Below are 51,433 nucleotides of genomic sequence, written 5' to 3'. Positions count from 1 at the left end.
CTTGCTTATGCAACTGACCCTGAATCTGCATTCGGCGGCATCATTGCATTCAACCGTGAATTAGACGTTGCAACTGCGCAAGCAATTGTAGACCGTCAATTCGTTGAAGTCATCATTGCACCAAGCATTGCTGATGGCGTACTTGAAGTGACTGGCGCGAAGAAAAATGTTCGTGTACTGATCTGTGGTGAACTTCCTGCGATAGATGCTCGTCAATCTCAATTAGATTACAAACGTGTGAACGGTGGTTTACTGGTTCAAGATCAAGACTTAGGCATGATCACTAAAGATGACCTTAAAGTTGTGACTAAACGCGCACCGACTGAAGCAGAAATTGATGACTTAATCTTTGCTTGGAAAGTTGCGAAATACGTTAAATCGAATGCGATTGTATATGCAAAAGGTCGTCAAACTATTGGTGTAGGCGCAGGTCAAATGAGCCGTGTTAACTCTGCTCGTATCGCTGCGATCAAAGCTGAACATGCTGGTTTAGTGGTTGAAGGTGCTGTAATGGCATCTGATGCATTCTTCCCATTCCGTGACGGTATTGATAACGCTGCGAAAGCAGGTATCAAATGCATTATCCAACCAGGTGGTTCTATGCGTGATGAAGAAACAATTGCTGCTGCTGACGAAGCTGGCATTGCAATGGTCTTCACTGGCATGCGTCATTTCCGTCACTAAGTTGGCAACTTGATCATGACAATTAAGCACAGTTTTTTGCTTAATACACTAGATTTCTAATCTTGCATAAAGTCCTCTCCTATTTTTAGGCTGAGGACTTTATGTCATTTTCGATTCATGGAGTATGAACCGATGAATATTTTAGTTTTGGGTAATGGCGGTCGTGAACATGCATTAGCATGGAAAATCGCACAAGATGACAAAGTCGCAAAAGTATTTGTAGCACCGGGTAATGCAGGTTCTGCAACTGAAAATAAATGTGAAAATGTTGCCTTAAATATTTTAGACAATGCTGCGATTATCGATTTTGCTAAAAACAATGCAGTTGATTTAGTAATCGTTGGTCCTGAAGCGCCGCTAGTTAACGGCGTAGTCGATGCTTGCCGTGAAGCGGGTGTAAAAATTTGGGGCCCTACTCAATTTGCAGCGCAGCTTGAAGGTTCTAAAGCATTCGCGAAACACTTCTTAAAACGCCATAACATTCCAACTGCTTTCTATGATGTGTTTACAGAAGTAGATGCAGCAAAAGCATTTGTTGAAAAAAATGGTGCGCCGATTGTGATCAAGGCTGATGGTCTTGCTGCAGGTAAAGGCGTGATTGTTGCCATGACCAATCAAGAAGCATTCGATGCGATTGATGACATGCTTGCTGGTAACAAATTTGGCGATGCAGGTTCACGTGTCGTGATCGAAGAGTTCCTTGCAGGTGAAGAAGCATCTTTCATTTGTATGATTGATGGCGACAACATTTTACCAATGGCGACTTCACAAGATCACAAACGTATCTTTGAAGGTGACCAAGGTCCAAACACAGGCGGTATGGGTGCTTACTCTCCTGCTCCTGTTGTGACTGCGGATGTATTTGAAAAAACCATGAATGAAGTGATGCGTCCTACCGTTGAAGGTATGAAAAAAGACGGTCACGTTTATACAGGTTTCTTATATGCAGGTTTAATGATTGATGAACAAGGTCAACCTAAAGTGATCGAGTTTAACTGTCGTTTTGGTGACCCTGAAACTCAACCAATTATGATGCGTTTAAAATCATCTTTAGTGGATTTGGTTGAAGCTGGTATTGCAGGTAACCTCCCTGCCGAAGCTGAATGGGATGAGCGCAAAACTGTCGGTATCGTGCTTGCGTCTAAAGGCTACCCAGAAACTTCAAGCAGCAATGATGTAATTTCAGGTTTAGACACTGAAATGACCGATGCCAAAGTGTTCCATGCAGGGACTAAAGTCAATGAAAATGGCGAAATTGTCACTGCAGGCGGTCGCGTACTTTGCGTGACTGCACTGGGCAATACCATTGGCGAAGCGCAAGCGAAAGCTCTAGAGTTGTGCCAAAAAGTGACATTTGATGGCGTTCAATACCGTAAAGATATTGGTTACCGCGCTATTGCGCGTGAAAATGCTTAAGTTTCTTGATTAAGAAATTAAGTCTAGAAACCCTGCCATAGTGCAGGGTTTCTTATTGCTTAGTGTCCAAATTCAAAGTGACAGATATAATTCACACAGCCTACTTTAAGCATTTATAGCTGATTACTTAACTCTTCAGTACACCAAAGACCTTAAAGAATGGAATTTTACAGCTATTTTTACGTGCTAATATTTTTAGAATTTAGCTATAAATGAAATCTATTTTGGCAGCAAAGAATAATTAAAAATATTTAAAATCAAGTGAAATTTTTCTTGCAATGTCGTATGAGTCTTTAAAACTATATTTTTAAATAGCACTTTTAAGATAAGAATGACTTTCTAATTTTTCCCACCTATTTCATGACAATAACAGTAACTATTTTCATTTTTATCATTTTTTTAGCATTGTTATTTAATAAATGTTATATAGATCACTGCTATGACTCTTATTATATAAATATCAATAAATTAAAAACAATATATTGTTTTTACAAATTAAATTAATTAATCATTCACATTTCATATACATAAATCCAGCTAAGTCCGCATTTTTAAATCACTATATTGAATAACAAAATATTGCTATGATGCCTGTCACGATAAAGAGATCTGGCTTAGCAAATTCGTTAGTTAACAGCAGCTTGCGGTTCTATTTCAGCGCAGTCTTATTTAGACTCAAATCCAATTGCAACTGTATGCAAATCACTTTAATTTTCTAAGTAACAATCAGCTTGTCTGATTACACAGTTAAATTGGTCTCTCCATAATATGATATGTAAATTTAATGATAATTTTGAATTTACTTGGGTGAAAATATGAAAAAGCTCCTTGGATTAGTGCTCGGTTTATCAGTTGGCCTATCTGGCTGCGGTAAGCAAGAAGCTCCTGCAACTGATGCTGCACAACAAAAAGATTCTGCTGCAGTGGAAACCGTGACGATGGCTTCGACGGGTTCGGATGCTGACATTTGGCGCTACATTGCTACGCTTCCCGAAACTAAAGAAGCTGGTATTAAACTTGAAGTGAAAAATTTCACAGATTATGTGTCGATGAACGCGGCTGTTGCAAACCATGAGATTGATGTCAATGCATTCCAATCTTATGCCTATATGGTGGCTTTTAACGACAACAATAAAGATAAAATTGCACCTCTTTCGACCACTTACTTAGAACCGATGGGAATCTACTCAAGCAAAGTGAAAAAGCTTGATGAGTTCAAAACAGGTGCAACGATTGCAATCCCAAATGATGGCGCAAACGAATCACGTGCATTATTACTTCTTCAGTCTGCTGGTTTAATTAAACTAAAAGCAGACTTTGACGATGTAAAAGGCACACCTGCTGATGTAACTGAAAATGCGAAAAAAATCGTCATCAAACCAATTCAAATGGCGACTGCGGTTCGTGTGAAAGATGAAGTCGATGCCATTGTTTTGGGTAATACCCTTGCTATGGAAGGTGGCTTAAACGTATTGAAAGACGCGATTTATTATGAGCCTATCGATCAAAGCACAAAAATGAACGTGAATATTCTTGCTGTAGCAGCCGACCGTCAAACTGATCCGACTTTACAAAGAGTTGGGGCGCTTTACCACACTCCAGCGGTAAAAGCTTATATCGAGCAACACTTTGGTGGCACTAAAATTGATGTAAATAAGCCAACGAGCTACCTCACTGAAGTAAAATAGTAATATAATTTCTCTAAATAAACAGGCAAAGTTTACTTTGCCTGTTTTTTCATTTTTGAACCTTTTTTGAAGCTATGATCCAATTTAAAAACATCTCCAAGCATTTTGAGCTAAAAGGCCAAACCGTAACAGCACTGGATCAGATTAATCTGGACATTCCAGATGGCTGTATTTTCGGTCTGATTGGTTATAGTGGTGCAGGCAAAAGTACTCTTATTCGTTTAATCAACCTGCTTGAACGCCCAAGTGAAGGTCAAATTATTATTCACGATAAAGACTTTACCGCTTTAAATTCGAGCCAGCTTCGTCAGGAACGAACCAATATTGGAATGATTTTCCAGCACTTCAATTTACTGCAAACCAAAACGGTGGCAGAAAATATTGAAATGCCATTAAAACTTTTGGGTGCCGCCAAAGTCGAGCGCCAAAAACGTTTAGAAGAATTGCTGGAGTTTATTGACCTAAAACATAAGAAAAATGCCTACCCAGACGAACTTTCTGGTGGTCAAAAGCAACGTGTCGGGATTGCTCGTGCACTTGCCAATCATCCTAAAATTTTACTCTGCGATGAAGCGACTTCTGCCCTTGACCCGCAAACCACCAAGTCTGTTCTAGCTTTACTAAAAAAGATTAATCAAGAGCAAGGTATCACCATTGTGATGGTGACCCATGAAATGGATGTGATTGAATCCGTTTGCGACTATGTTGCAGTCATGGAACAAGGCAAAGTGATTGAGCACGGTTCAACTCTGGAAATCTTTAGTCAGCCGAAACACAACACTACAAAGAATTTTATTCAAACGGTATTACAACAACAGTTGCCGGTAAATATATTAAATAACCTTGAAAATAAAAATCATCATAGTATTTATTGTTTAAAATTTTTGGGCAGTTCAGCGCAGGAAACCGTTATCCAAGCTGCAATTAAACAGTTTGATATCAGCTTAAATATTTTATTTGCCAATATGACTGAAATTAATGGTTCAGTGATTGGTCAAATGTTTGTCCAGCTTTTAGGTGATGCAACAGTCATACCACAGGTAGTTGCCTTCTTGGAACAACAAGGTGTTGAAGTTTCACAAGCAGGAGTTCAGGCATGAGAGATTTAATTGTTCAATGGCTGACTCAACTGACTGCACCTTTTTGGAAAAGTTCTTTGTCGATGGATCAGTTCGTTACTGCCCTGCAAGAAACTTTTCACATGGTGTTCTTTGCCATGTTATTCGGCTGCATTTGGGGCTTTATTCAAGCGGTCATTTTATACCTCTCTCGCCCGCAAGGGATTTTACCGAATCGTGTGATTTATCACGGTTTAAACCCCATTGTGAATGCACTACGCTCTCTGCCATTTATTATTCTACTGATTGCAGTGATTCCACTGACTAAAGTGATTGTGGGTACGTCGATTGGGACTTGGGCTGCAATCGTGCCTCTGACCATCTACGTTGGCCCATATATTGGTCGTTTGATTGAAACATCATTGCTTGAAGTGAATGATGGAATTATTGAATCAGCCCAGGCCATGGGTGCGTCACCGCTGCAAATTATCACGAAGTTTGTCTTACCCGAATCACGTAGCTCTCTTATTTTGAACTTAACGACTGCCACTATTAGTTTGATTGGTGCAACTGCAATGGCCGGTGCTGTCGGTGCAGGTGGTATTGGTGACTTAGCAATTTCCTATGGTTATCAACGCTTTGACAGTAGCGTGGTGATTATGACAGTGATCGTCTTACTGATTTTGGTACAGATTGTACAAAGTCTTGGTGATTGGTTGTCTAAATTGCGTTAAATAGCACACTGCTATTAATCACATTATATGATGTAGAAATGCCCAGAAAATACTGGGCTTTTTTATGCCTTCCTATAGCCCATCGACCAATGGGTTCTTAATTTCTATCAAACAATTATTTAGTAAATACAATCTGCTTTCACATTCAGTAATTTTTTGCATTTAGAAATACCTTTACTTAAGATCAAGTAATTGAACTGATAAAACTTCGCCAATCCATTTCAATAAACGCAAGTTTCAGCATAGAGCGTGCTAAAATAGCCAGCTGTTTTCGCAGGGACTCATCTATGCACTTTGTACATCTTGGTATTTTTACAGAATTTTCCGTCACAGAATCTATTGTACGTATACCTGACCTTGTAAAAGCTGCTGCTGCAGATGAAATGCCCGCTTTAGCCATTACCGACCTATCAAACTTACATGCTGCGGTTAAATTCTATAAAAAGAGTTTAGATAAAGGGATCAAACCGATCTTTGGCTCAACCATTCGTTTAAATGACGCTGAGCACAAAGTCACCCTACTCGCAATGAGCAATAAAGGTTGGCGCAGTCTGACCGAACTGGTGTCTGAAGGTTATATTTCAGGTCAACAACTTGATATTCCATGTGTCGACAAAGACTGGATTTTAAACCAACATGATGACCTGATTGTGTTACTCGGCATGCAAAGTGATGTCGGGAAAATGCTTTGCTCGTCTAACCCACAAAAAGCTGAACCGCTGTTGGCTGAATGGGTAGAAAAGTTTGGTAACCGTGTTTATTTAGCCCTAACGCGAACTGAGCGTTCGGGTGAAGAAGACTTCATTCATGAAGCCGTTAAACTGGCGAAAAAGTTTAACATTGGTGTTGTTGCGCATAATGATGTGCACTTTGTACGCAAAGAAGACTTTGAAGCACATGAAGCACGCGTGTGTATTGCCGATGGTTATGTCCTCGGTGATAATCGCCGCCCAAAAAATTATAGTCCTGAACAATATTTTAAAACCGCTGCACAGATGACTGAGCTGTTTGCCGACATTCCGACAGCCATTGAAAATACCTACCACATTGCACGCCGTTGTAATGTGTCATTACGTCTCGGCTTCCATGACTTACCGGATTATCCTATTCCTGAAGGTCATACTATTGACACCTATTTTGAGCATTTATCCAAAGAAGGTTTAGAAGAACGTTTAGCGCATTTATATCCTGTTGATCAGCGCGGTGATAACTGGCCTGAAATTCGTAAACCATACGATGAACGTTTGGCTTATGAAGTCGGCATCATCTTAACCATGCAGTTCCCTGGTTACTTCCTCATTGTCATGGACTTCATTCAGTGGTCTAAAGGTAATGGCGTGCCAGTCGGGCCAGGCCGTGGTTCGGGTGCAGGTTCATTGGTTGCCTACAGCCTAAAAATTACCGACCTTGATCCGCTACGTTATGACCTCCTGTTCGAACGTTTCTTAAACCCAGAACGTGTCTCCATGCCCGACTTTGACGTCGACTTCTGTATTGCAGGTCGTGACCGCGTCATCGACTATGTGGCACGTACCTATGGTCGTGAGGCGGTATCACAAATTGCGACTTTCGGAACCATGGCGGCAAAAGGTGCAATTCGTGACGTTGCCCGTGTCTTGGGTAAATCCTATGGTTTGGCAGACCGTATTTCGAAAATGATTCCCACCAAACCCTTAGGTTTAACGTTGGAAGAATCGATTGAAGCCGAACCACAGCTTAAAGATATTGTCACCAACCCATCGAATCCAGATAACGACGATGCCGCTGAAATCTGGGAAATGGCGTTGAAACTTGAAGGTATTACCCGCAATACAGGTAAACATGCCGGTGGTGTGGTGATTGCACCCACCAAGCTAACAGACTATTCAGCCGTACTGTGTGATGCTGATGGAACCAACCGCGTAGCCCAATTCGATAAAGATGATGTTGAAGCTGCAGGTCTCGTAAAATTCGACTTTTTGGGTTTACGTAACTTGACGGTGATTGAAGATGCCATCAAGCATATTAATGCCCGTCCAGATATCACCACACCGGTCGATATTTCTCTGATTCCACTGGATGATAAACCTGCTTATGCCGTGTTCGCGGATGCGAATACCACAGCGGTATTCCAGTTTGAATCCGTCGGCATGAAAAAGATGCTGAAAGAGGCACGTCCAAGTAAGTTCGAAGAAATTATTGCCTTCGTATCGTTGTATCGTCCAGGCCCGATGGATCTGATTCCAGACTTTATTTTCCGTATGCACGGTGGTGAGTTTGAATATCTGCATCCTTTACTGGAAAGTGTGCTCGAACCGACTTACGGTATCATGGTGTATCAAGAACAGGTAATGCAGGCGGCACAGATCTGTGCGGGTTATAGCTTGGGTGGCGCGGATTTACTTCGTCGTGCCATGGGTAAAAAGAAAGTCGAAGAGATGATCAAGCAGCGTCAAACCTTCACTGAAGGTGCTGCAACCAAAGGTATTGATACCGATACGGCTAACCATATCTTCGACTATATGGAAAAATTCGCAGGCTACGGTTTTAACAAATCACATGCTGCGGCTTATGCCCTTGTTGCTTATCAAACTGCTTGGTTAAAGGCGCATTATCCTGCGGAATTTATGTCTGCGGTCATGACCTCGGAAATGCAGAACACCGATAACGTGGTGTTCTTAATTGATGACTGTCGCATTAATGGGCTGGAAGTCTTACCGCCGTCGGTGAATATGTCACTCTATAACTTCCATGCCATCGACCCGAAAACGATTGTGTATGGTTTAGGTGCGATCAAAGGTGTCGGCGAAGCAGCCATGCAGTCAGTGATTGACTCACGTATTCAGGATGGTCCATATAAAGACTTGTTTGATTTCTGTCATCGTATTGACCTGAAAAAAATCAATAAACGCACCTTAGAAGCGCTGATTCGTGGTGGCGCACTGGACTGCCTAGGTTTGGAACGTGCAGACTTAATGGCACAACTCCCTGAAGCGGTTCAAGCAGCTGACCAAGCTCGCACCAACCGCGAAATAGGCATGATGGATTTATTTGGTGAGGTTGAAGAAGTTCAACGTAAACCAGCCAAACCTGTGAAGCCATGGTCAGACGAGGTTCGTCTTAAAGGTGAAAAAGACACTTTAGGTCTTTATTTAACTGGTCATCCGATTGATGTTTATCGTTCTGAGTTGAAAGCCTTTATTTCCCAGCGCATTAATGAACTCACCCCTACTCGCCGTGGTGTGACCACCGTGTTTGCAGGCCTTGTCGTTGATATCGCTAATTTCCCGAACCGAATGATGGTAACACTGGACGACGGTACAGCACGTATCGAAGTGTCTGCCAACCATGAACGCTTTAACCGCTTTAAAGACATCATTCAAAATGAAAAAGTAGTGGTGATTGAAGGTGAAATTTATGAGCGTGAAGGTTTTGACCGCCCAATGGGGCGTTTAACCAAAGCCTTTAGTCTAAATGAAATTCGTCAAAAACGTGCTAACGCCATTCAGATTAAACTCACGCCTGAGCATTTTAGTAAAACCCTATCACGCGATATTCAAAATATCCTTCTGCCTTTCTGCAATGTAGATATGTGTAGCCATATTCCAGTACAGCTATTTATTGACTATCCCTACGCAACGGCGGATATCCATTTAGGCCTCAACTGGAAAGTCGCACCTCTCGATGAATTACTGTCTAAGTTACGCGACTACTTTGGTAAAGAATCGCTATACATTGAATACCATGTCAAATCCAAAGCGGCAAAAGCGGTAACTTATGAGCAAGCCTCTATCCCTGCTCAGGTTCCTCCGCCGCCAGATGGGATGAGCATGGATGATGCGATGGATCTTTACCAAGCAGAAGCTGGACAATTTTCTTAAGGTTCAAACCAAATTTGAACCCAACTTTTAAATACACAGATTTTAAATACATAAATTGGAAACAACATGAATCAAGCTGACAATGCTGCGGTTTCGGCACATCTCTCCCATGTGCGTATTGTCATGGTCAATACAACTTTGCCTGCCAATATTGGTAGCGCATTACGCGCCATGAAAACCATGGGACTTTCTAAACTGGTTTTGGTCGCACCTAAAACTTATCCACATCCAGATATCAATGCTTTGGCTGCTGGCGCTGTCGATTTAATTGAGCAGATTGAAATTGTTGAAACGCTCGAAGATGCGATTAAAGATTGCCACATTGTATTTGGCACCAGTGCGCGTAGCCGAACTATTCCTTGGCCTTTACTTGACGCTCGCCCTGCTGCGGAAATGTCCCTCAAAGCCGTGTGCGAACAACAACAAGAAATTGCCGTGGTTTTTGGTCGTGAAGACCGTGGTTTGACCAATGAAGAATTGGCCATGGCCAACTATCATGTCACGATTCCAGTGAATACAGAATACGGCGTACTAAATGTCGCTCAAGCCATTCAGGTGATTTGCTATGAAATGCGTATGGCGGCTCTCGGTATGACGGAATTAACTGCCAATCCTGATGCCAATATGCATGTGACAGATGACATCGATATGCAATGGGATGAACCCTTAGTCACCCATGAAATGATGGAGCAATTTTACCCACATATTGAAAAAATGTTGGCAGAAATTGAATTTATGGATCCAAAAAATCCAAGATTATTACCTTTGCGCTTGCGTCGTCTATTTGGACGTATACAATTAGATCGTATGGAATACCACTTATTACGTGGCATTTTTAGCCGAGTACAGGCAATGAATAACGGAACATGGAAAAAAACAACAGAAAATGAGGATCAATCTAATGCTTAAGCAGCTCCAAGAAGATATACAGGCTGTCTTCGCGCGCGATCCTGCTGCACGAAACACACTCGAAGTCTTGACCACTTATCCCGGTATTCATGCGCTGATCATGCATCGCATGGCACATGAACTGTGGAAAAAAGAGTGTAAAGGCTCAGCTCGCCTATTGTCTTCTTTTAGCCGCTTTGCCACAGGCATTGAGATTCATCCGGGCGCAAAAATTGGCCGTCGCTTTTTCATCGATCATGGCATGGGGGTTGTGATTGGTGAAACTGCTGAAATTGGTGATGACGTCACTTTGTATCATGGTGTGACCCTTGGTGGAACAACATGGAATAAAGGCAAACGTCATCCAACCTTGGAAGATGGTGTCGTGGTTGGCGCTGGTGCAAAAATTCTTGGCCCATTTACCGTAGGTAAAAATGCCAAAGTCGGTTCCAATGCAGTTGTGACCAAAGAAGTCCCAGCAAATACAACGGCTGTCGGCAACCCTGCCCGCTTTATTACCAAAGACAAGCCGAAAGATGAAGCTGAAGCACGCCGTCGTGATTATGCTGAAAGTATTGGTTTCCAACCGTATGCAGCCACACAAGATCAAACTGACCCGATTTTAGAAGGTATGCGTGTATTGTTGGATCGCATTCAGCACAATGAAAAACGTATGAATAGCTTATGCCAACGTTTATCCCTGCTTGATCCCACTTTCAATAAACAGCAATTGACTGAGCAACCATTTAGCCAAGAAGAACTGAAAATTATTGAAGATGTACGTCGTGAATGTGAAGCGCAGAGCAATCAGTCAAAGGCTTAACCAAAAGCAATCATAATAAGTCGCGTGTTACTTGCATGTTGTTCAGAGTTTTTTTAGACTGACCAACATGCACTTTTGTATAAAATAATGTAATGGATGAATCCTATGACGCTTAAGCCCTTGGCGATTGCTTGTATTGCTTTAACCCTTGCCGCTTGTGGAAGCGCCCCAACTAAAAATAATGCGCCTAAAAATGCCATGATTTTTGTAGAGCCTGAACTTACACCCCCATTTTATGCGTTAAATCCATTTAACTACGATGCTCCACCTCCATTTGAAATCAACCTACAAAAAGCAGCAGCTCAACCTGTCACTAAAATGGTTGTGACTAGCCCTCAAGACCCATCAAAGCAAATCACACTTGAGGAAAACCGTCTGATCATTCCAACGGTCAACAGCAAAGAACGTTCAATGAAATATGCAGCTTTAGCTGGCGACAATGAAATGGACATCACCGAAATCGATGACTTCCTACAACTTGTCGAAGGTAAAGCACGTCACTATCCACCTCGCTTTGTGCAACGTCAAGAACGTAAAGGTTTTGAGCTTAAGCTAAAAGAAGTCGCACAATATCTGGATACGCTTGCTGTTAAAGACAATGCATCATTCGATGTTTTAGTTCGTGCGTTCAAAGCCAGCGTTATGGCACGTAACCTAGACCTTGGTTCAGTCTATACCACCAAGTCTTTAACCTATGCACAGCGCATTTTAAAGATTAACAAAGAAGATGCAGAAGCAAACTTCTGGTTTGGTTTTGGTTTATCTGAAGGTGGCGGTCAACGTGAAGCTATTCCTTACTTAGATAAAGCCATGAAAGCCGGTGTTCAAGAGGCTTATCTTTCCGCTGCAAACAACTACATCGCAATGGAACAGAAAAAGAATGCCATTCAAGTGCTGAAAAACTATAAAGTGAAATATCCACAAGAAGGCGAAGTTGCAGATCGTTTAATTCAAGAAATTGAAAAACAAGGTCGCTGGAATGTGTGGCAAGTGCTTAATCCACCAAAAGCTGTTTCTTAATGGTTTAATTTAAACCTTATGATAAAAAAGACCGATTTAACGGTCTTTTTTTATTTTAGGTGAATTGAAAATCCCGACATTTACCGTATGATTTAAAAAATATTAGTTCTCATTATCTTGCGACCATTTTATGCAGCCGACTATTAAAACAATACTGCTTCTCGGGATCTTCAGCACTAGCCTGCTCAGTGGATGTCAGGTCGTCAGTGTTAAAAATCAAAAATTAAACGTTTCGATTGCCAACGAACGCGACAGTATTCTGTCACGAAACAAATTAAGTGAGGCCAGTTTAAACGTCTTATCGATGACAGGACGTGAAGCCAAAGCCTGTACCGAAAACCCACAAGACTGTGTGAATGAACTACAACAAATCCCACAGATCCAAGATGAACAGTTACTCTCTACTGCCAGTGAACTGTATTTAGCGAAAGCGATTGAGCTTGAATCTTCTTCTGCATGTAAAATCAGTTTGTTAAGCAGCCGAAAATCTGAAGAAAAACAAAAAATTGAACAAGAAACCTATCATGCTTGTTTGGATCAGCAGCTGACCTTACTCGACAAGAGTATTCGTTATAGCTATGCCTATATGTTTAAAACAAAGCGCGATCCTGCTGATCGAATCTTTGATAACCGCCAAGTCCAAATACGTGATTTTTATAATCAGAGCATTGCAAAACTGGTCAACAGTTATAGTATGCGCTATCAACCACAAGAAGTTAGCCCACAGATCAAAGTCGGACAAACCACTTATCACATTGACTTTAGTCACTATCCTGAACTCAAAAGCCATAAAATTGAACAGCTCATGTCAACCTATAATCTGAACTTTTCAGGTTTACGTTCAATCACTCGTCGTGATGGTTTTGGTTCTGAGTTTCTGGTCGTTTTACCAGATGAACATCATGATCAGCATGCTAAAACCAAATACATTGTGAATCCCTTAGATTATAAATATCCGTCTGGTATCAATCCCAATATTCACTCAGCACGATATTTAGCAGCAACACTGACTGCCGAACCCATCGCAGCGGCCAGTGTTGAGCAAATTTTGGCGAGTAAGTCTTTTCAAATTAAAGCCTATGATCCCTATAAATATGAACAAGTCAAAATAGGCAACAAAGATTATGCGCTAGCTGCGAATTTTTCTGCACCTTATGGTTTATGGCTTGCTCAAAACAACTTAGGAAAATCAGCCTATTTATCACTTATTGATCGTGATGAAAAGCTGACTATGCCTCACCTCTATATGCTCGAACCTTATAATCCTGATAAAAAAGTAATTGTGTTGATACACGGTCTTGCCAGTAGTCCAGAAGCATGGATTCGTTTAACCAACGATATTATGGGTGACACTGTATTACGTGAAAACTATCAAGTCTGGCAAGTTTTTTACTCTACCAATATGCCGATTATTGAAAGCCGGTTTCAAATTTATACCTTACTGACACAAGCCTTTAATACCATTGAAAACAATGCGCCTGCAAAAAAAGATGCGGTGCTGATTGGACATAGTATGGGCGGAATCATTGCACGTTTATTGGTGAGCCAAGCCGATACAACGCAAACCGCTTTAAAAATGATGAATCCTCGACAACTTAGTCGATATCGTAAGATTCCTGTTGTACAGCAACGTATGGTGATGAAAGATATTCCGAACTTTAGCCGTGCAATCTTCCTTGCCGCCCCACATCGTGGCACAGCCTATGCGGATCGTTGGTTTACCAAAGCAGCCCGTAAGATTATTAAGCTACCGGGTGCCTTCCTTTCAGCCATGGCAGATGTACTGACGCAAGAAGAAGATTTAAAAGATCTTTTTAAAGAAATTGACAATGGTTTGATTCAAAATGGCCCAAGTGACTTAAGTCATCAATCAAAATTTATTGCCCTCACTGAAGATATTCAACCTCGTAAAGGACTTAAATTCCATTCCATTATGGGGAATATCAGCAATAGTCAAGATAAAAATAAGATTACCGATGATATCGTCACCTATAACAGCGCACATTTAGACGGTGCTGTTTCAGAGAAAATTATTAAAGGTGGGCACTCTATTCAAGAAACACCAGAAGCGGTACTTGAGCTGCGTCGCATCCTGAGATTACATCTGACAGAGTTAGGTCTCTATAAACCTTAACAACCAAGTCTTAAAAGCGAAGCTCTAAAAACTAGACCTTAAAAAACTAAGCCTTAAAAGCGTAGGCATTCAGCGTAAATAAAAACCGATCTTCTGATCGGTTTTTTTCGAACCTCTATTCAGTCAATTTATTCATCCATCATTCACATTATGATTGTATAAGTAATTATTTCTCGATAAAAATACTTGTTAATTCAGCCAAAAATTCTATTATTAATATTAAATACACCTATTCATAAGATTATATTAACAAATTACAAGTTTAGTATCTGTAGCAATGGAGTGCCCTAATTATGAAATTAAAAGGCTCTAAACTACTCAACAGTCAGGAAATTGACCACCTCATCAACAATAGATTGAACAGAGTCTATTTTTCAAAAAAAATAGAGCCTTTCTATCAACAACAATACCAGAATGAAGCGGCTTATGAGTTTCGTGTGCGCGGGATGATCATTTTAATCCTGTATGCACTGTTAAGTTACGGCATATATTCCGTGATTCCAGCAGGCCGAGATTCAATCTTATGGCTATCCTTATATAGTTGGGTTGGCATCATTATTCTTGCGACATGGTTACTATCATTTTATAAAAAATTTAATCAATACTTTGATTTATATACCTGTATTAGCTCAACCATGGCTGTAGCAATCTCTTTTATCATTATTACCATGATCTCAGATATTCAAAATAATGCGTTATTATACGAATCCATGATGTATACGGTCATTGTAATATACGCCTTTGTTGGGATGCGATTTTATACCGCTTTATGGGCTGGATGTGGTGGCGGCTTAATTGGCTTTCTCATTACTAAACTCTTTGATTTTAATATCGATTGGACACTTTTAAACCGCTCCTACACCTATACCAGTTTTTTAGGCATGGCGATGGCTTATGCCATTGATCGTCAGCATCGTGAAAATTACTTACAAAATTGCATCATTGAGCTAAATCATTTGGAAATGCAGGAACAATCTGAACAGCTGAAATTACTTGCTCAACAAGACTCACTTACAGGATTGGCAAATCGGCGACATTTATCACACGTTTTAGAACAAGAATGGCATTATGCACTACGTCATGGTCAACCCTTAAGTATTTTGATGGTCGATATCGATTTTTTCAAAAATTATAATGATCAACTCGGACATCAAGCAGGCGATTTATGTTTAACAACGATTGCGAAAGAACTCAGTGCAGTTACCAATCGCAGTGGTGAACTTGCCGCACGCTATGGTGGTGAAGAATTTTTACTGCTATTTCCAATGCTTGATCATCAAAAAATTACCTCTCTTGCGGCCTATCTGATTCATCGGATTCAAAATTTAAAACTACCGCATCCCGACAGCCGTATTTCCGAATTTGTCACTATCAGTATTGGCGCTGCCAGTATCATTCCGCACCCATCGAATAGCCTAGATCAATTTATCCGTAGTGCGGATACTGCACTGTACTATGCAAAAGAACATGGACGAAATCAATTTCATATTTCCCCTTGCGTGGTTAAAGCCTCATAAAAAATGTGACCTCAATTTTTTAAATGTCTTACCTATCTCAATCAACATTCAAATAAGACTTTCTTGAGATAGAGTACACCTTCAATGAGCGGATTTTTTACATGCAGACAAACTTTTTCTGGCTTTTTGTTGAAGCTTTTTTGCTAGAATCGTATCGGTATTTGTTTGACCTAGCTCTGGCTCAATTTTGTAATGTTAAAATCATAATTAAACCTACTCTCAAAATTTTGCCACACTAAAAATGCAGTGAGTTGCAGCAAACACATCCTAAGATCTTTTATTTAAGATATTTTTTAAGGTATTTCATTTAATGCAAGTTGATAATTCCAAAGTTGATCTGTCCACTCTTACTCCCATGATGCAGCAATATATGTCAGTGAAAATGCAAAATCCGCATTCATTGATGTTTTATCGTATGGGTGATTTTTATGAGCTATTTTTTGAAGATGCGCATAAAGCAGCAAAACTTTTAGGAATCACCTTAACGCATCGCGGTAAAGCCAATGGCGAACCAATTCCGATGGCAGGCGTGCCCTATCATGCTGCGGAAGGTTATCTTGCCCGCTTGGTGAAAAAAGGCGAAACCGTTGTCATTTGTGAACAAATTGGAGAGGTCACAGGCAAAGGCCCTGTTGAGCGCGGCGTTGTACGTATCATCACACCAGGTACCCTGACTGACGATGCACTAATTGCCTCACATCAAAGTTCGAACTTGGTGGCTATCTGCTTGCAACAAAATCAAATCGGGATCGCATTGCTCGACTTAAGCGCAGGCATCTTTAAAGTTCAGCAAATGGATTATCAGCTTGAGCAACTTGCGATTGAACTATCGCGTTTAATGCCAAGTGAAATTTTAATTGATGAAGATCTGATTGATCCAAATATCGTTGAGCAAATTAAGCGTCAACTTGACTGCCCTGTAACCAAGCGTCCGAATGTTGATTTCAATTTAAATAACGCACAAAAAACCCTGTGTGATCAATTTGCAGTTTCTACACTGGCAGGTTTCGGTATCGACCATTTACCTTTAGCCAAAGCCGCTGCCGCTGCCTTAATTCACTACGCAAAAGTCACGCAAAAAACAGCATTGCCACATATTCGTAGCATTCAATTGGAACAAAGCACAGATTTCGTTGCACTTGATCCAGTGACTCGTCGCAATTTAGAACTGATTGATCCACTGTTTGAACATGGTACATCGTTATTCCAGTTGATTAATGACTGTCAAACAGCCATGGGTGGACGTTTACTCAGTCGCACACTAATGCAACCCTTACGTGACACAGCGCTCTTAGATGCACGTTTAGATGCCTCACAAGCCATGTTACAGGGCTATCATGAAGCACCTGTACGTTTGGTTTTGAAGGAAATTGGTGATATTGAACGTGTGCTGTCTCGTGTAGCTTTGGGTAGTGCTCGCCCTCGTGACCTCGTACAACTACGTCAGACCTGTGCACAGATTCCATTCCTGCGTCATGCACTTGAACCGATGATTCAAGCGTATCAATCTAAATTGATTGCACAACTAAATGATGAAATGGGCGACTTTCATGGCCTGCATCAACGCTTAATGTCAGCCATTGTGGAAAACCCGCCAGTCTTACTGCGTGATGGCAATGTAATTGCAGAAGGTTTTGATGCAGAACTAGATGAACTGCGTAAAATTCGAGATCATGCAGGTCAATTTCTTATTGATCTTGAAATTCAGGAACGTGAACAAACTGGTATATCAACCTTAAAAATCGGCTATAACCGTGTCAGTGGTTATTATATTGAATTAACTCGTGCACAAGCAGAACAAGCGCCGGATCATTATATTCGTCGCCAAACCCTTAAAAATGCAGAGCGTTATATCACGCCTGAACTCAAATCTTTTGAAGACAAAGTACTTTCTAGTGAGTCACGAGCACTCGCACGTGAAAAAATACTGTTTGAAATGCTACTTGATGAGTTACGCACGGATATCGGTAACTTACAAATGATGAGTGCGGCTATTGCACAAATTGATGTCATGGCCAATTTTGCCCATCAGGCCCGCTTGCGTAACTGGATACGTCCAGAATATAGCCCAGAAGTGGGGATTAAAATTAAGGCGGGGCGCCACCCTGTGGTTGAGTCACTGAGTAAAACGGCTTTTACCCCAAACGATACTACTTTAGATTTTAATCATCGTATGGCGATCATTACAGGGCCGAACATGGGTGGTAAATCGACCTTCATGCGTCAAACTGCATTGATTGCCCTACTCGCTTACTGCGGTAGTTTTGTACCGGCTCAATCTGCGGTGCTTGGCCCCATCGACCGAATATTTACTCGTATTGGCTCTGCGGATGACTTATCTACGGGTAAATCAACCTTTATGGTGGAAATGACCGAAACCTCACAAATTCTGCATCATGCAACCAATCAATCCTTAGTCTTAATGGATGAAGTGGGTCGTGGCACCAGTACTTATGATGGTTTGTCACTTGCTTGGGCCTGTGTGCTCGATTTAACACGACGAATTAAATGTTTATGCCTATTTGCAACGCATTATTTTGAACTCACCGAGCTGGGTAAAGATGCCAATATTGATAATTATCATGTAACGGCGCGCGAGTTGAATGGTAACCTCATTCTACTTCATAAAGTGCAACAAGGGCCTGCAAGTCAAAGTCATGGTCTACAAGTGGCTAAACTCGCAGGTATTCCTGCCGCAGTGATTAAAGAAGCACAGAACCGTCTTCGAATTTTGGAGACTCAACAAAAACAGCAACAAAATACCGCGGTTCAAACCGATCTGTTTGCGGAAATTTCAGAGCCTGAGATTATCGAACGCGTGGTTGAAGTTGAGAAGACCTCTCCTGCTTTAGATGCATTAAGTGACTTAGATGTCGATAATCTAACGCCTAGAGAAGCCTTGCAACAATTGTATGCGCTAAAAGACCTGCTCAAAGCCTAAAACCATACATCATAAAAAAGCTCCGATATCGGAGCTTTTTTATGTCTTCACTTTTATACTCAATAAAATTTAAGAATATTGATGAAAAATCTGATTTTTATTCAGCCATAATCAATCTGAGTGACATCAACATATCAGTCGATCAAGAGAAATAAGGAATTAAACCGAGTTAAATTTAAGAATTAAATTTATGCAATTTATCAAGTTTTTGCGTATGATTCTCATTACATCATATTTTTACACGAATTGTTCAGTTTTTAGGGATTTTAACAGCACTGCATATAATAATTATCAATAAAAGGAATTGTTAGTTATGCTATTTTTTGCCTAAAATAGACTATTCGTTATTAGAACCATATTTTTAGGTAGCCGTCGCCATGACCTTTGTTGTCACTGAAAACTGTATTAAATGTAAATATCAAGATTGCGTAGAAGTTTGCCCTGTTGACTGTTTCTACGAAGGCCCGAACTTCCTTGTTATTAATCCAGACGAATGTATCGACTGCGCACTATGTGAGCCTGAATGTCCAGCAAATGCCATTTTCTCTGAAGATGAGTTACCTGAAGGTCAGGAAGTGTTTATTGAGCTCAATACTGAACTTTCTCAAAAATGGCCAAATATCACTCAAATTGGCGATCAACCCGCAGATCGTGAAGAATGGAACGGAAAAGCTGATAAATTACAATATCTTGAAAAGTAATTTTTAGGCTTCACAAAAAAGATCAGCATATGCTGATCTTTTTTTATACTGAAAGCACACATTTCATTGCAATTTATTCAAATTTTCTCACGAAATTTAGATTAAAATAGAACGAGTTTATAAATTATTGATTTCTATAATGAAGCATTTACTCAAGGGATTATTGTCCGTTGCAATACTCCCTATTGTTTTTGTTGGATGTACCACTTCGCCACAAAAACAAGGACACACTATTACAACTCCCGACGGTAAACGTATTTACATTCCTCAAGAAAAGGTCACCTCAACACGACATGTCGCACCCAAAGTGGTGCCTTATGCCTACAACTCATGGGTTGCCTTTTCAAATAATTTACACCAAGTACGTGAATATGAAGTCTTCTTAGAAAGAAATGGTGTGGGCAACATCATTCCATCTTTCGAATTGATGCGTACCGCACGCGACTGGCAAAAATGTGGCCGTTCAGAATATATGGTGCCGAATCGTGAACTTTGGAAAAACCAAATTGCGACCTTACGCGTATTTAAATATCTTGTTGCGGCAAATGTTTTGACAGATTTCGAAGTGACTTCTGTATACCGTGATCTACCATTAAATCAATGTGCAGGTGGTGCTAGTTCCTCACGTCATCTCTATAACGCTGCAATTGACTTCCGTATTGGGCCTGCTTATCCACAACCTGAAGACTATACCTATATCGAAAATACGAAATTCCGTTTGTGCCAATTTTGGTCTCAACACGGTCAAACTTTAAATATGGGTCTTGGCTTATATGCATCAGGACAAATCCACATCGATACGCAAGGTTATCGTACTTGGGGACCAGATCATTCTAGTCGCTCCTCAATGTGTAATTACTAAAGAATGACAAATAAATGACAAGGCCTCTTCGGAGGTCTTTTTTGTGCATAAAAACCACAAATACGGAACAATAAATTGCGCTAACAGTGGAAAGGGTTAAAATGCTTGCATCAAAAATGAGGTGCTAAAATATGCAACAAATGTGGACAGACATTGATGCTTACATCGATTCACATTTAATTCCGGAAGATCCTGTTCTGACTCAAACGCTCAAACATACCGATGAACGTGGTTTTCCCGATCATCTTGCTGTCGCAGCAAACCAAGGTATGCTGCTGCAAATGTTAATCCAGATGAATAACTGCAAACGTGTACTAGAGCTTGGAACTTTCGCCGCATATAGCACGATGTGGTTGGCACGTGCCCTACCTAAAGATGGCTATATTTTAACTATTGAAGGTCGTGATACCCACGCAGCCCTTGGTCAAGAAAATATCGACAATGCTAAACTGCCACAAACTATTGATCTCAAATGTGGCCGCGCTGCCGATATTCTTCGCGAACTTCCAGAAGAGACAGAACCTTTCGATTTTATTTTTGTCGATGCAGACAAACAAAGCTATCCTGAATATCTTGAATTGAGCTTAAACCTATCACATTCAGGCACTGTGATTGTGCTAGATAATGTGATTCGTGCTGGCGATATTCTTAATCCTGAGAATCATAAGCCAAGCATTGAGGGTATTCGCGATATGTTTAAAGCGATGCAAAACAATCCGCGTATTTTATCGTGCACAGCTCTACAGACTGTGGGCTGCAAAGGTCATGATGGTTTTGCCATTGCGATTGTAAAATAATCTAAAATCTTTTTTGATTTTTACTTCTCGCATAAAGGATAAAAAACACACAACACAATATTATTATTCAAATACAATAACTTAAAAACATTGCACACAGAGTTATCCACAATATATGAGGATAACTCTGATTATTTTAAATACAAATACTAGACTTTAATGTCAATCATTTTGCCGTTCATCTCTCACATTATGAGGTGAAAAATTTCGTTCATTTCACTACAAGTAAAGGTACAGTTGAATTCCTAAATATACTGGTCGCAATGCTGCCTAGGAAGAACTGATGAATCTTACTGTGACTAAATGCGCCCAATACAATTAATTGAATCGCATGTTCTTGTTGATAATTCAAAATATTTTCTGCCACATCTCCATAGCGGTATTCTGTAATTACATCCAGCCCAGCATTGGTCAAATAATTTTTTGGATCATCTAAAATTTGTGGATGGTCACCAACATAGACCAAATGGCATTGTAAAAGGCGCAATAAATCACTTTGTCCAACACGTTTCATTAAATCGACGCAAGTTGGAGAATATTCATAGGCAAAAATAAAGCGAGTTGGCGGCTTAAAGGTCGGGCCTACTGTCATCACGGTACAACTTGCACCACGGATAAAGTTTTCGACATTACTCCCTAGTGGTTTATTACGTTCCGCTGAACGCTCACCCACACGACCGATGACTACAATGTCATCGGATTGAAGAACATTAAAACTTTGTTCTAAAAAATCGCCTTTTTCCTGAATCAAAGAAGATTTAATCCCATGCTTGGTTTCAATCATTTCTGAGATATGTTTGAGCAAGTTATTGCTATAGTCCAAAGCCAATTCACTTTGTTTTTGCTCAAGTTCTGCAAGTTCTTTGAGTAGCATGGCATTACTTTCGAATCCAATAACACCACTAATTTCACCGAGATGATAACTTGCAGGATAATAATCAAGTACTTGGAGCAAGACCAGTTCACGATGGGTTTGTTTAGCCACCCAAGCAGCCGCGTCTGCTAACGCATTAATGCATGGAGAAGAGTCGATACATGCGATAACTCGTTTCATGATTAGCCCTCGTATTTTTTATTGCTTGGCTATAAAAGTTGTTTGTTATTTTTAACTTAACACAACTCTGTTTCAGAGTGCATGCATTTGTGTAAGCAGAAAAGAGATTTTTTAACCAATTAACACTCAATTAGTCACGATATCGAATGAATTTTGCTGGATTTCCTGCAACGATTGCACGCGTTTCTATATTCTTGGTCACCATACTATTCATACCAACCACGGCATGTGCACCAATATGAATACCATCTTTAATACCAACATGTGCCCCCAACCAAACATCTTTCTCAATTTCAATGCCTTGAGAACGTACAGATTGTTGGTAAACAGGCAGGTCTAAATCGACCCCATGGTCAAATGCATACAAATGACAATATGCAGCGATACGCACTTGGTCATGCAATTTAATCCCGACCCGCCCGCCATCTAATATGCAATGATGGTTAATCGCCACTTCATTCCCTATTTCCAAAGGGCCGTGTAATGTGCAATCTGCTGCAATAAAAGTATTGTCACCAATCACAATCTTGCGACCGGGTTCTGCAAAGATATGTGCTAAAGGTGAAATAAAGCAGTTTTGACCTATTTCTACGGTTTCCATGGCTTGTAAATAGGCTTGGTATTCTTGTTGCCATGCTTCTGCCCATACCCGATTTTTTGGTTTAAGAGACCAATACAGCCATGGCATATAATTTAAACGATGTTTATGCTGTTCACGATATTTTAATAATGGATCGATCTCACTCATCATTTTCATCCTCAATGATATGTAGCAACTCACGACCTCTAGTGACATCCTGAATTTTTAATTTTAATGGATCGATTTGATGAATCTGTAAGGCTGCCTCAACACGAACACCGGTCGCTGTGTATTCTTCAGTAAATTCAATATTCTGTTGATTAAGTTCATATTGAAAAATTGCCCATTCATTAAATTGACATTGGAAATGAACTTTTTTCTTTTCGATCAGTTCGATCTTCTCAGCCAATAATAAGCATTGACCTGCACAGCCACCATAAGCTCGAACTAAGCCACCTGTACCTAATTTAATACCGCCATACCAACGATTGACTAAGACCAAAACATTGGTTAATTCATTGCCTTCAATTGTCGCTAAGATGGGTCGCCCTGCTGTGCCTGATGGTTCGCCATCATCATTAAAACGTACCGTATGGCCAATCTTCCATGCCCAACATTGATGTGTGGTTGAAGGGTCTTTATTGGCTTCTAGAAAATCTTTTACGGCCTGCTCATTTTCAACAGGAACTGCGATTGCCTGAAAACGACTTTTCTTAATGTCTTCTTCAAAACTAACCTGTGCAGCAAGAGTAAATGGCATAACTTTAATCAATCCTTATTCAACCGCTATTATAACGTTTTTTGAATAACTTAGAGATTTAAAAAGCCTCCGCAGAGGATAATGCTGATCAGTTAAGGAAATTCGGGTTATTTATTACCCTAAATTTCCTTATATTTGGATTTAAAGTGAGCTAAATTTACGTCTTACTGACCTTATTTTTAACTTTTAAATCCTTAACTGACTGGCATTATCCGCAGAGGAGGCTTTATGGCGTAGATTAACGCTCTCGCAAGGCTTCTTGCGCCTTATTAAATGGTTTGACTAAGTATTCAAGTACGGTTTTTGAACCTGTTCGAATATCAACGGTTGCCACCATACCTGGCGTAATACTGTAATTTTTTCCATCTTTATTGGTAAGTTTATCGCTATCAGTACGAATATACACACGATAATAGAACTGATCTTGCTTCACTTCATCACGCAAAGTATCTGGTGAAATCACCGTAACTTTACCTTTTAAACCACCATAGATGGAGTAGTCATAGGCGGTAATTTTGACCAAAGCGTCCTGCCCCGGATGAATAAAGGCAATATCGCGTGGCGAAATTCGTGCTTCCACCAATAACTTTTCATCCAGTGGCACAATGGTCATGAGCTTACCATTTTGTGGAATCACACCACCCAAAGTCATCACATCAATTTCTTTTACCACACCACGTACTGGGGATTTAAATACAGTTCGACTTAAAGTATCTGATTTACCACGCACCACTTGTTGCTGCGACTCAATATCAGTATTGGCCTTAGACAATTCTTCACGCGCTTTGACTAAATATTGGTTACGCACATCATTTAACTGATTTTGTAAGTCATTTGCTGAACGTTTCAGACGCAGCACTTCAACTTCACTGGCAGCACCTTTTGCCACCAAAGGCTCTGTCATTGCCAATTCTTGCTGAATCAGAACCAAAGCTTGTTCTAAGCCAGCAACAGATTCATCTAAATTTGCGCGACGTGAATGATAAAGTGCAGTTTCTTCCTTTACCAATGCTGGAATTTTAAGTACTTCTTCTGGAAAAGTTAAAGGCGTTCCATTCACTTCAGCGCGTAAACGTGCAGCCGTTGCGCGTGATGCAACGAGTAAAGATTCACTTTCACCGACATTAGATTCAAAACGTGTAGGGTCGAGTTGAGCAAGTATTTGACCTTGTTCAACAATTTGACCTTCTTTCACATTCAGTTTGGTTAAAATCCCCCCTTCAAGCGATTGAATAATTTGTTCCTTCGAAGATGGAATGACTTTACCCGTACCTGTTGAGACTTCTTCTAATTTAAATAACCATGCCCAAATCAATAAAATCGCCAAGCCAATGGTAATAATCCAAATAATTAAACTGGCTTTCGGCAAAGGTGGTTCTTTAAAACTCACTTTAGTCGATCGTTGAATTTCTTGTTTATTTTCACTCATGATTTATGCCCCAGCCACATTTTTCTGTGCATTCTGATTCAAAATCTGATCACGAGGTCCATCCATGACAATTTTACCTTCATTGACTACAATAATTCGATCCACCAACTCAAGTACAGCACGGCGGTGCGTTGCAACCACCATCGTCCGGTTCTGTAAATACACTTTAAGATGATCAATTAGTTGTTTTTCAGAAACATCATCAATCGCTGCTGTAGGTTCATCCAGCAATAAAATATTCGGCTGACGAATTAATAAACGTGCAAGCAGCAAGGCTTGGCGTTGCCCGCCAGAGAAACCTACACCGCCTTCTAAAATAATATAATCCAGTCCTTCTTTTTTCTCTTGAATGAAATGAATAGCACCGGTGATTTTTAAGGCTTCAATGAGCTGCTCATCTGTCGCAAGCGGCGCACCTAAGGTTAAGTTTTCACGGATTGAACCATAAAATAGCTGCGCATTTTGATTCAGTAAGCCCATATCTCGACGTACATCAGCTGGGTCAATGAGTGAAAGGTCAATACCATCAAGCTCGATTTTGCCTTGTACTGGCGTTTGCATACCTGAAAGTAGTTGCAATAAAGTCGATTTCCCTGCGCCATTACGTCCTAAAATCGCAATTTTTTCACCGGCTTTAATTTCAAGTTTTGAAATAAACAAACTTGGTCTTGGATCATCTTCACCATATTTAAAAGACACACCGTTCAATTCATAATGACCATGAATTGCAGGCTTATGAATGAGATGCGAATAATCGGGCTGATCTACTGGTTTCTTCATGAGTTCATCCAGACCTGCTTTAGCAACCTTTGCTTGCTGAAGACGGCCCAAAACACCAGAAAGTGCAGAAATTGGAGCCAGCATTCGTGAAGATAAAATCGAACACGCCACCAAAGCACCTGTAGTCATTTCACCTTTCATCACCGCAAAACAGCCGACAAGTACGACAATCGCAAAAGTTAAACCTTGAACTTTTTGTGTCCATGCTGACATCAGGCCGACGATTTTACGTTGACGCATACTGACATCAGCCGAGACTTCATTCATATGGTTCCATTGGTTTTGGAAACGAGATTCTGCTCGTAATAACTTGATATCTTCTATGCCTTGCACAGATTCAACCAATAAAGCATTACGAATTGAAGATTCACGCATCCCCAATTGTGCCAATTCTGCCAATGGTTTCTGCGCAAGTATGCCCGGTATAACCATTAACGGTACAACCACCAACATCACCCAGAACAGGTTTCCACCAATTAACCAGAAAATAAACAGGAATAAGAAGAAAAACGGTAAATCTGCAATAGCCGTAACTGTGGTAGAAGTGACCATTTCACGGACCCCTTCTAATTCACGAATTTGTGAAATAAAACTCCCTGTCGATTTTGAACGCTCACTATTTTTAATTCTGAGTGCATGACCAAACACCCGATCTGAAATTTTTAAATCTGCACGCTTTCCAATAATATCTGACAAATAAATACGTGATACGCGTAGAGTAAATTCGAATATTGCAGCGATCAGTACACCACTTGCCAGCACCCATAAGGTCGGTACGGACTGTGACGGAATAACTCGGTCATAGACGTTCATTGAAAATAGAATCGTTGCCAGTGCCAGAATGTTGGCCATCAAAGATGCAAACATGATGTCGATATAACGTTTCCAATCTTTCAGAACAATCGACCAAAACCAATTTTTCTCAAACGGCTTAATATATTCGTCAACGCGCGCATCGGGAACGGATGATTCAGGACGCAGAATATAAATATTTCTTATGCCATGACTTAAAGCTTCCAGTGTAAAAACCTGTGATAAGCCTTCATCACCACTGAGTTGAACACTGGCATTGCCATCGATATCAATACGCTCAACAACACCAACCTCACCGCCAATGAACTCAACCAATACAGGTAAACGCCACGGGTTGAGCAAATTAATATCATATGTATTCTTACGAACATTTAAGCCAATTTGACGTGCCATAACAGCAATCAGATCATCTGCATTTTGATGTTGATCCCAATCGAGTTGCAAACGTATTCTTTCTTCGGAGGGTTCAATTCGGTAATGCTTGGCAATATTCAGAACGGCTTGAAGCCAAGGTTGATAATTTATGGTATTACTCATGGCTGAACTTCAAACCCCTGAATAGCTATATTATTAAGTTCATAAATATTGCGTGAACGGCCTGTGACTTGAATATATTGCGCAAGTGCTGAATAAATATCATATTGTGATGTTACAATTTCCTGAGCGGCACTATGAATGGCTTGTTCGGCATTCAGTAAGTCCACAACGGTTCTTGTACCTAATTTATATTGCTCTTGGTACAACTCTTTGGTTCGCACCGTTGTTTCTCTGCGTTGAACCAGTACAGACATCAGACGTTTTTTATTTTCAATCTGTTCACGAATCATGCGTACTTGATCAATCACATCCAAATACACGGTGTTAACTTGTGCCTTTGCCGCTTCTTCTGCATAACTGGCAGCACGTGTTTGTGCAGCTACAGCACCACCCTGATATAAATTACTTTTTGCTTCAAGCATGACCGAACTGTATAAGCCGCTGTCTTCATTATTATTTGGATTTCGCCCATTGACCGCTTGGCTCAAACTGCCTACAACATTTAAAGTGGGATACGCACTGAGTTTTGAATGTTGCTTTTGTAATTTTGCAACTTCTACACCCGCCTGTGCCTGCATCATCGTTGGGATCATTTTAAAATCGGGATCTTGATAGAGTTCTGCCGCTGTTAAGATTCGATCTGGAATCACCCAATTGATATTGGTCACATCAAAACCCAGTAAAGTTCTCAAACGTTGTTGAAATTGTTTTAATTGCGTTTCTTGCGTAATTAAATTAGATTCCGCTGCTTCTAAATTTGACTTCGCTTGAATTGGATCGGCTTGGCTACTGATACCAGCTGTTGCCCGTAGATTTGCAATCTCAGCAATTCGACTTATACCGCTAATTTGCTGATGCGCAATCTTAATGACTTCTTGATAACGTTTAATATTAATGATGGCATTTGCAACATCAAAAGAAACACCATCTAAACTGACCAACACATTGGCCTGTTCTTGCAGCATTTTAGCTTCTTCAATATCTACGACACTTTTGGTCTTACCAAAATCATAAAGCATTTGTGTCGCATTTAAAGAAATCAGCTGCCTTCCTCGCTCACCTTTGGTTAAATCAGCTGTATCTAAACCACCAGTAATTTGTGGATAATACGCCGCATTTGCCATATCAATATTGGCATTTTGCGAAGCAACAGAAGCAATACTTTGGGTAATTTCAGGACGGCGTTGTACTGCAATATGAATTGCATCAATAAAACTTAAATTTTTGGCAAGGGTATTAGGATTATAACTACCTATTTGCGCTCGCCCATAAGAGACCGCAGGCATTTCTTGTACCCGAGAAGTATCTAAATTAAATTTACTGAGCTGAGTAATATCGATTTTTTCAGCAGAAGGTTTGGGTTTATTAGGTAAAAATATCTTATCTAATGTTTTTTGAATTGTTCCTTGCGTGGTGCTCGTATCAGCCGCATGTACTAAACTTATAGAAAATGGTAACAATAATATATATAAAAAATTGCACTTATTCATATGCACATGCCCATTGACTGGACCTCTCATCTTTCGTAATTGCATGATTTAAGCAAGTCGTATTTTGAGTGGTAAGTATACTGAATTCTTATTATCTTTTTAAATTAATTGATCATTTTTTATCACATCAAAAATATAAACCTGTTAAATGATACGCAAATCATTCAACAGGGAATCATTTCATTCGACGTTTAAACAGTAAAATCATCACCCAAATAAACTTTACGTACCGTTTCATCTGCAAGTACTTCTTCAGGTGTTCCTTCTGCAATCACAGCACCTTCACTGACAATATAAGCATGTTCACAAATTGCCAATGTTTCACGCACATTATGATCGGTAATGAGAACGCCAATACCTCGATCTTTTAAGGTACGAATAATATCTTTAATATCACCCACCGAAATTGGATCGACACCAGCAAAAGGTTCATCAAGCAACATGAATTTTGGGTCAGCAGCGAGTGCACGTGCAATTTCTGCGCGTCGACGTTCACCACCCGAAACACTCATGCCCAATGAATCTTTAATATGGGTGATTTTAAAATCCGCCAATAACTCAGTTAAACGCTGTTGACGTTGTTGCTTATTTAAATCTTTACGGGTTTCTAAAATCGACATAATATTTTCAGAAATCGTTAATTTTCTAAAAATCGATGCCTCTTGTGGCAAATAACCAATTCCTTTGCGTGCACGCTCATGCATTGCCAAATCAGACAAATCAAGATCATCGAGATGAATCTCGCCTTTATCCATCCGAACTAAACCGACAACCATATAGAAACTGGTGGTTTTACCCGCACCATTAGGCCCAAGTAGCCCAACAATTTGCCCACTTTGCATGCTGAAAGACACATCCTTCACCACCCAACGCTTACTATAGTTTTTGGCTAAATGCTTAATGCATAGCGTCTGTACTTGTGGTGTGTCTTGCATTAATCACGCGCTCCTGGGAATGACTTCGAGCTGGATGGCGGAATTACAATTTCTACACGACCTGATGGTGAACCCGTTTTATTTGGCGTACCTTCAGCCACAATATCACCTTTATTCATACTGTATTTCAAAGTATTACCACGAATGCTTGCACCATCTTGTTGTAATGACGCATTGCCTGACATAGTAATGATGCCTGTTTCTGCATTATAAAGAATTTTTTGTGCCTGACCTTTCACAAATCCTTTGGCTGGATCTACTTTTTGCTGAAAATGTGCAGGGCCGCCTGTAGCTGTAATGGTGCTAATCTGCTTCTTGCTATTCAAGTTGGCTACAATTGAGTTGGCCTGAAGTTTCATTGTCCCTTGTTCAATGATGACATTACCTGTGTAGGTGGTAATACCTGTTTTGTCATTGAAAGTAGCACGGTCCGCAACCAATGAAATGGGTTGATTACGGTCAGAAGGCAAGGCAAATGCCGCAACCGAGCATAAAGCCAGTGAACCGAGTAGCGCTGCGCGTTTTAGGAAAGTTTTAGGCGTTTTTCGATTAAGATTATGGTTCATACTTTCCTCGAATATTAAAAAATTCGTATTGACCGTCATTTAAATTGGCCTTTAAGCCTTGGCTCACAAATTCTGCTTGAGGCGATAACACTGTAACGGTCTTATCGGTTTCAATTACTTTTAACTTTGGAAATGCGGTAAGCTCCTCGGTATGGAACTCCATTTTTCCATCGCGTATAAGTTTTGTCGCAACCACCTGATCACTTAGAATGACTTTTTCATTGTCATTCATCCCCTTTGCTTGTTTCGCAAAGAAGGTCGCATCGACTGCGCCATCTTTATAAGTAGAAGCATTTAAATTGACTAAATATGAAGTCTGTTTCTGCAAATCTTGCTCAAGACGATCCACTGTAGCACGAAGATTCAGCTTCCCCTGCTCATCGGTTTGAGTCAGGTTAATGTTCTCGGCAGAGTACGTCATATTCTTCGATGAATCGACCTGAAGCTTATTACTCTTACCACCGAAATAGTAGTAACCACCGCTTATTGCTGCGATTACCACAGCTGTCACATATAAAACTTTAGTATCCATAAGCGGAGATTCGACCCAATGATTGCATCATTAAATTATTAATAAGGTGCACTTGCATATTTTTCAAGTAGTTCTTGGTATACACCTTTAGATACCAACAGCATATCGCAGATTTCGCGTACTGCACCACGACCACCCATAGATTGAGTCACAAGGTCTGCACGGCGACGAACTTCTAAATGACCATTTGGCACAGTGACCTTCATCCCTGCAATAGCGAATGCAGAAAGATCCGGCCAATCATCACCCATATATAAGCAATCTGCCGGGTCAATATCAAACTGAGCACATGCTTCGGTCAAAGCTACGCCTTTATCTTCACGGCCTTGGAATACCAAATCTACACCAAGGTCAGACATGCGTTTTTCAACAATATTACTTTTACGCCCAGTAATAATAATGACTTTAACACCCGCTTTCTGAACTAGTTTCATACCGAGTCCATCACGAATATCAAAAGATTTAATCTCGTCTCCACTGTTGGTCAGTGTGACAAAACCATCACTTAAAATTCCATCTACATCCAGTACCAGTGCTTTTACGTGACGTGCTTGTTCTAGCAATACATACGATGCCATTTTCTTAATTTACCCCAGCCTGAATCAGATCGTGCATGCTGATAATACCAATGACTTTATTAGCATCATCAACAACAACAAATTGTGTAATTTTCTTTTCATTCATACGTTCAAGTGCTAATACTGCACGCGCTTCTTCAGAAATAGTCAGTGGATTTTGAATCATCACTTCTGACACTTTCATATTGACATCAAAACCTTGTTGTTTATCAATCAAACGACGTAAATCACCATCGGTGAAAATACCGAGCAACTTATCGTCCGCATCCACAATCGTGGTTAAGCCCAAACGCTTATCAGAAATTTCATACAAGACTTTATTCATTGGTGTATCTGGTGAGACTTTTGGCAAGTCTTCACCTCTATGCATTAAATGTTTTACATGCAATAACAAACGTTTGCCTAATGCACCTGCCGGATGAGAACGGGCAAAATCATCTGATGTAAAACCACGCGCATCCAGTAACGCGACTGCTAACGCATCACCCAATGCTAATGTTGCTGTAGTACTTGAAGTCGGTGCTAAACCTAGTGGACATGCTTCTTGGATATCACCCAACGTTAACGCAACATCTGCATTTTGTGGCATTGGGCCTTTGTCATCACCACTAATAGTAATCAGCGGCACACCAAGATGTTTGATTAATGGCATTAACATCATGATTTCATCACTCTTACCAGAGTTTGAAATCGCAATTAGCACATCACCACTGACCAACATCCCCAAGTCACCATGACCTGCTTCACCCGGATGCATAAAGAATGACGGTGTGCCTGTTGAGGCAAATGTTGCCGCCATTTTACGACCAATATGCCCCGATTTACCCATACCCGTAATGACTAAACGACCACGGCAGAGCAAAATGTATTCACATGCACGGTCAAAACGTTCATCAATTTGTGTCGCTAAAACCTGTAAAGCTTGTTCTTCTATACGCAAAGTCTCTAACGCGACTTTTTGAAAATCAATTGGATTGGGCATATTTTGTGGATTCAAAGTGTTCACACCTTTCTAACTCTGAAAACAGAGTTAACCTTCAATAGGATTTAAGAAAATTTCGGCCATTTTAGCATAACTAACAAAGTTCTACGTTTCAAAATGTTCATGGCAAATGTAATGAATGTCATTATTTTCAATGTTTGAAACAAAAAAAATCCTTATCTTTCGATAAGGATTTTTTCGTATTCTGGAGCGGGAAAGGAGACTCGAACTCCCGACCCCAACCTTGGCAAGGTTATGCTCTACCAACTGAGCTATTCCCGCAATGAGGTGAATTATAGAGAATTTTACAGCAGTGTCAACTCTCCATAATTTTATTTGTTTATTTAATCAGCACGTCGCCAAATTGTGCCTTGACGTGTATCTTCTAAAACAATGCCTTGATCCAATAAAGATTGGCGAATTTCATCGGCTTTGGCAAACTCCTTGGCTTTTTTCGCATCTTTACGTTGCTGAATAAAGTCTTCAATCTGCACTTCTGTTAAAGCCAAAGCTTCCTGACCGATATCTGATTTTAAGAAATCATCCACATTGTGTTGCACTAAACCCAAAATATTGGTGAGGTGGCGTAAAGTTGAATAATACATAGCAGATTGCTCAGCATTTTCTTCTTTCACTGCGCGGTTGAGTTCTTTGATAATTTCAAAGAGTACCGCAATCGCTTCAGAAGTATTGAAATCATCACGCATCGCAGTATTAAAACGCTCAACTAAAGTCGTTTCTAAGGTTTCAACAGTTTTGTCACCATACACTTGTTCATACGCTTTAAATGCATGATAGAAGCGGGTTAAGGCATTTTTCGCTTCTTTTAACGCAAAATCTGAGAAATTCACAGGGCTGCGATAGTGCGAAGACACAATAAAGTAGCGAATTACTTCAGGATGGAATTTATCCATCACATCACGAATAGTGAAGAAGTTGCCGAGTGATTTCGACATTTTCTCGCCATCGACATTGATGAAACCCACGTGCATCCAATAGTTTACATATTGTTCACCTGTTGACGCTTCGGACTGCGCAATTTCATTTTCATGATGCGGGAAGGTTAAGTCTGAACCGCCACCATGGATGTCAAAATGATTACCTAAGCAGCACGTCGACATTGCAGAACATTCGATGTGCCAGCCCGGACGACCATTACCCCAAGGGGACGCCCATGAAGGTTCATTTTCTTTGGCATGTTTCCAAAGCACAAAGTCAAATGGATGTTTTTTCTCTACTTCAACATCGACACGCTCAGAAGCGCCCGCTTGCATGTCTTCCAGTTTACGACCTGACAGGCGACCATATTTGGCAAATTTTTCGACTTCAAAATATACATCACCATTTGAAGATGGATACGCTGTGCCTTTATCCACCAAATTACCGATCATATTTTGCATTTGCGGGATAAAATCTGTCGCACGTGGTGCTTCATCTGGGTGTAGGCAACCGAGATTTTCAGCATCTTCATTCATTGCTTGAATAAAACGGTCGGCTAACGCTGTAATGCTTTCACCATTTTCATTCGCACGTTTAATAATTTTATCGTCAATATCGGTAATGTTGCGAACGTACTTTACGTTCCAGCCTTGGCTACGCAGGAATCGAATAATATAGTCAAATGCAACCATAACTCGAGCATGACCAATATGACAGTAGTCATATACCGTCATCCCACAGACATACATGTCAATATGCCCTTCTTTACGTGGCACAAATTCTACTTTTTTACGTTGCTCTGAGTTATATAGAACAAAAGGTTGCATAGCTGTTCAAAAGACTTAAATAAAAGGATGGCTCATCTTAACCTAAGCATTATTATTCATAAAGTTTTCAGTGAAAAATTTGTGTGTTTAAGTCTGGTGCTTATCACAGTTATTTTTATTAGGGTTTTTACAAATAAAATTTAAGGAATTAAAAATCGATCGATTTACTAAAATACTCATGCTATAGATACAAAATATTGTCGGTCAGTGAACTTAGCTCTTCAGGATGATGCGTTACATAGATCATGGGTAAATGATAATGCTGATGAATCTGTTGTAGATAATTCAGAATCTGTTGCTTTAATTGATGATTCAACCCTGTTAATGGTTCATCAAGCAGTAATAGGTTGGGATTAGACAATAGTGCACGTCCGATAGAAATGCGCTGTGCCTCTCCCCCTGAAAGTTCATGCACCTTACGCTTGAGTAATGATTGTACATCTAACATTTGTACAACCTCATCTAACTGAAATTTTAAATGCTGACTTTTAACCAGTTGTTGGCCGTAAAGTAGGTTTTGCTGCACATTCAAATGAGGAAATAACAACGCATTTTGAAAAACCAATGCTGTTTTACGTTGATGTATTGCTAAGGAAATACATTGGTTGGTATCGACAAAGACAGTGTCATTAAAAATGATACATCCTTGTTGTGGTCGTAAAAGTCCGACAATATTCTTAAGTAAGGTACTTTTACCCCGACCTGATGCGCCCATCACTCCCATAATTTGGTCTTGGAGGGAAAAATCTACCTGTAGTTGAAAATCATGATGATGATACTCAAACTGACATTGCAACATTTCAGCCTCTCAATTTCCGTTGATATTTCTGCATAATCCAATAATTGGCAACCAATGCGCCAAAAGCCACAACCAAAGACAATGTAACCAAACGCATCGCAGCCTGTTCTCCTTCTGGCTGCTGAATCAGTGAATAAATAGCAATTGGAATGGTGCGAGTTTCATCGGGGATGTTGCCGACAAAGGTAATGGTTGCACCAAACTCTCCAAGGCTGCGGCTAAAACATAAAATGCTGCCGATTAAGATGCCCGGAAGTGACAATGGCAGGCTGATACTGTAAAAAACGCGCTGCGGGTTTGCACCCAAAGAACCTGCAACCTGTTCTAACTGCCGGTTAATCATCTGAAAAGACAGGCGAATCGGCTGTACCATCAAAGGGAAAGCCACAATCATCGAGGCCAAAACCGCACCTTTCCAATTAAAAACCAATTGAATACCAAACTGATTCAACAGCTGTCCAATCCAGCCATTGGAGCCAAATAAAATCAGCAGCAGATAGCCCAAAACTACGGGTGGCAATACCATCGGCATTTGCAACAAGGCTTCAGCAATAAATTTTCCCTTAAACTCATAGCGCGCAAGCAGCCATGCCAAAGCAATCGCAAAAGGCAGGCAGAACAGTGTGGCGCACACTGCAACTTTGACCGATAAGTGCAAGGCACTCCATTCTTCAGGGCTGAGCACAGTCTAAAACCTATAAACCAAAGCCATAGTGGCTAAAAACTTTTTTAGCCTGCGGGCTGTGTTTCAAGTATTGATTAAACTTCACTGCTGATGGATTTTTTGCCCCCTGAACTGTCAGCGCAATCGGATAAGTAATGGGGCTATGGCTATTGCTGGGGAATGTACCGGCGATTTTGACTTTTTGACTGATCAAGGCATCGGTTTTATAAACAATACCCACCTGACATTCTCCGCGCTCAACAAAGGCCAAGGCTGAACGCACATCATCTGTCCCGACAATTCTGCCACTTAGGCTATTTAACCAATTCAGCTTAATCAAGCTTTGCTTGGCATATTTTCCAACTGGTACAGATTCCATTTGCCCAGTGCATAAATGCCCTTGAAAGGATTGTGCAAAATTAAACTGCGGCTGCATTTTCAACTGCTGCTTGCTGGCAATTGGCGTTATTAAAACCAGCTGATTATGCAGCAGAGTTTTGACTTGATTGGCCTGAATTTTCTGCTTTTGTGCCAAATAATTCATCCAGTCCTGATCTGCTGAAAAGTAAATATCGCTCGGTGCACCTGCTTCAATTTGTTTTGCCAAGGCTGATGATGCACCAAATATAGGAACAATATCGACGCTCGGATTTTGCTTTTCGTATAGTTTGGCAATATCGGTGACTGCATTGGTTAAACTGGCTGCGGCATAAATTTTCACGGTTTTGGCATGCAACATGGGAGATAACAAACTGACAACGAACAATAATTTTACAGAACAGTGCATTGTGTCACCTCCTAATGCTGAATAAACGAGACTTGTAGAATGTGCCCAGCCTGAATATATTCAGCGGCTGGCACTCTGACGATACAATTGGCATGCATTAAATTACTGAGCATATGCGACTGCTGTTTGGCTAGACTGCTGATTTTTAAAATGCCATGTTCAAAAACAGCATGCATTCGTAAAAAGCGTTCCCGCGCATCGGCTTTCAAAGCATGCTGCAAAATGCCAGTTGCCCACACCACTGGCTGAGATTGCCCTTGCATGACGTGCAATAACGCCGTGACATAAATTTGCAGGCCGATATACACCGCTGCTGGATTACCCGGCAAACCCAATAATAAACAACAGCTTCGATCTTCGCGCTGATATTGCGCAAACAACATAGGTTTGCCCGGTTTTTGTTTTACTTTCCAGAAAATCTGTTCGAAACCAATTTTTAAAGCGACTGGACGGACGAAATCATAATCACCGACCGAAACCCCACCTGTGCTGATGATCAAATCATATTGATTCTTAAGCTGTTCAAAACATGCAGCAACAGCTTCTGCGGTATCAGCCACATGTAGAATTTCCACCTGATGATTTTGCGATTGGAACCAAGCCTGAATCATCGGCGCATTGGCATCAAAAATTTTTCCAGAGTTTAAATCTGCCACAGAATCGGCAACTTCATCTCCTGTGATGAGCACTGCAATTTTGGGAAAACGTTGTACTTTAATTTGCTGAATACCCGCCATGCTTAAAGAGGCAATTGCGCCAACGGTCAGCCGTTGTCCTGTCTTTGCCAGCAACTGGCCTACTGCAATTTCTTCGCCCATATCGCGGATATCGGCATGCAGCGCTAAATTTTCGGTCAAGCAGATATGCTGATGTTGCAGCTGTACAATTTCCTGACGCGCCACGGTTGCCGTGCCCACTGGGATTTTTGCACCGGTAAATATCCGTACTGCCTGACCTGCAGATAATTCCATTTCAGCAACTTGCCCTGCACGGATTTCCCCAATCAATTCAAAACAACTCTGCGCTGGAATATCTGTCTTCGCACAAAGCGCATAACCGTCTACGGCACTTTGTGAAAAAATTGGTAGATGGATGTCTGAATAGATATCTTCTGAAAGATAGCGGTTCAGGGCTTGCGCTAAAGGCAAAATTTCAGCAGCTAAAGGGTTGCTATGCTCAAATATAAACTGCAAAGCTTGATCAACCGAGATTAGGCCTTGTTCTGCGCCGCAGCTGTCATGTTGGCTATCCGCTAATGTTGAAGTTAAGGCTTGATTCATTGATAGCCTCCCGCATGCGGAATATTTTTCTGCACATCAAATAAATGCACCAAGGCTGGCAGTACCGCAATCAAAGATTCTTTCGCGCCTTGACGGCTGCCCGGTAAAGTCATCACTAGACTGTTGTCGATATAACCTGCGACTCCACGACTCAGCGCTGCATAAGGCGTGCGTTTTTGTCCAAAACTGCGCGAAGCTTCCATCAAACCAGGAATTTCACGTTTTAATAAAGGCTGAATAGTTTCCACAGTTAAATCTTTCGGCCCCAAGCCTGTTCCACCAACGGTTAAAATCAGTGGATAGTCATTTTTCTGCTGTTCTATTAGTGTCAACAATTGTTCAGGACTGTCTGGAATGATTTGATAATTGATATTGCTGAAATTGGCTTCTTGTAAAATTTCTAAAACATTCTGCCCTGCGGTATCTGACTTTTTTCCAGAGGCCACGGTATCTGATAAAACAATAATTGAGGCTGACAGGCTTTCTTTAAGCACCCGAGTAAAATGTGATTTTCCACCTTTTTTATTTTGCAGTTTGACTTGATCTAAGCATAAATCTTCAGCTTCACAATGCGGTTTCAACATGTCATATAACGTTAAGCCTGCTAAAGAAACAGCTGTTAAAGCTTCCATTTCCACCCCTGTCGGGCCAATGGTTTCGACCACGGCTGTAATGACAACGTGTGCATCAAATAATTCATATTCCATATCTGCGCGGTAAATTGGCAGCGGATGGCATAACGGAATCAGTTCATCAGTACGTTTCGCACCAAGAATCCCGGCAATCCGCGCAGTTTTCAGCGCATCGCCTTTTTCGGTAGTGCCATTTCGAAGCAGTTCAATGCAATGCGGCAGGGCATACAAAATACCTGTGGCAACTGCGGTACGGTAACTTTCTTCTTTCATCCCCACATTTTTCATGGCAAATTCCTGTTGAATATTTTAAAGTCGTTTAGATCCATAGCGCCTTACATCCACTCTTGTTCAATAAAGCCGGCATATTCAGCTGAATGATGTGGATGGCTATGCGAATGTGCCTGTACACCGTGTTGAATCAGCGAATTACTACCACGTCCATGTCTGTTTTGCTGTATTTGGCTGCTCTGCTTCAATCCATCTGCATCATCTTTGCGAATACTGCAGCCTTCGACAAACTGACTGCTACCATCCAGATAAAACTCTTCTTTCCACACTGGCACTTCGTGTTTGACCCGTTCAACCGCTTCTTCACAGGCAGCAAAGGCTTCACGACGATGTGCGGCATAAGCGATGGCAATAATGGCTGTTTCGCCAATGTCTAGAGTGCCAACCCGATGCACGACCCGCACATAAGACACGCCATATTTAGCTTCTATCTCCTGTTCTATTTGGCGAATCATCTTTTCAGCCACAGGTGCATAAGCAGTATATTTCAGCGCCTTAACCGCAAGGCCTTCATGATGATTGCGCACCGTGCCGATAAATAAGCCAATGCCGCCACATTCAGGAAAATATTGAATCTCATCAAATATTTCCTGCTTAAGAGCTAGGTTTTGAATACGTACAAAGTTTTTCAGCTGCATATCAGCCTCCTGCCACTGGAGATAACAGGACAATGACAGCATCTTCCACCAAAATAGTGGTACGGCTCATCATGTTTTCCCCCATGGCACAGGCACAGCGCTCAAGCAAGCTGTAGGCTTCCGGATAGACGCGTGCAATATTTTCAAACACATCTGCAACCGTGCTTTCGGCCTCACATTGCAGATATAAATCTTCTGGTAATAGCCGCTGGATTGCGCCAAACGCTTCAATTTTGACCTGAATCATTTTGGTCATGACTTCTGACATGGCTAACCTCCAATCATGTGCATGCTGATCTTTCTGCCGTGCGATTGTTGAATATAAGACTGAGCTTTTTCAGTGTGAATCTCGGCTTGAATAGCTTGATAGCCCGATTTTTTCTGCCAAATATAAGCACTGAGTTTTTCGTGTAGATCAAACTGCGAAAGATATTTTGCAGGTGCATCATGTTGAGTAATGTGCCGTGCCAAATGCTGGATTTCCGCTTTAAGCCGCAGCCCTGTTTGTGTAAATAAGCAATTAAATAACTCACCTTGTGCACTCAGCCGAAGACGATCACATTCACCGCAAAATGCGTTCGTCATGGTTGAAATAATGCCTACAAGTTTTCCATCGATGTGATAGCTTCGCGCAGGACTTGCGCTTTGCTCTTGCAGGATCTGTACAGTAAATTCAGTAGCTAACACATTTAAAACTTCTTGCTCAGTTACGACCGATGATGCAGACCAGTTCTGGTCACCATCGAGCGGCATAAACTCAATAAAACGCGGTTCAAATTGCTCTGAATGCGCCCATTTCACAATTGGCAAAATTTGGTCATCATTCATGCCTTTTATCAGCACGGTATTAATTTTAATGTTCAGTCCAGATTGCTTGGCCGCTGCAATCCCATCCAATACAGGCTGTAATTGTTTTTGGGTCAATGCTTCGAATTGCACTGGATTTAAACTGTCTAAACTAATGTTCAGACCGTCCAAGCCCGCATGTTTAAGCTGCGCGGCATAGGCGGCAAGATAATGACCATTGGTGGTCATTGAAATTTGTTTGAGCCCAATTTTTCTCAACGCTTGGAGCTGCGCTATAAAATGCACCACACCTTGACGCATTAAAGGTTCGCCGCCAGTGATGCGGATTTGCTCAATGCCTTGCTGCACCATAAATTCACAAAAGGCGTACAGCTCTTCAAAACTTAAAAGACTTTGTTTGTTCATCCATTCGGGATGTTCAGGCATGCAATAGACACATTTAAAATTACAGCGATCTGTCACCGAAATACGGAGCTTGCGTTTTTGCCGCCCAAATTGATCTTGGAACACACGCGGCTGATTCAGTTGTGTCATGCTATTCATGTCAATTATCCATGGCGTTTTTTTGCGCTGTATCAGCACAGTTCAAATCATGTTTTATTTCTATGACGTAGCAATAAGCGTTCCAACTTTGGTTTTATTTTTAAAATGATTTGGTTTTTAGGGAAAAATAGCGATATTCGTTCACTATTCAGCGTGAATAGTGTCATCATTGAAAATATTTTAGAGAAAATTCAGCTGTTGGTACTGCTGTAATTCATCAAAGGAATTAATACTGTGAAAAAAGAGTGCGCGGTTTTTGAAATGTGCTATTTGCATGTGCATTTCTGCAAAACAGCCCTTTAAACTGCGCTGATTTTGCTCAAGATGCTTAAGCATCGTCGGCAAGCTGCTCCGTTTCAGTAAACAAAATGGATAAAGTGCCTTACCATTGATTTCCACCACAGCCACTTCACACAATGGGTGGCGTTGTATCGCTTGATGTAATCGAGAAATCACTTTTTTGGGAATATAAGTCACATCACATGGGACAAACAACACATAATCCAATTGCACATGCGACCATGCGCTTTTCATCCCCATCAATGGCCCATAAAAACCCGCTTCATCGTCTGAAAAAAAGTGAATAGACGGAATAATTTGTTCATAAATAGAATGATCTCGATGACTATTCACCCATATCTTTACAGCACAGGACTTGAGTTGCTGATGGATTTTAATCAGCTGAATTTGATCATCAAACTTTTGCAGCAGTTTATTGATGCCATTCATACGACGTGCCTGACCGCCCGCTAAAATCACTACCTCAGTCTCTGGATAAGTCAGGGATTTGAATATTTTTCTTTTCATGATTATTCCTCCATTTGACAAGCCTTAATGAGCCCTCGAATTTCAGGCAGGCATGAACCGCAATTTCCACCGGCTTTTAAACATGCAGTCACTTGTTTTTCATTGGTGATATTTTTTTCTTTAATGGTTTCAATAATTCTATTTTTACCGACTTTAAAACAGCTACACACCAAAGGTCCATCACTTTGTCCAAGGGACATGACTTGACCTGCAAGTAAAGCCTTACGGTGCATCGCACTTAAGCGTTCACGTTTAAATAAACTCGCGACCCAATCACGATCAGGCAATAAAGCTTTGGGTGCAATATATAAACTTGCGATGAGCTGCCCATCCTGCAACACCACACTATGACTGATATGTGCAGTTTGATCTTCCAAATTCAGCCATTCAAAACTTTCATCTTTAAAGGGTAAAATTTCTTTTAAATGTTCCGTAGTTTGGGTAAAACAACGACGGTCTGCCAACTCATAACGCACAGCTTTAGCGGTCTGAATTTTTGTCCACCATACGGTATTTTCAATCGGACTTTTGACCATATGCTCAAAGCCTTCACGTACATAGAACACGCCTTGCCACTGCGTATAAAATGGTTGAATCATCACAGGGGTATGTTTAAATTCAGGTTCTCCTGAAATTTCATCCACCACAGGATTAACCACTTTGCCAATTCGAGCATCGGAAGCAAATTGATCATTCCAATGAATCGGGGCAAAAATCTGACCACGACGAATATTGTCACTCACCACGGCACGCAGTACGCAATTGCCCCAAGCGGATTTAATCTCGACCAACTCCCCTTCTTTTAAGCCATATTTCAAAGCATCATTGGGGTGAATTTCGCAAAATGGTTCTGCTTTATGGGTGCTTAAATTTGCCGATAAACCTGTACGGGTCATGGTATGCCATTGGTCACGAATCCGACCTGTATTCAGAATTAAAGGATATCCACTATCTGTTTGATTTACAGGATCAATTGCAGTGGTCGCAATAAACTTAGCTTTGCCATCTGCATGGCTAAACTGACCATTTGCAAACAATTGAGCATAACTATTATCTGTTTGATTCTTTTGAAATACAGGCCATTGCAAAGGCTCAAGCTCATTATATTCATCAAGTGAAAGTTCTGTTAAACCTTGCAAATTGAAATAACGGAATGCTTTCGCCTTTTCACGCTCTGAAATCTCTGCATTTTGATAGGCAGATAATTGCGCATGTTCTTTGAAAATATCATGGCTATTTGCAAATTCAAAACCACTAAAACCCATTTTTTTAGCGACTGCTGCGACTGCCGACCAATCGGCTTTGGCTTGTTCAGGTGCATCTAAAAAAGCGCGTTGTCTTGAAATACGGCGCTCTGAATTTGTCACTGTACCGTCTTTTTCGCCCCAACCGAGTGCAGGCAGTAAAACATCGGCATATTGTGTGGTATCCGTATCTTTGCAAATATCTGAAACCACAACAAATTCACATTTTTCTAAGGCACGTTTCACCTGATCTGCATTCGGTAAACTCACCACAGGATTGGTTGCCATAATCCAAATGGCTTTAATTTTGCCACTTTCAACCGCTTCAAACAGGTCAACTGCTTTTAAACCGACTTGGAGGGCTATCGCTGGACTATTCCAAAAACCTTGTACAAGTTGTTGATGTTGAACATTATCCAAGTCCATATGTGCCGCAAGCATATTGGCTAAACCACCTACTTCACGTCCTCCCATGGCATTGGGTTGCCCTGTCATCGAAAATGGTGCTGCACCCAACTTTCCTATTTTTCCTGTCAGTAAATGACTATTAATAATGCTGTTTGCTTTATCCACTCCACGTGAGGACTGATTGACCCCCATGGAAAATAAGGTCATGACTTTTTCGGTTTGGGCAAATTTCTCAAAGAATAATTGTAATTTTTCCAGTGAAATACCTGTTTTTATCGCGACATTTTCAATGTCTGATTCAGGTTGTGAACTCGCTAAAAGCGCCTCTAAACCTTGGGTATGTGCTTGAATAAACTCATGATCGACATGACCATGTTGATATAAATACTGTACCAAACCATTAAACAATGAGACATCTTGACCAATCAGAATCGGTAAATGCAAATCTGCTGCTTCACAAGTTGCGGTAAAACGTGGGTCAATCACCACAACAAATAAGTTTCTTTCTTCCTTGGCTTGCATGATGCGTTGATACAACACAGGATGACACCATGCGGTATTTGAACCGACGAGAACCACCATATCGGTATGTTCAAAATCCTCATAACTTGCAGGCACGAGGTCTTCCCCAAAAGCACGTTTATGTGCGGCTACTGCTGAAGACATACACAATCTTGAGTTGGTATCGATATTGGCAGTACCTAAGTAACCTTTGACGAATTTATTGACTACATAATAGTCTTCAGTCAGCAATTGCCCTGATACATAAAAGGCGATGCTGTCACGACCATATTCATTCATATAATGTTGAAATTTATGGGCAATTAAGTCTGTTGCTGTTTCCCAATCTGTTTGTTGGCGTGTGTAAGCATACGCATATTCTGCATCAACTTTACGTCCTAACATTGGATGTAAAACACGTGTTTCTAAACCAATCGTATCCGCCAAATTACTGCCCTTAATGCATAGTTTTCCATAATTGGAAGGATGATTGGTATCTCCAGCCACAGATACTTTTTGCCCTAAAGCTGTATTTTGGACAGTTGCGGTGACGCCACAACCAACACCGCAATATGGGCATGTTGTTTGGGTGATTTTTATCTTGGATTCTGTGGAGCTATGCAGTTCCATTACAGGGATACTATTCATTTCAGGCTCCTACGTATTCTCGCTTTACGATTTCTATCTGATCTATTTTTTTGGGAATTCACACCAATCACTTCTATCGCGTGGCAGCATGGATGCTGCCGTTTCAATGTGCGGCAAGGACGCCGCATCATTGAAACGGAGGATTTTTGTCACTTTTGATCCTTCAAAAGTGAAGAATCACCTACGCAGATACAATCTAAGTTCTAATGAAAATGCATGGTCGTGACATCACTCTCGATTAAAATGAATCAACCTGCTTTCTTTAATGCAAAATCCTTACCAAACAGCAATTTATTACGAATTGAAGAAATAGAGGTTTGATCCGAAATCAACTCTGCATACCAAGCACCATCTTCCGTATCGCCGAACAACACCGCACCAATCACCTTATCTTTTTGAATAATAATGCGTTTATAAATCTGACGTTTTTCATCATTTAAAACGATATCTTCAAAATCATCTTCAGGTGCAAAGTTCCCTGCGGAGAACACATCACAACCACTGACTTTTAATTGCGTTGGAACAGTCGGTGCTTTAAACGTTAAACTGCCGTGCTCGGCCAAATGCGATGCACAAATAAAAGCTTGCCCCCACAACGGCTCTACCAAACCAAAAGTTTGATTACGATGTTCAATACATTCCCCAACTGCATAAATACTTGGGTCATAGGTTTGCATGGTGTCATTCACCAACACACCACGATTACAACGTAAACCTGCGCTTTGCGCCAACGCCATATTTGGACGAATCCCGACGGCAAAGACCACCAAATCAGCTTCAAGAATACTGCCATCTTTAAGGCGAACATGCGTCACATGATCATTTTCACCAATCAACTCTTCAGTATTGGCTTCGGTAATAATCGAAATACCTTTTTGCTCAATACTATGGCGTAGCATTTGACTGGCTTTATCGTCCAATTGACGCTCCATAATGCGATCCATCAAATGTAAAACCGTCACATTCATGCCACGTTGTTTTAAACCATAGGCTGCCTCTAAACCCAAAAGACCACCGCCAATCACCACGGCATTTTGCTTAGATTTTGAATAATCGAGCATTTTATTGACATCATAAATGTCACGAAAGCTCAATACACCATTTAACTCAGAACCTTTGACAGGTGGAACAAAAGGTTTAGAACCTGTTGCCAAGATCAAGCGGTCATAATCCACCACCAAACCTTTTTCGGTATAGACCTGCTTACGAGGGCGATCAATGCGTACTGCGGCATCTCCTGCAATAAAGCGAATGTTTTTATCGGCATACCATGCATGCGGATGCAACATAATGTCATCGATGGTTTTATCTCCCGACAATACAGGTGAAAGCATGATGCGGTTATAGTTGCCCCATGGTTCTTCGCCAATCACGGTGACGTCATAACGATCTGGTGCCATGTCTAATAAGTCTTCAAGACAACGCATACCTGCCAAACCATTGCCCACCAACACCAACTTCATTTTTTCTTGAGCCGTGCCGTTATTGGTAATATAGGTTTTTTGTGGTGTCGGGCTGATCATCACCCGACCATTTTCAATTTTGCTTGGAAATACTAAGAGTTTTTGGTCTTTGTCTTCCAAACAACGCCCTGTCGCCAAACTAAAATGTTGCTTATAAATCGGCGATGCAACAACACGTTCACCTTGTAAATCCCCAATAATGCCACGTGACATCACAAAAGCTTTGCTGAATGGGTCTTGGTTGCTGAGTGCATAGACACGCTTTTCGCTACCCACTCGGAAAATTGCAATTTGTTGATCGTCAAGTAATGCACCTACACCCGTATTTGGCGTTAAATCATGAAGCGCGCAAACGTCGATCCAATTGAGTTCATTCATATCTTGTAAAATTGTCATCATCTTTATCCTTTTAAACTTTTATTTAAGCTCTAAATCCTTTTCCCCCTTTGGGGGAAATTAGAAAGAGGGCTTAAAAAACTAAATAAAAGTTTTACCTTTATAAATTAAGCCTCAACCACAGGAATACGGGTCACATCACGCTCAGCATCCGTTTTTGGACGAATTTGCCCACGTACTTCTGCAAATTGGATATGCGGATCTTGTTGTTGTTCAGCTTTGGCATTGATAAAGGTCACGAAACGTTTACGCACTTCTGGGTCTTCAACCGCTGTACGCCACTCATCTTGATAGGTTCCGACCACATGACGCATACGGCGTTCAAGTTCAGCAGCCACACCTAAGGAATCGTTGACCACGACATCTTTAAGATAATCTAAGCCACCTTCCATATTGTCACGCCATACCGAAGTTCGTTGTAAACGATCTGCTGTTTGGATATAGAACATAAAGAAACGGTCGATATATTTGATTAAAGTTTGCGTATCCAAGTCAGAAGCAAGTAGTTCTGCATGGCGTGGTTTCATCCCCCCATTACCACAAACATATAAATTCCAACCTTTTTCAGTGGCAATCACACCGACATCTTTACTTTGCGCTTCGGCACATTCACGGGTACAGCCTGAAACTGCCATTTTTAATTTATGTGGTGAACGTAAACCCTTGTAGCGATTTTCAAGAAAAATGGCTAAGCCCACCGAATCATCTACGCCATAACGGCACCACGTGCTTCCCACACATGATTTCACAGTACGCAATGATTTACCGTAGGCATGCCCTGACTCAAAACCTGCATCAATCAATTTTTTCCAAATTTCAGGCAATTGATGCACTTGCGCACCAAACATATCGACACGCTGACCGCCTGTGAGTTTGGTATATAAACCATATTCTTTGGCAATTTGACCAATGGCAATCAAACCATCTGGAGTAACTTCTCCACCTGCCATACGCGGTACAACCGAATAAGAACCATCTTTTTGAATATTGCCAAGATAATAGTCATTACTGTCTTGCAGCCCTGCATGACTTGGTTTAAGGACAAAATCATTCCAACAAGAAGCCAAAATATTGGCAACCGTTGGTTTACAAATGTCACAACCTAAACCATGTCCATGTTGCTGAATCAAATGATCAAAGGTTTTGATTTCATTGACACGAACCAAGTGATACAACTCTTGACGAGAATAGGCAAAGTGTTCGCATAGGTGATTATTCACCGTCACGCCTTGACGTTGTAATTCTGATTTCAATACTTGCGTCACAAGTGGTGCGCATCCACCACATGCCGTCGCTGCTTTGGTGCATTTTTTCAACGCGCCCAATGAGGTTGAACCATCTTGAATTGCCGAGCAAATATCCGCTTTAGACACGTTATTACATGAGCAAATGGTGGCACTGTCGGGCAGAAGGTCTACACCACTACCACCTGATTTTGCGGTAGATTGTGCATAACCCGGCATGATTAAACTTTCTGGATTTTCAGGAACTTCCAGTCCATTCAGCATCATTTGTAATAAGTCATTGTATTCTTTGGCGCAGCCAACCAATACAGCACCTAAAAGTTTGGTTTTTTCTGCATTGACCACAATCTTTTTATAGATCATGGCATCTTCATCAGCAAAGAAATAACTTAAAGAATTTGGGGTCATGGCATGTGCATCACCCACAGATGCCACATCGACACCCATCAGTTTAAGCTTGGTACTCATGTCTGCGCCTGCAAATTCATTGCATGCGTGTTCTAACACATGTTTGGCTGCAATACGTGCCATGTCATAGCCTGGTGCAACCAAGCCATAAATTTTGTTTTGCCATAATGCACATTCACCAATCGCGTAAATGTCTGCATTGGATGTTTGGCAATAATCATTAATCACGATCCCGCCACGCTCACCAATGGCTAAACCACTTTGACGTGCCAATTCATCACGTGGGCGAATCCCTGCCGAGAACAAAACAATATCAGTTTCAAGCTCAGAACCATCACCAAACTTCATCACATGTGTGGTATTCACACCGTCTTCAATTGAAGATGTGGCTTTTTGGGTATGAACTTTGACGCCTAGATTTTCAATTTTTGAACGTAAAACCTTACCGCCCAAATCATCGATTTGTACTGCCATTAAACGTGGTGCAAATTCAACGACATGGGTTTCTAAGTCTAAATCACGTAGGGCTTTAGCCGCTTCTAAACCTAATAAACCACCACCGATCACCACGCCTGATTTGGCATTCAAACTTGCAGCACGAATCGCATCTAAATCTTCAATGGTACGATACACAAAGCAATTTTGACGATCATTGCCTGGAATCGGTGGCACAAAGGCATAAGAACCTGTTGCGAGAATCAATTTGTCATAGCTGATCACATCACCATGATTGGTCGTCACCAATTTATTGACCGTATCAATTGCGGTTGCTTTGGTACTTAAACGCAGATCAATTCCATAAGCATCGGCAAAATCTGAACGACATAAAGTTAAATCTTTTGCTGATTTACCTGTGAAATATTCAGTTAAATGTACACGGTCATAAGCTAAACGTGGTTCTTCTGCCAAGATGGTAATTTCAACTTCATCGCCTGCGTGTTCTAACACGGATTCAATGAATTTGTGTCCCACCATGCCATGTCCAATCATCACTAATTTCATTTCAATTCTCCTCAATTCTTACGATTATTTGTTCACTTAAGCTGCATTGTTTTGTTCAAGACGATCACGCTCTAACACGGCAGCTTCAAATAATTTTTGCTCTTTCTCTTTATGCTCAACTGAGAATCGAATCATCAATACACAACTTGCGGCAATCACCACCAAGCCTCCGAGTACCATCAATGTGGTTTGAATATCCAACATCCCTTTGAGTAAGAAACCTGCTGCAACTGCACCGACGTTACCGCCTGCACCGATAATGCCTGCGACGCCACCTAAAGCATCACGATCAATGAAAGGAACGAGTGCATAGGTTGCACCACATGCCATGTGGGTAAATAAGGCAAATACAGTCATGGCAAGAATTGCAAGCACTGCTGTATTCATTTGTGAAAATACGATGAGGAACAAACCTTCCATTAAAATCATCGCAAACAACACTTTAGTACGACCATCTAACCCTTTTTTAGTCGCCACTTTGTCTGAAACAATCCCACCCAAGGCACGGGCGAATAGCGCAAGTAAACCAAAAATTCCTGCTGCCATGCCTGCTTCTTTTAAGCCAAAGCTGAAATGATCCACGTAGTACATTGCCACAATGTTATGAATGAAAATTTCAATCCCGAAACACGCTGCATAAGCACCAAATAAAATCCATACACGGTAGTTTTTAGCGGCGTGTTTTAAAATCGCAAGACCACCTTTTTTATCTGAACCCACGCTAACGCCTTGCTCACGGAGTTCTTTAAAGTCACCTTGTGGGCAGTCTTGGGTAAATTTCCAATACATTGCACCAACAATTAACATCATCACGCCCGGTACGATCAGTGCCACTCTCCAACCCATGGCTTGTTCAACACCAAACATCACCAAAGCACTGAGCATTAACGGCATTAAAGCTTGTGTCGCACCACCGCCTGCATTGCCCCAACCTGCTGTGGCTGCATTGGCAGTCCCAACAACATTCGGTGCAAACATAATGCTAGTGTGATATTGGGTAATGACAAAGCTCGCGCCAATCGCCCCAATCAGTAAACGGAAAAATAGAAAAGATTCATAACTATTGGCACATGCCACACCAAATACAGGGATACTACCAATCAGCAGTAATGCGGTATAAGTTTTACGCGGACCGTATTTATCACACAGCGGACCAACAATCAGACGAACTAAAATGGTGATCGCAACGGCAGCAATATTGATATTGGCAATCTGATCTTTAGTCAGATGAAACTCACCTGCAATCACAGGCATTAAAGGTGCGCATGCGAACCATGCAAAGAAACAGACGAAAAACGCGAGCCAACTCATATGGAAGGCTCTCATTGCTGCGCTGCTAAAACTAAAAAGACTAATTTTTGTTGCTTTTTTTGCTTCTAAATTTGAAGACATCGCCATCTCCTACCTGAACTGAACGTATTGGGTTTTCTGAAAGGCAACTGTGCATTTCAGATCGATCAGAGCGGACGTCGTTGGCCGTCTTACAAATTTTTTTTGGAGTCGTCTTTGACTCATTGGAGATATAGCAATGAGTGTGCCAACTTATATTTTTGAATTTATTTTTTAAATAATTATTTGTTTTATAAAAGAAATACTTTTAAACAGATCTTAATCAGCAAAATAGCCATCTATATGAAATTGAATTGTACCGTGTGCAAGCATCGCTCCTCCTTGCACAACATGAGTGCATCCAAGCCCCGCACACTGCAAAAGATGACCTCAAAATCGATTTAAGACTGTTTCTGATTTTCTGATAGATTGGCATTGAAATTGCTAAGCATATTTGTTTGCTCTGCTTGGACCACCACATGCCAAAACTAAAAATTGTCCTGATCAATGATGATCCAGAACGTGCCAAGTTTATTCAGGCCTCGCTGATACAACATGATTTCGATGTTGTTGCGAGTCTACTGATCAAGCGTTTAAATATGAATAATTTGCAGCAGCCGCATGCCGATGTGATTTTATTAGATATGGATCATCCACATCGTGACATTATCGAAAGTTGCGTCAGTCAATTTGATTTACCTACCGTACTTTTTACCAAAAATGGGCATAAAGAAAGCATTAAAAACGCCATTGAAGCAGGATTGACGGCTTATATCGTAGATGGAATTCAACCTGAAAAATTAGACAGCATTTTAGAAATTGCGATAGAACAATATAAAAAGCACAAGAAATTACTCGATGATTTACATGAAACCAGAAATAAATTGGCTGACCGTAAAGATATAGAAAAAGCCAAGGTACTACTGATTCAGATGCATGGTCTTGCCGAAGAGCAAGCCTTTAACCTACTGCGCAAAAATGCCATGAGCCACCGCATAACTATGGGTGAAATGGCACGTCGCCTGCTTGATGCACAAACTTTATTACAGTCTCAATTTAAGGAGTAAATAATACAAATGTTGGAGCAATATTGATGGACGATGACCTGTTAATTGTCTAGCGTATTTTTAGCCATCCCTTCTACAATTTCTAACATCTTGTTTAAATTTAAGAAAATGCTTATAACCCAAAAAATAAAACCAATATTGTCGTATCGGTTTTCACTTGCTTTAATTTTTAGAAAATTAATATTATTTTTCAATCTCTTTCAATAATTTAGCAACATTTAAAGTATGTGCCTTCTTGCCCTTTTTCTCTAAAATTTTTTGTTCAATCCTCCATAGATATTCGAAAATCTCTGACTCACTTGAATTCTCTCGAATTAATTTAAAAATATTGGGTAAATAATCTTCATACTCATCGCGCATTGAAGGAATACGACGAATCCCTAAAGGATCCCATTCCTTCAAAAGTATTTTATGTATCGCATGCAATAAACTTGCATCCCGATTGTGTTTAGACTCCATATAAGTTCCCTAGCTTACGCCAATCTCAACTTTTAATTAATTTTTCCAACTGTAAAGGAGGATTACCTAATTGAGAATTTAAAACGACTGA

Annotated in this window: 41 protein-coding genes, 1 tRNA gene and 1 pseudogene; 16 read left to right on the top strand and 27 right to left on the bottom strand. The window is 40.8% G+C overall.

Features of this window, described 5'->3' with window-relative positions; genetic code table 11:
- The 15 genes and pseudogenes from purH to ACN6OV_RS01895 all read left to right on the top strand — a co-directional run.
- A pseudogene (gene purH, locus ACN6OV_RS01965) lies at positions 1-684 on the top strand (bifunctional phosphoribosylaminoimidazolecarboxamide formyltransferase/IMP cyclohydrolase); the annotation flags it as partial.
- Between the two features lie 132 nt (positions 685-816).
- Positions 817-2,100: a phosphoribosylamine--glycine ligase gene (purD, locus tag ACN6OV_RS01960; RefSeq protein ID WP_427949197.1), complete on the top strand. Its 1,284-nt coding sequence runs from the start codon at positions 817-819 to the stop codon at positions 2,098-2,100.
- A gap of 815 nt (positions 2,101-2,915) precedes the next feature.
- Complete coding sequence (locus tag ACN6OV_RS01955; RefSeq protein ID WP_427949195.1) at positions 2,916-3,788, top strand: MetQ/NlpA family ABC transporter substrate-binding protein; 873 nt, start codon at positions 2,916-2,918, stop codon at positions 3,786-3,788.
- A 74-nt stretch (positions 3,789-3,862) separates the two neighbouring features.
- Positions 3,863-4,888 (top strand): methionine ABC transporter ATP-binding protein, encoded by a 1,026-nt coding sequence (locus ACN6OV_RS01950; protein ID WP_427949193.1) that lies wholly within the window; start codon positions 3,863-3,865, stop codon positions 4,886-4,888.
- On the top strand, positions 4,885-5,580 hold the full coding sequence (locus ACN6OV_RS01945) for a methionine ABC transporter permease (RefSeq protein WP_427949191.1): 696 nt from the start codon (positions 4,885-4,887) through the stop codon (positions 5,578-5,580). The genes ACN6OV_RS01950 and ACN6OV_RS01945 overlap by 4 nt, the downstream gene beginning before the upstream one ends.
- Before the next feature lie 287 nt (positions 5,581-5,867).
- Positions 5,868-9,440 (top strand): DNA polymerase III subunit alpha, encoded by a 3,573-nt coding sequence (gene dnaE / locus ACN6OV_RS01940; RefSeq protein ID WP_427949189.1) that lies wholly within the window; start codon positions 5,868-5,870, stop codon positions 9,438-9,440.
- 66 nt (positions 9,441-9,506) lie between these two features.
- Positions 9,507-10,349, top strand: a complete 843-nt coding sequence (locus ACN6OV_RS01935; RefSeq protein WP_427949187.1) for an RNA methyltransferase — start codon at positions 9,507-9,509, stop codon at positions 10,347-10,349.
- Positions 10,342-11,151 (top strand): serine O-acetyltransferase, encoded by an 810-nt coding sequence (cysE, locus tag ACN6OV_RS01930; RefSeq protein ID WP_427949185.1) that lies wholly within the window; start codon positions 10,342-10,344, stop codon positions 11,149-11,151. The genes ACN6OV_RS01935 and cysE overlap by 8 nt, the downstream gene beginning before the upstream one ends.
- Positions 11,152-11,256: 105 nt before the next feature.
- Entirely contained in the window at positions 11,257-12,171 is a 915-nt protein-coding gene (locus ACN6OV_RS01925; RefSeq protein WP_427949183.1) for an ABUW_2363 family tetratricopeptide repeat lipoprotein, read from the top strand.
- A 130-nt stretch (positions 12,172-12,301) separates the two neighbouring features.
- Positions 12,302-14,305 carry an esterase/lipase family protein gene (locus ACN6OV_RS01920; protein ID WP_427949181.1) on the top strand — a complete coding sequence of 668 codons (2,004 nt, stop codon included), beginning with the start codon at positions 12,302-12,304 and terminating at the stop codon, positions 14,303-14,305.
- A 293-nt stretch (positions 14,306-14,598) separates the two neighbouring features.
- Complete coding sequence (locus ACN6OV_RS01915; protein ID WP_427949179.1) at positions 14,599-15,822, top strand: GGDEF domain-containing protein; 1,224 nt, start codon at positions 14,599-14,601, stop codon at positions 15,820-15,822.
- A gap of 310 nt (positions 15,823-16,132) precedes the next feature.
- The gene (gene mutS / locus ACN6OV_RS01910; protein WP_427949178.1) at positions 16,133-18,763 is read left to right on the top strand and encodes a DNA mismatch repair protein MutS; all 2,631 of its coding nucleotides are present in this window, start codon (positions 16,133-16,135) and stop codon (positions 18,761-18,763) included.
- A gap of 377 nt (positions 18,764-19,140) precedes the next feature.
- Complete coding sequence (fdxA, locus tag ACN6OV_RS01905) at positions 19,141-19,464, top strand: ferredoxin FdxA (RefSeq protein WP_004651686.1); 324 nt, start codon at positions 19,141-19,143, stop codon at positions 19,462-19,464.
- A 139-nt stretch (positions 19,465-19,603) separates the two neighbouring features.
- On the top strand, positions 19,604-20,326 hold the full coding sequence (locus ACN6OV_RS01900; protein WP_427949176.1) for a D-Ala-D-Ala carboxypeptidase family metallohydrolase: 723 nt from the start codon (positions 19,604-19,606) through the stop codon (positions 20,324-20,326).
- 131 nt (positions 20,327-20,457) lie between these two features.
- Positions 20,458-21,123: an O-methyltransferase gene (locus tag ACN6OV_RS01895; protein WP_427949174.1), complete on the top strand. Its 666-nt coding sequence runs from the start codon at positions 20,458-20,460 to the stop codon at positions 21,121-21,123.
- A gap of 211 nt (positions 21,124-21,334) precedes the next feature.
- Here the strand turns inward: ACN6OV_RS01895 and ACN6OV_RS01890 are convergent, their stop codons facing one another.
- The 26 genes from ACN6OV_RS01890 to ACN6OV_RS01765 all read right to left on the bottom strand — a co-directional run bounded on the left by ACN6OV_RS01890 (position 21,335) and on the right by ACN6OV_RS01765 (position 49,879).
- Positions 21,335-22,177 carry a universal stress protein gene (locus ACN6OV_RS01890; protein WP_427949173.1) on the bottom strand — a complete coding sequence of 281 codons (843 nt, stop codon included), beginning with the start codon at positions 22,175-22,177 and terminating at the stop codon, positions 21,335-21,337.
- Between the two features lie 130 nt (positions 22,178-22,307).
- Positions 22,308-22,925 carry an acyltransferase gene (locus ACN6OV_RS01885; protein ID WP_427949204.1) on the bottom strand — a complete coding sequence of 206 codons (618 nt, stop codon included), beginning with the start codon at positions 22,923-22,925 and terminating at the stop codon, positions 22,308-22,310.
- Complete coding sequence (locus tag ACN6OV_RS01880; RefSeq protein ID WP_427949171.1) at positions 22,918-23,517, bottom strand: IMPACT family protein; 600 nt, start codon at positions 23,515-23,517, stop codon at positions 22,918-22,920. Before ACN6OV_RS01880 ends, ACN6OV_RS01885 begins: the two co-directional genes overlap by 8 nt.
- Positions 23,518-23,755: 238 nt before the next feature.
- The gene (locus ACN6OV_RS01875; protein WP_427949169.1) at positions 23,756-24,946 is read right to left on the bottom strand and encodes an HlyD family type I secretion periplasmic adaptor subunit; all 1,191 of its coding nucleotides are present in this window, start codon (positions 24,944-24,946) and stop codon (positions 23,756-23,758) included.
- A gap of 3 nt (positions 24,947-24,949) precedes the next feature.
- On the bottom strand, positions 24,950-27,076 hold the full coding sequence (locus ACN6OV_RS01870; protein ID WP_427949168.1) for a type I secretion system permease/ATPase: 2,127 nt from the start codon (positions 27,074-27,076) through the stop codon (positions 24,950-24,952).
- Complete coding sequence (locus tag ACN6OV_RS01865) at positions 27,073-28,611, bottom strand: TolC family protein (protein WP_427949166.1); 1,539 nt, start codon at positions 28,609-28,611, stop codon at positions 27,073-27,075. The genes ACN6OV_RS01870 and ACN6OV_RS01865 overlap by 4 nt, the downstream gene beginning before the upstream one ends.
- A 146-nt stretch (positions 28,612-28,757) precedes the next feature.
- Positions 28,758-29,501 carry an LPS export ABC transporter ATP-binding protein gene (gene lptB / locus ACN6OV_RS01860; protein WP_427949165.1) on the bottom strand — a complete coding sequence of 248 codons (744 nt, stop codon included), beginning with the start codon at positions 29,499-29,501 and terminating at the stop codon, positions 28,758-28,760.
- Positions 29,501-30,067: a lipopolysaccharide transport periplasmic protein LptA gene (gene lptA, locus ACN6OV_RS01855; protein WP_427949163.1), complete on the bottom strand. Its 567-nt coding sequence runs from the start codon at positions 30,065-30,067 to the stop codon at positions 29,501-29,503. The genes lptB and lptA overlap by 1 nt, the downstream gene beginning before the upstream one ends.
- Positions 30,057-30,599, bottom strand: coding sequence for an LPS export ABC transporter periplasmic protein LptC (lptC, locus tag ACN6OV_RS01850; RefSeq protein WP_427949161.1), 543 nt, complete (start codon positions 30,597-30,599; stop codon positions 30,057-30,059). The genes lptA and lptC overlap by 11 nt, the downstream gene beginning before the upstream one ends.
- A gap of 38 nt (positions 30,600-30,637) precedes the next feature.
- A complete protein-coding gene (locus ACN6OV_RS01845) occupies positions 30,638-31,177 on the bottom strand; it encodes a KdsC family phosphatase (protein WP_427949159.1) in 540 nt (179 codons plus the stop codon).
- A gap of 4 nt (positions 31,178-31,181) precedes the next feature.
- Positions 31,182-32,159 (bottom strand): KpsF/GutQ family sugar-phosphate isomerase, encoded by a 978-nt coding sequence (locus tag ACN6OV_RS01840; protein WP_427949202.1) that lies wholly within the window; start codon positions 32,157-32,159, stop codon positions 31,182-31,184.
- Positions 32,160-32,365: 206 nt separating this feature from the next.
- A tRNA-Gly gene (locus ACN6OV_RS01835) sits at positions 32,366-32,441 on the bottom strand.
- Between the two features lie 62 nt (positions 32,442-32,503).
- Complete coding sequence (gene cysS / locus ACN6OV_RS01830; protein ID WP_427949157.1) at positions 32,504-33,925, bottom strand: cysteine--tRNA ligase; 1,422 nt, start codon at positions 33,923-33,925, stop codon at positions 32,504-32,506.
- Between the two features lie 181 nt (positions 33,926-34,106).
- Complete coding sequence (locus ACN6OV_RS01825; protein WP_427949155.1) at positions 34,107-34,724, bottom strand: ATP-binding cassette domain-containing protein; 618 nt, start codon at positions 34,722-34,724, stop codon at positions 34,107-34,109.
- Position 34,725: 1 nt separating this feature from the next.
- Entirely contained in the window at positions 34,726-35,409 is a 684-nt protein-coding gene (gene modB, locus ACN6OV_RS01820) for a molybdate ABC transporter permease subunit (RefSeq protein WP_427949152.1), read from the bottom strand.
- 10 nt (positions 35,410-35,419) lie between these two features.
- Complete coding sequence (gene modA, locus ACN6OV_RS01815) at positions 35,420-36,175, bottom strand: molybdate ABC transporter substrate-binding protein (protein WP_427949151.1); 756 nt, start codon at positions 36,173-36,175, stop codon at positions 35,420-35,422.
- Between the two features lie 11 nt (positions 36,176-36,186).
- Positions 36,187-37,455 (bottom strand): molybdopterin molybdotransferase MoeA, encoded by a 1,269-nt coding sequence (locus ACN6OV_RS01810; protein ID WP_427949149.1) that lies wholly within the window; start codon positions 37,453-37,455, stop codon positions 36,187-36,189.
- Positions 37,452-38,375 (bottom strand): bifunctional molybdenum cofactor biosynthesis protein MoaC/MoaB, encoded by a 924-nt coding sequence (gene moaCB, locus ACN6OV_RS01805; protein ID WP_427949147.1) that lies wholly within the window; start codon positions 38,373-38,375, stop codon positions 37,452-37,454. Before moaCB ends, ACN6OV_RS01810 begins: the two co-directional genes overlap by 4 nt.
- Before the next feature lie 47 nt (positions 38,376-38,422).
- Entirely contained in the window at positions 38,423-39,010 is a 588-nt protein-coding gene (locus ACN6OV_RS01800) for a molybdenum cofactor biosynthesis protein MoaE (protein WP_427949200.1), read from the bottom strand.
- A 7-nt stretch (positions 39,011-39,017) separates the two neighbouring features.
- Positions 39,018-39,284: a MoaD/ThiS family protein gene (locus tag ACN6OV_RS01795; protein WP_427949145.1), complete on the bottom strand. Its 267-nt coding sequence runs from the start codon at positions 39,282-39,284 to the stop codon at positions 39,018-39,020.
- Between the two features lie 2 nt (positions 39,285-39,286).
- Positions 39,287-40,366 carry a GTP 3',8-cyclase MoaA gene (gene moaA / locus ACN6OV_RS01790; RefSeq protein WP_427949143.1) on the bottom strand — a complete coding sequence of 360 codons (1,080 nt, stop codon included), beginning with the start codon at positions 40,364-40,366 and terminating at the stop codon, positions 39,287-39,289.
- Positions 40,367-40,546: 180 nt separating this feature from the next.
- Entirely contained in the window at positions 40,547-41,173 is a 627-nt protein-coding gene (gene mobA / locus ACN6OV_RS01785; protein WP_427949141.1) for a molybdenum cofactor guanylyltransferase, read from the bottom strand.
- A 2-nt stretch (positions 41,174-41,175) separates the two neighbouring features.
- Complete coding sequence (locus ACN6OV_RS01780; protein ID WP_427949138.1) at positions 41,176-43,974, bottom strand: molybdopterin-dependent oxidoreductase; 2,799 nt, start codon at positions 43,972-43,974, stop codon at positions 41,176-41,178.
- A gap of 248 nt (positions 43,975-44,222) precedes the next feature.
- Positions 44,223-45,833, bottom strand: coding sequence for a nitrite reductase small subunit NirD (nirD, locus tag ACN6OV_RS01775; protein ID WP_427949199.1), 1,611 nt, complete (start codon positions 45,831-45,833; stop codon positions 44,223-44,225).
- Between the two features lie 107 nt (positions 45,834-45,940).
- Positions 45,941-48,487, bottom strand: a complete 2,547-nt coding sequence (nirB, locus tag ACN6OV_RS01770; protein WP_427949136.1) for a nitrite reductase large subunit NirB — start codon at positions 48,485-48,487, stop codon at positions 45,941-45,943.
- 36 nt (positions 48,488-48,523) lie between these two features.
- Entirely contained in the window at positions 48,524-49,879 is a 1,356-nt protein-coding gene (locus ACN6OV_RS01765; RefSeq protein ID WP_427949134.1) for an MFS transporter, read from the bottom strand.
- A gap of 416 nt (positions 49,880-50,295) precedes the next feature.
- Between ACN6OV_RS01765 and ACN6OV_RS01760 the strand changes: the two genes are divergently transcribed.
- Positions 50,296-50,883, top strand: a complete 588-nt coding sequence (locus ACN6OV_RS01760; protein WP_427949132.1) for an ANTAR domain-containing response regulator — start codon at positions 50,296-50,298, stop codon at positions 50,881-50,883.
- A 183-nt stretch (positions 50,884-51,066) separates the two neighbouring features.
- Here the strand turns inward: ACN6OV_RS01760 and ACN6OV_RS01755 are convergent, their stop codons facing one another.
- Positions 51,067-51,342, bottom strand: a complete 276-nt coding sequence (locus tag ACN6OV_RS01755; protein WP_427949131.1) for a hypothetical protein — start codon at positions 51,340-51,342, stop codon at positions 51,067-51,069.
- Between the last annotated feature and the right edge of the window lie 91 nt (positions 51,343-51,433).

Origin of the sequence: Acinetobacter sp. (genome assembly GCF_050285345.1) — a bacterium.
Classification (GTDB): Bacteria; Pseudomonadota; Gammaproteobacteria; order Pseudomonadales; family Moraxellaceae; genus Acinetobacter.
Note: the sequence above shows the minus strand (reverse complement) of the source record. Positions and strands in the feature narration are given on the sequence as shown.

Bases quoted from the DNA above. Each gene is read 5' to 3' on its own strand.
- ACN6OV_RS01925 (WP_427949183.1), top strand. From the start codon at position 11,257: ATGACGCTTAAGCCCTTGGCGATTGCTTGTATTGCTTTAACCCTTGCC.
- ACN6OV_RS01760 (WP_427949132.1), top strand. From the start codon at position 50,296: ATGCCAAAACTAAAAATTGTCCTGATCAATGATGATCCAGAACGTGCC.
- nirD (WP_427949199.1), bottom strand. From the start codon at position 45,833: ATGACAATTTTACAAGATATGAATGAACTCAATTGGATCGACGTTTGC.
- ACN6OV_RS01870 (WP_427949168.1), bottom strand. From the start codon at position 27,076: ATGAGTAATACCATAAATTATCAACCTTGGCTTCAAGCCGTTCTGAAT.
- lptB (WP_427949165.1), bottom strand. From the start codon at position 29,501: ATGCAAGACACACCACAAGTACAGACGCTATGCATTAAGCATTTAGCC.
- ACN6OV_RS01895 (WP_427949174.1), top strand. From the start codon at position 20,458: ATGCAACAAATGTGGACAGACATTGATGCTTACATCGATTCACATTTA.
- dnaE (WP_427949189.1), top strand. From the start codon at position 5,868: ATGCACTTTGTACATCTTGGTATTTTTACAGAATTTTCCGTCACAGAA.
- ACN6OV_RS01755 (WP_427949131.1), bottom strand. From the start codon at position 51,342: ATGGAGTCTAAACACAATCGGGATGCAAGTTTATTGCATGCGATACAT.
- nirB (WP_427949136.1), bottom strand. From the start codon at position 48,487: ATGAAATTAGTGATGATTGGACATGGCATGGTGGGACACAAATTCATT.
- ACN6OV_RS01845 (WP_427949159.1), bottom strand. From the start codon at position 31,177: ATGGCATCGTATGTATTGCTAGAACAAGCACGTCACGTAAAAGCACTG.
- cysE (WP_427949185.1), top strand. From the start codon at position 10,342: ATGCTTAAGCAGCTCCAAGAAGATATACAGGCTGTCTTCGCGCGCGAT.
- ACN6OV_RS01915 (WP_427949179.1), top strand. From the start codon at position 14,599: ATGAAATTAAAAGGCTCTAAACTACTCAACAGTCAGGAAATTGACCAC.
- ACN6OV_RS01900 (WP_427949176.1), top strand. From the start codon at position 19,604: ATGAAGCATTTACTCAAGGGATTATTGTCCGTTGCAATACTCCCTATT.
- fdxA (WP_004651686.1), top strand. From the start codon at position 19,141: ATGACCTTTGTTGTCACTGAAAACTGTATTAAATGTAAATATCAAGAT.
- ACN6OV_RS01810 (WP_427949149.1), bottom strand. From the start codon at position 37,455: ATGAATCAAGCCTTAACTTCAACATTAGCGGATAGCCAACATGACAGC.
- ACN6OV_RS01885 (WP_427949204.1), bottom strand. From the start codon at position 22,925: ATGAGTGAGATCGATCCATTATTAAAATATCGTGAACAGCATAAACAT.
- ACN6OV_RS01950 (WP_427949193.1), top strand. From the start codon at position 3,863: ATGATCCAATTTAAAAACATCTCCAAGCATTTTGAGCTAAAAGGCCAA.
- mobA (WP_427949141.1), bottom strand. From the start codon at position 41,173: ATGAAAAGAAAAATATTCAAATCCCTGACTTATCCAGAGACTGAGGTA.
- ACN6OV_RS01955 (WP_427949195.1), top strand. From the start codon at position 2,916: ATGAAAAAGCTCCTTGGATTAGTGCTCGGTTTATCAGTTGGCCTATCT.
- ACN6OV_RS01890 (WP_427949173.1), bottom strand. From the start codon at position 22,177: ATGAAACGAGTTATCGCATGTATCGACTCTTCTCCATGCATTAATGCG.
- cysS (WP_427949157.1), bottom strand. From the start codon at position 33,925: ATGCAACCTTTTGTTCTATATAACTCAGAGCAACGTAAAAAAGTAGAA.
- ACN6OV_RS01795 (WP_427949145.1), bottom strand. From the start codon at position 39,284: ATGTCAGAAGTCATGACCAAAATGATTCAGGTCAAAATTGAAGCGTTT.
- ACN6OV_RS01935 (WP_427949187.1), top strand. From the start codon at position 9,507: ATGAATCAAGCTGACAATGCTGCGGTTTCGGCACATCTCTCCCATGTG.
- ACN6OV_RS01765 (WP_427949134.1), bottom strand. From the start codon at position 49,879: ATGTCTTCAAATTTAGAAGCAAAAAAAGCAACAAAAATTAGTCTTTTT.
- moaA (WP_427949143.1), bottom strand. From the start codon at position 40,366: ATGAATAGCATGACACAACTGAATCAGCCGCGTGTGTTCCAAGATCAA.
- modA (WP_427949151.1), bottom strand. From the start codon at position 36,175: ATGCACTGTTCTGTAAAATTATTGTTCGTTGTCAGTTTGTTATCTCCC.
- ACN6OV_RS01945 (WP_427949191.1), top strand. From the start codon at position 4,885: ATGAGAGATTTAATTGTTCAATGGCTGACTCAACTGACTGCACCTTTT.
- purD (WP_427949197.1), top strand. From the start codon at position 817: ATGAATATTTTAGTTTTGGGTAATGGCGGTCGTGAACATGCATTAGCA.
- ACN6OV_RS01880 (WP_427949171.1), bottom strand. From the start codon at position 23,517: ATGCCATTTACTCTTGCTGCACAGGTTAGTTTTGAAGAAGACATTAAG.
- mutS (WP_427949178.1), top strand. From the start codon at position 16,133: ATGCAAGTTGATAATTCCAAAGTTGATCTGTCCACTCTTACTCCCATG.
- lptA (WP_427949163.1), bottom strand. From the start codon at position 30,067: ATGAACCATAATCTTAATCGAAAAACGCCTAAAACTTTCCTAAAACGC.
- ACN6OV_RS01875 (WP_427949169.1), bottom strand. From the start codon at position 24,946: ATGAGTGAAAATAAACAAGAAATTCAACGATCGACTAAAGTGAGTTTT.
- ACN6OV_RS01865 (WP_427949166.1), bottom strand. From the start codon at position 28,611: ATGCAATTACGAAAGATGAGAGGTCCAGTCAATGGGCATGTGCATATG.
- ACN6OV_RS01825 (WP_427949155.1), bottom strand. From the start codon at position 34,724: ATGTTGCAATGTCAGTTTGAGTATCATCATCATGATTTTCAACTACAG.
- moaCB (WP_427949147.1), bottom strand. From the start codon at position 38,375: ATGAAAAATGTGGGGATGAAAGAAGAAAGTTACCGTACCGCAGTTGCC.
- lptC (WP_427949161.1), bottom strand. From the start codon at position 30,599: ATGGATACTAAAGTTTTATATGTGACAGCTGTGGTAATCGCAGCAATA.
- ACN6OV_RS01920 (WP_427949181.1), top strand. From the start codon at position 12,302: ATGCAGCCGACTATTAAAACAATACTGCTTCTCGGGATCTTCAGCACT.
- ACN6OV_RS01840 (WP_427949202.1), bottom strand. From the start codon at position 32,159: ATGCCCAATCCAATTGATTTTCAAAAAGTCGCGTTAGAGACTTTGCGT.
- ACN6OV_RS01780 (WP_427949138.1), bottom strand. From the start codon at position 43,974: ATGAATAGTATCCCTGTAATGGAACTGCATAGCTCCACAGAATCCAAG.